Genomic DNA, 57,671 nt, shown 5'->3' with positions numbered 1-57,671 from the left:
CGGCAGCAGCACGTTCGAAATGGCGTAGGTGATGGTGTAGCCGATGACGGGCGTCGCGTTGCCCGTCACGCCGACCAGCGCGCTGATCGCCGGCGTGCTGCACTGCTGGCCCGCGATCGCGCCGAGCAGCATCGGCACGTCGAGCTTGAGCAGCACGCGCCCGACGACGAGCGACGCGAGCGCCGGCACAAGCGTGATGACGATGCCCGCCACCGGCAACGCGATGCCGAATTCGCGGATCAGCCGCAGGGCATCCGCGCCCGCCGACAGCCCGACCGCCGCGATGAACGTGCATAGCCCGAAGTCCTTTAGGATTTGCGCCGCCGCCGACGGCAGCGAGCCGATCACCGGATAGCGCGAGCGAATCCACCCGAACACGAGCCCCGCGAGCAGACAGCCGCCGCCCGTGCCGAGCGACAGGTCGATGCCGCCGATGTGCGCCGACAGCCGCCCGATGCCGATGCCGACCAGCACGCCGAGCCCGAGGAACACGAAGTCCGTCTTCTGCGTCGCGCGAATGATGTAGCCGAGCTTCGCCGCGCCGCGCGTCACGTCCTCCTTGCTGCCGACGAGCGTGAGCACGTCGCCGCGCTGCACCTGCGTGCCGGGCAGCGCGGGGACCGTGCTGTCGAGACGCGTGACGGCCGCGACGAACACGCCGCGCCCATCCGCCGGATTCGCGCGGGCGCGCGCCTGCGCGAGCGTGAGTCCGTGCAGCGCGCGGTTCGTGAGCATCACGTCGACTTTCTCGACGAAGTAATCGGAGCCGCCGCCGTTGAACACTTCCTCGCCAATCCACGGCATGGCTTCGACGAGGGCCTCGCGCCGCCCCGCGATCACGATGCGATCGCCCGCCTTCAGCGTCACCGAAGGCTGCCCTTTGATGACGGAGCGGTCGCGCACCACGCGCTGCACGCTGATGTTGTGGCCGAAGCGCTTTTCCAGCTCACCGATGCTGCTGCCGGCCGCGGCCGTCACCTTCAGCTCGCGCGCGGCGAGCGGCATGATGGCGGGCGTCTGCCCTTCCGCGAGCGCGCCGTCGCCGCCGAGCTTGCGCCAGACGCGCTCGGCTTCGTCGCGCAGATTCACGCGCAGGATGAGCGGCGCGAACTGGCTCGCGAAAAGCACGATCGTCACGAGCCCGAAGAGATAGCTGACGCTGTACGCGGTGACGATATTCGCCTGCAGGCGCGCAGTCTCGGCGGCGGGCAAGCCGAGCCGCGCGACCGCTTCGGACGCCGTGCCGATCACCGCCGATTCCGTCGCGCCGCCAGCGAGCAAACCGGCCGCCGTGCCAGGATCGAGCTTGAGCATCGCCGCGATGCCGAGCACGAGCGCGACTACGACAATGACCTCGACAAGCGAGAGCGCGCCGTACCGCCAGCCGCGCCCGATGTTCGCGAAAAACTGCGGACCGCCCGTAAAACCGAGCGCGAATATGAACAACGCAAACGCAATGTTCTTAAGGTCCGGCGATATACGCGCGCCGCTCTGTCCGAGAATGAGCGCGACGATCAGCGTGCCGCAGACGCCGCCAAGCTGAATTGGACCAAACTTGAACGAACCGATAAAGAACCCAATAGCCAGGCTGGCGAAGAGTGCAATCTCGGGTTGTGTCCCAAGCAGATTCCATAACATAAGTCGGCTATCCTTTCGGGTTTTTCGAACACGTTCGCGGCCTGCGCCTTATTCCTGAAATGTTAATGACTTCTGAAATGACGGCGCCTAAACCGGAATACACTCATTTTTTAAAATCTCCTATTTCGCGAAGCGAAATATCGCGACTTGATAAGGCGTTTGCTCGACGGCACAGCGATGCAATTAAGTACGTCCGTATAGAATCAACTCTTATATCGTTTTCCCGCATGAAACAAGCGCTAACTGACAGCCGTTTCGCAAGACATTCCGTTGTTTCGTTCCATTATTTTGCAAATTGCTAGCATACCGTTCTCTTCAAAGGCCTTTCGGAAGCACGCAACTTGTCATTCGGAAACTATTTCCTCGGCACGACCAATTATTTATTCTGATATTGCAGTTTCTTCATTCTGTCAATATTATGCAGTAGTGGTACCTCAAAAGGTGAGCACGCCACGCGGGGTTTAGGCCAGCTCACATCACCGTGGCACAACAGAGAGAGGGCATTCAGATGAACCAGATTCATGCTATGCGCGTCTTTGTACGGGTCGCCGACACCGAAAGCTTCAGACGTGCCGCGCAGCAACTCGACGTTTCGAATGCGCTCGTTACTCGCGCAATTGCGATGCTCGAAGCACATCTCAGGACACGCCTCATTAACCGCACGACTCGGAACTTATCATTGACTGAAGCCGGTACCCGTTATCTCGAGGGATGCCGCGCATTACTCGAAGAATTGGATCATTTGGAATCCGCCGTTACGCATACCGAAGGCGAGCCGAGCGGAACACTGCGTGTTGTCGCATCCAGCGCGCTTTCGCTTCTTACTTTGACGCCGCTCATCGACGGCTTCCGCCAGCTTTATCCGAAGGTAAATGTGCGCCTCACGCTCGCCGAACGTCACGTCGATCTTGTCGAGGACGGATACGACGTGGGCATCGTCGCGGCGTTCATGGTGTCGAGCACGGCGCTCGTCGAGCGGCCCATCGGCGTGAGCGCGCTGATTCCGGTCGCCACGCCCGCATTCCTGGCCGAGCACGGCATGCCCGCGAGCCCGTCGGACCTGCAAGGCATGCCGTCGGTCGCGCTGCCCAACGACATCCGCAGCTCGTCGTGGCATTTCAGGCATCGCCTCGGCACGTCGGAACAGGTGACGCTCTCGGCGGTCTACTCCGTCAACAGCGCGCTCATGGTGCGTCTCGCGACGCTGCGCGGCATGGGCTTCTCGATCCTGCCGGAAGGTATCGTCTCGCAGGACATCAACGACGGCACGCTCGTGCGGCTCTTGCCCGACTATTCGGTCGACGACCCGGAGATGAAGTTGTCGATCGTCTATCCGGGGCGGCAGTATCTGCCCGCGAAGACGCGCTTTTTCACCGACTACGCGCTGGAGAGACTGACGAAGGAAGTGAACGCCGCGAACACCAGGCCCGACGACATCTATCGCAAGACGCCGGCTGCTTTTCAGACCTCCGGCGCAAACGTTAGCGTGACCTCGGGCAGCCCCACGACGCACTGACGCGCACCGCCGGCTCCGGGCATTCCGGGCCGGCGGGCGTTCCCTCAACCTGAACGCTGCCGGCCCGCCATGACACACGCAGACCATCGCTCAGACACCCAACGCCTCATTCTCTTCAGCGCGCGCCCGTACGACGCGGACACGTTCCGCCAGGCGAACGAAGCCTTCGGCATCGAGCTCGACTTTCAGGAAGCGCATCTCGACGCGCAGACGGCCGTCCTCGCGCAGGGCTACACGGCCGTGTGCCCGTTCGTGAACGACAGCGTGGACGAAGCCGTGCTCGAAAAGCTGCACGCGGGCGGCACGCGTCTCGTAGCGTTGCGTTCGGCGGGCTTCAATCACGTCGATCTGAACGCCGCGAAGCGCCTCGGCATCACGGTGACGCGCGTGCCCGCGTATTCGCCGCATGCGGTGGCGGAACACGCCGTGGGCATGATTCTCACGCTCAATCGCCGGCTGCATCGCGCGGTGGCCCGCACGCGCGAAGGCGACTTCTCGCTCAACGGCCTGCTCGGCTTCGATCTGCACGGCAAGACTGTCGGCGTGATCGGCACGGGCATCATCGGGCGCGTGTTCGGCAACATCATGGCGGGCTTCGGCATGCGGGTGCTCGCGTACGATCCCGGCCCGCCCGCGCAAGACCTGCTCGCGCGCGGCGCGCGCTACGTGCCGCTCGACGAACTGCTCGCGAACTCGGACATCGTGTCGCTGCACTGCCCGCTTCTGCCTTCCACGTATCACCTGATCGACGAACGCGCGCTCGCCAGCATGAAGCGCGGCGCCATGCTCATCAACACCGGGCGCGGCGGGCTCGTGGAAAGCAATGCGCTCGTCGGCGCGCTCAAAAGCGGCCAGCTCGGGCATCTGGGACTCGACGTGTACGAGGAAGAAGGCGGCCTCTTCTTCGAGGACCATTCGGACCGCCTGTTGCAGGACGACGTGCTCGCGCGGCTGCTCACGTTTCCGAACGTCATCATCACCGCGCATCAGGCGTTCTTCACGCGCGAGGCGCTCATCGAAATCGCGACGACGACGCTCGGCAACGTGAAAGCATGGGCAGACGGCGCGCCGCGTAATGTCGTCGACGCGTCGCCTGCGTGACACTTCGCTGCATCGCTCAAACATCGCTCAGGGATCAGACCTCGCCGTACTCCGCGACCGCATCGCCCGGCGCGGCGCACATCGCGCGCAAAAGATCGGCCTCGCGTTCGTGCACTTCCACCGGCATGCAAAGCGCGCCGGCGTGCGCCATATAGCGCGCGCGATGCTGTCCGTTGCGAAACGCGACGACGCCTTGCCGATGCACGCCGATCAGCCCGAGCAAGCCTTCCGCGCGCCGCACGCTGATGGTCACGTACGGCATTTCGGGCACGCGCGGGTTGTCCGGATCGAGGAATTCGCGGATGCCGCGCACCTTGCCCGCGTGCCAGTCGTCGACGGCCTTGAGCACGTAGTCGGTGTCGTCGCGGTCGGCGCATTGCAAAAGCCGCCTGACATCGACCAGGACGACCTGATGGCGCGAGCCGGGCTCGGCAAACACCCGCTTCAGACGCACGAAGTCATACTGCGGATGGCTCCTGAGCCTGACAATCCAGACCGCCTCTGCGGCAGTCGGCGCAACCATCGTGTCCATATTCGGCTTCATTCCAAAACACCAGCGGAAGATCACATGAGACAAGGCACTGCAACGAACCTTGCGGCTCGAACTGGCTCCTTCGTTCTCGGACGAAAATAAGACGATGCTGAACAAACCTTTTACACCGTAGTCGCTCTTCATGAAAGCGCCATGACGGGCATGTCACGTGCTTTGTTGCCTGCACGACACTTCTCAGGAGCACGACCGAAAAGCCCGTGAACACATCCGCCGATCTCATCGTCGCGCGTCCCGAGGGCCTGTACTGTCCGCCGGGCAACTTTTATATCGATCCGTGGCGGCCTGTCGAGCGCGCGGTCATCACGCACGCGCATGCCGATCACGCGCGCTTCGGTCACGCGCGCTATCTCACGGCCGAAGCGGGACTCGGCGTGCTGCTCTCGCGGCTGCCGGGCATCGACGTGCAAGGGCTCGCTTACGGCGAGCGCATCGATGTAAACGGCGTGCGGGTGTCGCTGCATCCGGCGGGGCATGTGCTCGGCTCGGCGCAAGTGCGCGTGGAGCATGGCGGGCGCGTGTGGGTCGCGTCCGGCGATTACAAGGTCGAGCCCGATCCGACCTGCGCGCCGTTCGAGCCCGTTCGCTGCGATACGTTCATCACCGAATCGACGTTCGGCCTGCCGATCTACCGATGGGAGCCGTCGCGCGCCGTGTTCGAAGGCATCGACTCATGGTGGCGGCACAACGCGGCAGAAGGACGCGCGTCGGTGCTCTTCTGCTATTCGTTCGGCAAGGCGCAGCGGCTCTTGGCGGGCATCGACGCGGGCATCGGTCCGATCTTCTGTCACGGCGCGGTGGAGCCGCTCAATCGCGCGTACCGTGAATCAGGCGTCGCGCTGCCAGAGACGCGGCTCGTGAGCGAGATCGCCGCGCGCGACAAGGCGGCGTTCCAGGGCGCGCTGATCGTCGCGCCGCCGTCCGCGCAGGGCAGCACGTGGATGCGCCGCTTCGGCGAATACAGCGATGCCTTCGCCTCCGGCTGGATGCGCCTGCGCGGCACGCGGCGGCGCAAGGGCGTCGATCGCGGCTTCGTGTTGTCGGATCACGCGGACTGGCCCGGCCTGCAAACGGCCATCGGCGCGACGGGCGCAGAACGCGTGATCGTCACGCACGGCCAGATCGAGCCGATGGTGCGCTGGCTGTGCGAGCAAGGGCTCGACGCGGGCGCGTTCAAGACCGAGTACGGCGACGACGCCATCGAGGCCGACATGCCCACCGAAACCACGACGGAGACGCCGTCGCAATGAGACGCTTCGCGACGCTCTATGCCGCGCTCGACGCGACGACTTCGACCAACGAGAAGCTCGAGGCGCTGATCGCGTATTTCTCCGGCGCGGAACCGGAAGACGCGGCGTGGGCCTCGTACTTTCTCGCGGGCGGCAAGCCGCGCCAGTCGGTGCCGACGCGTCTTCTGATCGAATTCGCACGCGAGCGCGCGGGTTTGCCGGAGTGGCTCTTCGAGGAGTCGTATCAGGCGGTCGGCGATCTTGCGGAAACCATCGCGCATGTGTTGCCGCCGCCGCAACGCGAATCGGAGCTGGGCCTCGCGCAATGGATCGAGGATCGTGTGCTGACGCTGCGCGGCGCGAATCCCGTCGAGCTGCGCGAACGCATGCTCGGCTATTGGGACGAACTGAACTGGAGCGAGCGGTTCCTGCTGACCAAGCTGATCGGCGGCGGCTTTCGCGTGGGCGTGGCGCGGCAGCTCGTCGTGCGCGCGCTCGCGCAGGTGGCGGGCGTGGATCACAAGCGCATTGCGCAACGCATGGTCGGCTGGACCGATTCGCGGCAGGCGCCGAGCGCCGCGCGCTATCTTCGGCTGATCGCGCCGGCGGCCGAGGGCGACGACATCGACACGCCGCATGAGAGCGATATCGGACTGCCGTATCCGTTTTTTCTCGCGCATCCTTTGCAGGCCGATCCGGCGACGCTCGGCGCGCCCGCCGACTGGATCGCCGAATGGAAGTGGGACGGCATTCGCGCGCAACTCGTGAAGCGCAGCGGCCGCGTGTGGATCTGGTCGCGCGGCGAGGATCTGCTGACCGAGCGATTTCCCGAACTGGCGTCGCTGGGCGCGGCGCTGCCCGACGGCACGGTGATCGACGGTGAGATTCTCGCGTGGGAACCGGGCGCGAGCATGCCGTTGCCGTTCGCGCGTCTCCAGCCGCGCATCACGCGCAAATCGCTGACGAAGAAAGTGCTCGCCGATTCCCCGGCCGCGCTGCTCGCCTACGACCTGCTCGAAGCCGATGGACGCGACCTGCGCACCGAGCCGCTGCACGCGCGCCGCGCGAAGCTCGATGCGCTTGCGCATACGCTTTCGTCGACGCTCGCGGTCGATCTGCTGCGCGTGTCGCCGGTTGTCGAAGCGGCGGACTGGGACGCGCTCGCCGCGTTGCGCGACGAGAGCCGCGCGCGCGGTGTCGAAGGGCTGATGTTGAAGGAGCGCGCGTCGATGTACGGCGTCGGCCGCACGAAGGCGTCCGGGACGTGGTGGAAGTGGAAGATCGACCCGTATTCCGTCGATGCCGTGCTGCTCTACGCGCAGCCGGGCCACGGCCGGCGCGCGAGCCTCTACACGGATTTCACGTTCGCGGTCTGGGACGAAGCGGACGGCGTGCGCTCGCTGGTGCCGTTCGCGAAGGCGTACTCGGGCCTGACCGACGAGGAGATGCGACAGGTCGATGCCATCGTGCGCAAGACGACCGTCGAAAAGTTCGGGCCGGTGCGCAGCCTGACGCCGACGCTCGTCTTCGAGATCGGCTTCGAAGGCATTCAGGCGAGCCCGCGCCACAAGTCGGGCATCGCGGTGCGTTTTCCGCGCATGTTGCGCTGGCGGACGGATAAAAGCATCGACGATGCGGACACGCTCGACATGCTCAAGGGCTTTCTTAACGAGGCGATGGCATGAGCGGGCGCTGTTCACGCGACGAGGCGGGGAAGCGCGGAAGGTCGTCGCATGCGACGGGACCGGGCGGCGGGGTTCGCATTGGCGGTGGGCTTGGCGTTTGGGACTGCGCTCGGTTTCGTGGCGGCTTTCGTGTTCGTGTCGGTCTTCGCATTCGCGACGGCTATCGCGTTCCCGGCAGTTTTCGCATTCGCGACGGCTCTTGCGTTCGTGGCGGGCTTCGCGTTCGCGGCGGGTCTCGCATTCGCGGTTGCGCTGGCGTTCGTAGGGGGCTTTGCGTCCGCGACGGCTCTCGCGTTGGCGGCGGTCTTCGCGTTGGCGACGGCTTCCGCATGCGCGATTGCTCTGGCGTTCGCCGTGGCCGTCGCGTTCGTGGCGGTATTCGCATTCCCGACGGCTCTCGCGTTCCCGGCGGGTTTAGCATTTGCGGCAGCTCTTGCGTTCGCGACGGCTCTCGCGTTCGCGAGTGCTTTCGCGTTCCCGGCGACCGTCGCGTTTCTGATCGCTTCGACTGCGCAAGCGAGGCGGCCGCATGAACCGCGACGATCAACTCTCAACCGAATATGGCGACGAGCAACCGCCCGAACCGGCGGCCCGCCCCAAACGCCGCGCCCCGCGCCCCCGCCGCGTGCCGCGCACGCAGGCCGCGCAAGCCAAGCTCGATGCCGCCGCCGAGCTCTTCCGGCCCGCGCCGTTCGTGTACGACGCGATAGAAGCCGCCAAGCCGATGGACGAACGCATCGCGCGCTGGTTCGATGCACGCGGCTGGCAGCCGTTTCCGTTTCAGCGTGAAGTGTGGCGCGAGGTCGAGCGTGGCGCGAGCGGCCTGCTGCATGCGACCACCGGCGCGGGCAAGACATGGGCGATCTGGCTCGGCGCATTGAGCGCGTTCGCCGGCCCGCCGAAGGGGAAGGCAAACCGCAAGCGCCGCCAAGATGCGCATGCCACGGACGACATCGCCGACATCGCAAAGACGCCGCTCCCCGCCCCGCTCACCGTGCTCTGGATCACGCCGATGCGCGCGCTCGCCGCCGACACCGCCCGCGCCCTGCAAACCGCGGTCAGCGCGCTCTCGGTGCCGTGGACCGTCGGGCTGCGCACGGGCGACACGTCGTCGACGGAACGCGCGCGGCAGAACCGCCGCATGCCATCGGCGCTCGTCACGACGCCCGAAAGCCTCACGCTGATGCTCACCCGCGCGAACGCCCGCGAAGAACTGGCGCACGTGCGGCTCGTCGTGATCGACGAATGGCACGAACTGCTCGGCAACAAGCGCGGCACGCAGACGCAACTGGCGCTCGCGCGCCTCGCGCACTGGCGGGCCGATCTGCAAATCTGGGGCTTATCCGCGACGCTCGGCAATCTCGCCCTCGCTCACGACGCGCTGCTGCATCCGGTGAAGACGCCGCGCGTCGTCGTGCAGGGCGCGCAGCCGAAAACGCTCGTCGTGGATACGCTGATTCCCGAAACCATCGAACGCTTTCCGTGGGGCGGGCACCTCGGCGTGCGGCAGGTCGGGCCGGTCGCCGATGAAATCGAGCATGCGCAAAGCTCGCTCGTCTTCACCAACACGCGCTCGCAGTCGGAGATCTGGTATCGCGCGCTGCTCGATCTACGGCCGGACTGGGCGGGGCTCATCGCGCTGCATCACGGCTCGCTCGACAAGGAAGTGCGCGACTGGGTCGAACTCGGACTCAAGAACGGACAACTCAAGGCGGTCGTCTGCACGTCGAGCCTCGATCTCGGCGTGGATTTTCTGCCGGTGGATCGCGTGTTCCAGATCGGCTCGCCCAAAGGCGTCGCGCGCCTGATGCAGCGCGCCGGGCGCTCCGGACACGCGCCGGGCCGCGTGTCGCGCGTGACCATCGTGCCGACGCATGCGCTCGAACTCGTCGAAGCGGCGGCGGCGCGCTGGGCGATCGGCGAGCATCGCATCGAAGGACGCGACATGCCGCTCAAGCCGCTCGACGTGCTCGTGCAGCATCTGGTCACGGTGGCGATCGGCGGCGGATTCAAGGCGGCTACGATGTTCGACGAAGTGCGCACCGCGTACGCGTACCGCGATCTCACGCAAGCCGAATTCGACTGGGCACTGGCATTCGTGGAGCGCGGCGGCGCGTCGCTGGCGGCGTATCCGGACTATCACCGCGTCGTGCTAGGCGATGACGGCGTGTATCGCGTGCCGCGCGAAGACCTCGTGCGGCGGCATCGGAACAATGTCGGCACCATCGTCGCTAATGCCACGATCAACGTCGCGTACATGACGGGCGGGCGCATCGGCGCGATGGAGGAATCGTTTATCTCGCGCCTGAAGCCCGGCGACGTGTTCACGTTCGGCGGGCGCGCGCTGGAACTCGTGCGCGTGCGCGACATGACCGCCTACGTGAAGCGCGCGACGTCCTCGCGCGGCGCCATGCCGCAGTGGGCGGGCAGCAAGATGCCGCTCTCCTCCGAACTGGCGGAAGCCGCGCTCGTGATGCTCGCCCGCGCGAACGACGGCATCTACGACGAGCCCGAGATGCAGGCCGTCAAGCCGCTCCTCGACTTGCAGGCGAAATGGTCTGCGCTGCCGGGACCGGGCGTGCTGGTCGTGGAGACGGTGCGATCGCGCGAGGGGCATCACTTCTTCTGCTATCCGTTCGCGGGGCGCATGGCGCATATCGGGCTCGGATCGCTGATCGGCTGGCGCGTGGCGCGGGATCAGCCGAGCACGTTCTCCATTTCGATGAACGACTACGGCTTCGAGTTGCTGTCGGCGCGTCCGTTCGACTGGGAAACGCTGATCGCGGAAGGACTCTTCTCGCCCGACAATCTGGAGCACGACATTCTCGCGAGCCTGAATGCATCGGAGCTTTCGGCGCGGCGCTTTCGCGAAATCGCGCGCGTGTCGGGGCTCATCTATCAGGGCCACCCGGGACAGCAGAAAAGCGCGCGGCAATTGCAGGCGTCGAGCGGCCTCTTCTATGAAGTTTTCCGCAAGCACGACAGCGGCAATCTGCTGCTCACGCAAGCCGATCAGGAAGTGATGCTTCAGGAACTCGAATTGAGCCGCTTGCGCCACGCGCTCGTGCGGATGAGCGAAAGCCGCCTTGCGCTCACGCATCCGAAGAAGCCGACGCCGTTCGCGTTCCCGCTGATCGTCGGGCGGTTGCGGGAGAAGGTGAGCACGGAGAAGCTCGCGGATCGTGTGGAGCGGATGTTGGCGGAGTTGGAGAAGGCGGCGCAAGCCTGAAGCATCGCGCGGACGGTCTTTGACCCGGCCGCTGCGAGACATTTCGAACTCCTTCGAATGACGTGCGACGGCATCGGCCTTTATGCTGTCGCGCTGGCCGCTTCGGCCGTCTGCCGACATTCGAGCCGCTAATCGCACTTCGACCACGCATCATCCCGCATGAAAAGAACAATACGCACGCTCGCTCTCGCGCTTACCGTTTTCGCCACCGCCGCCTGCGCCAGCGATCCGCGCCTGCTGGATCAGCACGCACTGTATGAGTCCGCCAAACTGCCCGCGACGAACGTGCTCATCGTCATGGATAGCAAAGCCGTGAGCGATCCGATGCTGAGCGACTAAATCCACGCTTACACGCAGTCGATGAGCAGCGCCGTGCAGGACGTGCTCGCGCCCACGCGGACCCAGCTCCTCGATATCACCGCGGCGACGGACAGCCACCCTCCGGCAAAAACGCTCGTCGATATGCGCCCGAGCCATGTGATCCGCATTGCGCCATCGGCGAGTTCGTCGGTGAATGGGATGCCGGTCCGCTACACTTGGGTGCTCGAAGTCGCCGATGTGTCGATCAGGCGATTCGCGGCCATCGACGGAAAGCCGTCCGGCACGAGCATCAAGACGATCCCGATCTACGAAATGCACGCCGAAGGCGACGCGTGTTTTCTGACCGCGCGCCGGGCGCAGGAATGCGGCGCGGCAATGGGCAAGCTGCTCGGCGAGACGCTGCGCACCGCGCCCGAGTCGCCGTTCCGTTCCGGCTCTTGAATCTACGAGGACAATGGCAGTAGAAGCCCTGACCATCGATGTGAACGGCCACGCGCTCGTGCTCTCAGCCGAGCGAGCCGCGTTCGATCCGCTCGAAAAGAGCCTTTTCATCGCCGATGCGCATTTCGGCAAGGACGCCGTGTTTCGCGCGCGCGGCATTCCGGTGCCGGCGGGCGCCACCGCCGACAATCTGACGCGGCTCGATGCGCTGATCGCGACGCATCGCCCGGAGTCGATCTTCTTTCTCGGCGACTTGCTGCACGCACGCGAATCTCACGCCGATGAAACCCTCGCCGCGCTCGATGCCTGGCGCGCGACGCATCGAGCGTTGCGGCTGGTGCTCGTCGAAGGCAATCACGATCGGCATGCGGGCGCGTTGCCGTCGCGCTTCGGCGTGGAACTGGTGCAGGAGCCGTATCGGCTCGGACCGTGGGCGCTGTGCCATCACCCCCAAAACGTGGACGACGGCTACGCGCTCGCCGGTCACGAGCATCCGGTGTATCGGCTGGCGACGCGGGTCGACAGCGTGCGGCTGCCGTGCTTTCGGTTCGGCCGGCGCGCGGGCGTGCTGCCGGCGTTCGGCGCGTTCACCGGCGGCTTTGAAGTCAACGACGCCGTGCGCCGCGCGAACGAAGCCGTCTACGTGGTCGCGGGCGAGCGCGTGTTCGGCGTGCGGACCTGACCGCGTACGCTCAGTGATACGTCTTCGTCGATGATTGCAGCTTCGTGAGCGCCCCGCGTTCCAGCTTGTACCAGCCCGCCGTGGTCTGCATGACGACTTCGTCGCCTTGCCAGAACACGCGCTGCACCGTCATGCGCTTGCCCGCGCGCTGAACCAGCGGCGGATTTCGGCGGAAGTCGTAAAGCACCGGGCCGGTGTCCGTCTGCACCAAGGCGCGCGTGATCGAACCGTTGCTGCCCGCTTCGTCGAGATGCGCGAGACGTCGGGCGTCGAAACGGTCGAACGCCTCGGTGCCGAGCATCGCGGCAAAGCCGGACTCATCGCGCAGGAAGTAGACGGTGCCCGCTTGCGTCGCGACGGGACCGGCGGCATCGCTCTGGGCGTGAACGTGCGTGACAAGCAGGACCGCGCAGGCGATGGCCGCGCGCAGGCAGGTTTTCAAAGGCGACATATCTCTTCAGTCAGTGCTGTGTTTTTCCAACATCCGCGCCGCGCAACGAATGGCGCGTGTCGGGCAAAAATGCGAAGCGTGAGCCGCGCCGCTAACGTGAATCATGAAAGATCCCAGCGCCGCGCGGGCCGATCATAAAAGGAACCGCCCATGATCCGGCATTGTCGGCGCGGCGCGATCTCAGGGTTTCTACCAGCACCAAAAATCACCTTTCGGTAGAATTCGAGCCTTCCTTGCGTCGCCATTTATGCCGGCGCGCCCATTTTCCCCGCCTTTTGCCATGCCCTTGCCTCTCCTCGCTCTTGCAATTGCCGCGTTCGGCATCGGCACGACCGAATTCGTCATCATGGGCCTCTTGCCCAACGTCGCGCGCGATCTCGCCGTGTCGATTCCCGCCGCCGGCATGCTCGTCTCGGGCTACGCGCTCGGGGTGACCATCGGCGCGCCGATTCTCGCCATCGTCACCGCGAAGATGCCGCGCAAGAAGGCGCTGATGGGCCTGATCGGCGTGTTCATCGTCGGCAATCTGCTGTGCGCGCTCGCGCCGAACTACTGGGTGCTCATGGGCGCGCGCATCGTCACGGCGTTCTGCCACGGCGCGTTCTTCGGCATCGGCTCGGTGGTCGCCGCCGATCTCGTCGCGCCGAACCGCCGCGCGCAAGCCATCGCGCTCATGTTCACGGGCCTGACGCTCGCCAACGTGCTGGGCGTGCCGCTCGGCACCGCGCTCGGTCAGGCCGCCGGCTGGCGCGCGACGTTCTGGGTCGTGACGCTCATCGGCATCGCGGCGGCGGGCGCGCTGGCGGTGTGCCTGCCCAAGCACATCGAGATGCGCGAGACCAGCATCCTGCGCGAATTCAACGTGCTCAAAAACCCGCAAGTGCTGATGGTGCTCGGCATCAGCGTGCTGGCCTCGGCGAGCCTCTTTTCGGTGTTCACGTATATCACGCCGATCCTCGAAGACGTGACGGGCGTTTCGCCGCACGCGGTCACGTACGTGCTGCTGCTCTTTGGCCTCGGGCTGACGGTGGGCAGCACGCTCGGCGGCAAGCTCGCGGACTGGAAGCTCCTGCGCTCGCTGCTGTCGTTCCTGCTGTCGATCGTGGTGATTCTCACGGTCTTCGCCGCGACGATGCACGAATCGATTTCCGCGATGATCACCATCTTCCTGTGGGGCGTGCTCGCGTTCGCCATCGTGCCGCCGCTGCAGATCCTGATCGTCAACCGCGCGAGCGATGCGCCGAATCTCGCTTCGACGCTCAATCAGGGCGCGTTCAACCTCGGCAATGCGACGGGCGCGTGGCTGGGCGGCTGCGCGATCAGCGCCGGCGCACCGCTGACCTCGCTGCCGTGGGTCGGCGTCGCGATGGCGTGCGGCGCGTTCGGGCTGACGCTGCTCTCCGCGACGCTCGACAAGCGCGCGCGCCGTCTCGCCATCGGGCAGGCTGCCTGAGTCTCGCTGGGCGCAGTCGATGAGAGGCGTCCTCTCGCGCGACTTCTTCGCGCTGATTTCGAGCGTCGCGGTGGTGGGCCTGGGCCTCGGCGCGACGCTGCCGCTCACCGCGCTCGCGCTGACGCAGGCGGGCTACGGGTCGGACGTCGTCGGCATCATGACGGCGATGCAGGCCGGCGGCGGACTCGTCGTCGCGCCTTTCGCGAGCCGCATTGCGTCGCGATACGGCGCGCGCGGCACGATCATGGGCGCGGTCGTCGTCGCGGCGCTCGCGACCATCGCGATGCAGTTTTCCATCGACCTGTGGCTCTGGGCCGCGCTGCGTTTCGCGTGCGGCGCGGCGCTGATGCTGCTCTTCACCATCGGCGAGGCGTGGGTGGCCGCGCTCGCGGACGATTCCACGCGCGGCCGCGTCGTCGCGCTGTACGCGACGAATTTCACGCTGTTCCAGATGGCCGGCCCGGTGCTCGTGAGCGTGGCGGGCGGCTGGCAGTCGACGCGCTTCGCCCTCTGCGGCGCGATCTTTCTTCTCGCGTTGCCCGCGCTCGCGACGATCCGCGTGTCGCCGCAGGGTCTAGGTGCCGACGGCATCGAGCACGCGGGACACAGCGACTGGCGGCGCGTGCTGCCGCGCATGCCGGCGCTCGTGATCGGCACGGGCTTCTTCGCGCTCTTCGACACGCTCGCGCTTTCGCTCTTGCCGCTGTTCGCGATATCGCACGGCGTGAGCGCGAATACCGGCGTGCTGTTCGCCTCCGCGATCCTGCTCGGCGACACGACGATGCAGTTCCCGATCGGCTGGCTTGCCGACCGCATCGGGCGCGCGAAGGTGCATATGGGCGCGGGCGTCGTGGTCGTCGCGCTGCTGCCGGCGCTGCCGTGGGCGGTCGCGTATCCGTGGCTCTGCTGGCCGCTGCTCTTCGTGATCGGCGCAGCGGCGGGCAGCGTCTACACGCTGTCGATCGTCGCGTGCGGCGAACGCTTTCGGGGCGCGGCGCTCATATCGGCGACGGCGATCGTCGGCGCTTCGTGGAGCGTCGCGAGTTTCGGCGGGCCGATCGTCGCGGGCATGTTGATGCGGCGCGCAGGCGCAAACGCGCTGATCGCCGTGCTGTTCGCCGCGGCGCTCGCGTTCTTGGCGGCGGCCGCGTGGGAACGGCGAGCGGCCGCGAGCGTTAGTTGACGCGCGCCCTCGCAATTCACAGCGGCAAACCGGCCGGATAAACCAGACCGCTTGGCAACTGAACGCGAATGAAGCCGAGAATGCCGTTGAAGAACAAATCGCCGTCCGGCAGAAACTCGATCGGCGCGTACATTCCGTTTCCGTAAATGCTGGTGCCGAGAATCGTGCGATGCACGGTTTGCCCGGTATTCCAGTCGAGCCCCGTGATTTCCCATCCGCTATTGTTGGTCCGGTAATAGCCGCTGACAAAAACCGTATTCGACGCGATGCTCTTTCCCGGAATCATCGTATTGGACGAGATATCGCCGCGCGCCCAAACCGAAGCCCAGCTATGCGTCGACGGATTCCATTCGAATCGCTCGACGCCCAGCGGCGAATCGAGAATCGGCCCGCGCGCGATCGCGTCGGGAATGATGGTGCCTATGCTGTCTCGCAGTCCGCCCGGACCCACGTTATTCACGACGAAAGCGCCATAACCATCCACCGTGACGGATTGATCGGACTGGATGGTTTCCGTATCGGGCGGCAAGCCTGCCGTCACCGGAATTTGCCCCGCAATGCGATTAGTGAATCCTGAAGGAATGGCATCCCGCCAGAATGCGATGAGACTCATGCGCTTAAGGCCGTCTGTAATGACGACGAGTTTGTCCGGATCGCTGCCGAATCCCATCAGCGTGGGCGTCGAACCGGAGCCTGAACCGAATAGCGTGGGATACGTGTCGCCGGTCGGATAAGGCGATTCCCACGCGCCGTCCGTCGACTGATTCGACAAGACACTGCCGGTCCAAATGACCTTGTGCATCTTCTTGTCGCTGACGATATAAATGCCGTTATTCTCGTCGATGGCCAGTGAATTGGAGATCGTCTCGTCGCTGCCGAAACGAAGCGTTTGCGGCGTCGAATTGAAATTGCGATCCACCACGGAAACGGACCGCGTTCCCTGCACGACGAGTTTGCCGTCGTAAGTCAGCGAAAGCCCCGTGACGGACTCTCCCGACTGAACGAATGCGGATGACGGCATCGAGCGCAATATGCGCACGCCCAACGCGGGCACGTCCGGCGAAATCAGGCCCACGGCGACAATGCTGTTGACCGCGCCGGAATACAGCACGTTGTCCGCATCCACGAGGCTATAAGCCGGACCGAGGGATTGTCCCGCGGTCAAAAGCCCGAGCGACTGAAGCGCGGCCTGAACCTGCTGCACGGTCGTGAAAGGCTGCGTCAATACGGCCGTCAATAGATTCTGCGCAACGACGACGGCTCCCGGAAAAGCCAGCGTTGCGCCCATTTGCGTCACGGCGTCGTTCGCGACTTTGAGATAAGACACGCCTGTGCTCGACACCGCCCACACATAATCGGGCGAAGTCGATTTGAGCGTGACGAAATTCAGAAATCCATTCGATGCTTGCGGCGTGACGCCGAGCGGTCCATAAGCGGTGCGCGTGCCGGCGGGTATCGCTTGCGTGAAGGCATCGGTTTGCGCGGGATCGAAGTGTGTCATTGCGCCTTTGGGCGCGGATAAATACGGATTCGGCGTGGGATTGCCAGCCATGCCGCTTATCGGCATGAACGCCGTGCCGACGACAGCCGCAGCCATAATGAACGCCTTTCTCATGCGGTCGGTTTTCATTTTCTTCCTTATGGGTGTAATTCGACGAGGCATTGCCATGCAAGACCTGCGTACTACTAAACGAACGCCGAAGATCGCGTTCGATATTCACTTTCCGGAAAGACCGATGTTGAATTGGCGACTCAATGCATCGCGTTCATGCGCTCTTGCTTGCGCATGTCTCGCGTTGAATCACGGCATGGCATTGATATGACGCAGCCGGGTCTGGCGCCCGGCTGTCAAGATGGCTTTATTGTTGGCTACCGACCGTGCGTTTTCAAGCACGAATCGGCGTATCTCTGGGCTGTCTTTTTCGATTGATGGAATAGCGCTTCGGGTCAGGCTGTCGTCACCACTCCACGCTTTTCTCTGCGCACCGCCGCCAGCGCCACCACCAGCAGCGCCGAACAGAACACCGGCACGGCCGCCGCGTGAAACAGTTCGACGTTGCTCCATCCGAGCGCGATCATCTGCCCGCCGACGAGCGGCCCGATCACCGATCCCACACGCCCGATGCCCAGACTCCAGCCGATGCCGGTGGAACGCAGCGTCGTCGGATAGTAATGGCCGGCGAGCGCGTTGACGGCAGGCTGGCCGCCGACGATGCAAAAGCCCGCGGCGAACACGGCCAGGAAGAGCCACATTTGGAGGTGCGCGACGCCGCCGATCACCCCAACGCAAACCGCGCCGACACCGAAGCACCCGAGCAGCACGCGCACGAAGCCGAAGCGCTCGATGAACCAGCCGAGCAGCAAGGTCCCGAGCACGCCGCCCGTCTGCAACAGCGTGCCGACGAGCACCGCCATGCCGGGCGAATACCCCGCATCGCGCATGACGGTCGGCAGCCAGTTCGACAGGAAGTACAGGTCGATCAGGTTCATAAAGCTGATCGCCCACAAGATCAGCGTGACGGGCGTGCGCCCCGCGCGGAAGAGCTCGGCCACCGGCGCGCCTTCGCCGCCCTTTTCTCGCACGGTAAGGCGCGTCGTGGAATCGATGCGCAGCGACGGATCGAACTTCGCGAGCCACGCGCGCGCCCGGGCTTCATGCCCCTTCAGCACGAGAAACTGCAGCGATTCGGGCAGCCCGACGAACATGGCGAGCGCGAGCACGATCGGCACCGCGCCGCCGACCCAGAAGACCGAGCGCCAGCCGAGCGACGGAATCAGCGCCGCGCTCAGGAAACCGCCGAGCGCCGCGCCGAGCGTGAAGCCGCAGGAGACCAGCATCATGCGCTTGACGCGGTGCTGCGTACTGGAGAATTCGCCGACCAGCGCCATCGCGTTCGGCATGATGCAGCCGAGGCCGAGGCCGGTCACGAAGCGCAGCGCGGTCAGCACCGGCAGGCTGTGCGTGAAGGCGGTCGCGATCATCGTGAGTCCGAAGAACAGCGTCGCGCCGATCAGCACCGGCCTGCGCCCGATGCGGTCGGCCAGCACGGACAGGCCGAGCGCGCCGAGCAGCATGCCGAAGAGGCTCGCGCTGAACACCGGCCCGAGCGCGGACTTCGGCACGCCCCATTCGGCGATGACGGCCGGCGCGACGTAGCCCATCGCCTGCGCGTCGAAGCCGTCGATCACGAGGCACAGCCCGCACAGCGCGAGCAGCATGAAGTGAAACGCGGGCCGGTGCGCATCGCCGAGCGCGCGCTCGACGTCGATTGTCGTCTTTGTCATGTTCTATGCCTCACGTCAAGGAACGCGCCGGGAGGATGCGCCCCACGCAGTCGCCGAAGCCCACGCGATAACCGTCGCCCTGACACCAGCCGCGTAGCGTGATCTCATCGCCGTCCTGAAGGAACGCGCGCTCGCCGCCTTCTTCCAGTCGCACGGGTCGCTGGCCATTCCATGTCGCTTCCAAAAGGCTGCCGCACGAGTCGGGCGTCGGCCCGCTGATCGTGCCGGAGCCCAAGAGGTCGCCCACGCGCGTGTTGCAGCCTGACACCGTGTGATGCGCCAACTGCTGCGCCATCGACCAGTACATCAGCCTGAAGTTGGTGCGCGAGATGGTCGTCGCGGTGGCCGCGCCTTCGGGCCGCAAATCCACGGACAACTCGATATCGAAAGCGTGATCGCCCGCATGGCGCAGATACGCGAGCGGCTCTGGCTCCTGCGCGGGCGTCGCGGTGCGGAACGATTCGAGCGCATCCAGCGTGACGATCCACGGCGAGATGGTCGTCGCGAACGTCTTCGAGTTGAACGGGCCGAGCGGCACGTATTCCCATTGCTGGATGTCGCGCGCGCTCCAGTCGTTGAGCAGAACCATGCCGAAGATATGCGCCTCGGCTTCTTCGCAGGGGATCGGTTCGCCGAGCGCATTGCCTTGCCCGACGATAAAGCCCGTCTCCAGTTCGATATCCAGCTTGCGGCATGCGCCGAAAATCGGGCGCGGCTCGTCCGGCAGCTTCAACTGGCCGTTGGGCCGGCGCACCGGCGTGCCGCTCACCACGACCGACGACGCGCGTCCGTTATAGGCGATCGGCATTTCGGACCAGTTCGGCAGGAGCGCGTTCTTCGGATCGCGGAACATGGAGCCGACGTTCGTCGCGTGCTCCTTCGACGAATAGAAGTCCGCATAGCCGGGAATCTCGACCGGCAGATGCATCGTCGCGGTCTCGCGCGGCACGAGCGCGCGGCGGCGCAGCGCGGCATCGTCGCGCAGCGTCGGCGTATCGTGTGCGAGCAAGACGGAGAGCGCGACACGCACCGCGCGCCACGACTCGCGTCCCAGCGCGATGAACGCGTTCAGGCGCGGCTCGCTGAATGTGCCGTCAGCGTCGATCAGCCGCGCGTCTTCCAGCGCCGCCAGGTCCACGATCCAGTCGCCGATCGCCACGCCCGCGCGCGGCCGCTCGTTCACCGCGTCGCTGAAGACGCCGAACGGCAGGTTCTGAATCGGAAAGTCGCTCCTGGGATCGTTTGCGGATTCGATCCAGCTTCTAAGCGTCGGGGCGAGCGTCGCCTTTAGCGCATCGTTCATCGTTGCTCCGGGTTGAAATGTTTCGTAAGGCCCTGCCAGCACTCGTAGTAATGCGCCTGCAACTGCGCGGTTTCGAGCGCGAACTGCGTGGGCTTGATGAGCGTGCGCGTTTCGAACATGAAGGCCATCGTGTCGCCGACTTTCGCGGGCTTCGACGTATCGCTCGCGGATGCCTTCTCGAACGTATCCGCGTCCGGCCCGTGACCCGACATGCAGTTGTGCAGGCTCGCGCCGCCGGGCACGAAGCCTTCCGCCTTCGCGTCGTACACGCCGTGCACGAGGCCCATGAATTCGCTCGCGACATTGCGGTGAAACCACGGCGGCCGGAACGTGTCCTCGGCGGCGAGCCAGCGCACCGGAAAAATCACGAAGTCGATGGAATCGACGCCCGGCGTGTCGCTCGGCGATTGCAGCACGAGAAAGATGGACGGATCGGGATGATCGAAGCTGATCGAGCCGATGGTGTTGAAGTGCCGCAGATCGTACTTGTACGGCGCGTAGTTGCCGTGCCACGCGACCACATCCAGCGGCGAATGGCCGATGTCCGCGCGCCACAGCACGCCGTTCAGCTTCGCGACGAGTTCGAAGTCGCCCTCGCGGTCCTCGTAGGCGGCGTGCGGCGTGAGAAAGTCGCGCGGATTCGCAAGACCGTTGGAGCCGATCGGCCCGAGATCCGGCAGTTGCAGCAACGCGCCGAAGTTCTCGCAGATGTAGCCGCGCGCCTCGCCGTCGGGCAGCGTCACGGCAAAGCGCACGCCGCGCGGAATCACCGCGATCTCGAACGGCGCGATATCGAGGCGGCCGAGTTCCGTCGCAATCGAAAGCCGTCCCTGCTGCGGCACGATCAGCAACTCGCCGTCCGCGTTGTAGAAGAAGCGGTCGCGCATCGGGCGGTTGGCCGCGTACAGATGGATCGCGCAGCCGCTCATCGACTCGGCCGCGCCGTTGCCGGCCATCGTCACCCAGCCGTCGATGAAATCCGTCGGCGCGTCGGGCATCGGCAGCGGGTCCCAGCGCAATTGATTGGGCGGCGTCGGCGGAACATCGGCGAAATTGGCGACGAGCCGCGCCCGCAACGCATCCCCCGTCACCCGCGTGAACGGCTTGTGAACCGCCGCCGGGCGGATGCGATACAGCCACGAGCGCCGGTTGTGCGCGCGCGGCGCGGTGAACGCGGTGCCCGACAACTGCTCGGCGTAGAGGCCGTACGCCGCGCGCTGCGGCGAGTTACGGCCCATAGGCAGCGCGCCGGGCAGCGCCTCGGTGGCGAAGTCGTTCACGAAGCCGGACTGATAGTGCCGGCTCGCGTGGGTATGCGTGTCGAACGGGGGCATCATCGGGTCTCCTCGACAAGGTTTTACGAATGTTAAACGAATTACGTTTAGTGAAATAGCTCGTATACCCTGATTCGATGCGACCGGGCGGCATATCAATATGTCAGTTCGGTGCAAGCGGCCATCGCGCGCGCTGATACCATCCGAATAATCACAAGCGTCCGGTCGGCCCGCACCCGAACCCACATCCATGATCTCCCCGTCCCTGCCGGAACTCGTCGCCCGCGCCGCCGAACATCCGTTTCTCGGCCCGCATATCGTGCTGGCCGGCGACGGACAGGCGCGGCAGGCCATCGCGCGCTACGGCGAACTGACGGTGGCGAGCGCGTACGAACCGATCTTCGATGTCGGCACGCACAGCTTTCCGCAAACGCTGTCCGCGTCGGCGGAAAGCGCGCAACGCTTCGGCGACGAACTCGGCTTGCAGGCGCTGACGTTGATTCAGGGCGACATGCCGCGCGATCCGTTCGCGCACCTCGAAGACGACAACGAGCTCGTCACGCTGGACCGGCTATCGCGCGCGCTGCATGCGTTCAATTTCTTCGGCCCGCAGCGGCCCGGCTTGCTGTTCCTGCGCGTGCACGAGCGGCTTTTGAAGAGCGTGAAGTACGACCACGGGCTGGTCTTCTCGTCCGTGCTGCGCAAGTTCGGAATGAATCCGGCGCGCGTCGTGATCGAGCTGCCGGCGGCGGCGGTCGCGCACAAGACGTTTCTCGGCTATCTGACGAAGAGCTATCAGCGCTACGGATTCAAGGTGGCGGGCAATCTGCCCAATGCCGGGCAGATCATGGCGGTATCGGAGATGGCGCGGCTCGATTTCATTAAGATGGATGCGGGGGCCGCGCTGCGCGATTCGGTCGTGAAGCATCTCGTCGCGTATGCGCACCGGCTGAAGATTCCGCTCATCTTCTCGAACGTGTCCGATGAAGCGCAGTTCGACGCGCTTCAACAGTTCGATGTCCACTTCGTGCAGGGACCGGTGTTCGACGCGCATCCGACGCAGATGCGCGAGCCGTGAACGTGAAGGCCGGCGTCAGGCGTCGCGCAGCCGATGCATCGCGTCCTTGAGCGCCGGATAAAGGTCGAGGTACACGCCGAACCGCGCGTCGTACACGCGCTGTCGCGCGGCATCGGGCGTCGCGCGCTCGACGAGCGTGACCCAGCCGCCCTCCGCCGTTTCGCGCGAAATCAGTCCCGCGCCGAGCGCCGCGAGCAGCGCCGCGCCCATCGCGGCTTCCACTTCCTGTTCGATCGACAAGACCGGAAAGCCCGTCACGTCCGCGATGATCTGCATCCATAGATCCGAATGCGCCGCGCCGCCGACGACGATCAGCCGGTCATCCAGCGATTGCGCGCCGCGCCGCCCCGCTTCCATGTTGTGCCTGAGCGCGAACGCGACGCCTTCCAGCACCGCGCGATACAGCGTGGCGCGCGTATGGAAGAGATTCAGGCCGACGAACGTGCCGCTCGCGTGCGCGTCCCACACGGGACTGCGCTCGCCCATCAGGTACGGCAGGAACACGACGCCGTCCGCGCCCGCCGCCACGTTCGCTGCCGCTTCCTCCAGCAGCCGATGCGGGTCGCCGTGCGGCGTCGCTTTCGCGGCTTCGATTTCCGCCTGACAGAACTGGTCGCGATACCACGCGACGCACGCGCCCGCCGTGCTCGCGCCGCCGAACACATAGAGATCGCGCTTGCCGTTGTAGACGTGCGGCATGGAAACGAGGCCGTGCCGCGCATCGACGCTCTGGTTGACGTAGCCCCAGCACATGCTCGTGCCGATCATCGCGACGTGATGGCCCGCTTGCGTGACGCCCGCGGCGAACGTGGCGACGGCCGCATCGACGCCGCCCGCGACGACCGGCGTGTTCGCGGCGAGCCCGAGCTTCTCGGCCCATTGCGGCAACAGGCCGCCGACCACCTCCGACGATTCGACGAGACGCTCGGGCATCATCGAAACAGGAATGCCGAGCATCTCCAGTGCTTCATGCGACCACGCGCGCGCGTTGACGTCGTACACGCCGCCGATATTGCCCGCCGAACTGTGGTCGACGGCGAGCTCGCCCGTGAGCCGCTGAATGACGAACGCATTGGGCGGCAACAGATAGCGCGTCTTCTGCCAGACATCGGGCTTGTGCTCGCGCAGCCACAGCATCTTCGTGAAGCCGTAGTAGCTGTCCACGCCGTTGCCGGTGATCGCTTCGAGGCGCGGCACGTCCACATGCTCGCGCACCCACTTCACTTCGGCGGTGGCGCGGCGATCCATCCAGATGAGGCACGGATGAAGCGCCTCCATGTGCTCATCCACCGGAATGCCCGAGCCGCCGTACAGACTGCTCACGCACAGCGCCTTGATCTGCCGCGCGTCGATGCCCTGCGCCTTCGTCTTCTCGACGCATCCGGCGATGCACTCGGTCACCGCATCGAACCAGACGGACGGCCATTGCTCGGCCCAGAGCGGCTTGGGCGTATCCGGATGATAGGCGCTCGAATGCTGCGCGACGATCGCGCCTTCCGTATCCACGACGAGCGCCTTCGTGCTCTGCGTGCCGATGTCGATGCCGATCACATAGTCCATGTCCGTGTCTCGCGTTATGGTTGTGCTTGCCGCTGCCGCTGCCGTTGGTTTCGTCAAAGCCGCATGCACCTTCCGTCAATGCGAGCCGCGTTGACTATCCGGGTATGTCCCAATCCGTGTGCCCGCGTTCGATGCTGCATTGCAACGCGCCCCGCGAAGCTCGCGTGCAAGGCCTGGCGCGGCGATTCGCGCCGCACCGCAGCGACGACGCGCCCGCCGCGCGCCTTGACTTTCAACCGGCCGAATACGATCATTCGACCACCCATCGAGCAAATGCTCACGAACCGTCCGCGCAGAACGGGCGCATCAGCCAATCAGAGGAAGACAAGACATGAGCAGCGTATCCAGCGAAGGCACGGCGAGCGCGAACGTGATCCTGCATATCGGCGCGGGGTCGTTTCATCGCGCGCATCAGGCGTGGTATCTGCACAAGCTGATCGAATCGGGCGATGCGCAATGGTCGCTCGCCGTCGGCAACATTCGCGGCGACATGAACGCCGTGCTCGACGCGCTCGCCGCGCAACACGGCGAATACACGCTGGAGACGGTCACGCCGCAGGGCAAGCGCGAGTACGAAGTCGTGCGCTCCATCAAAAAGGTCGTGCCGTGGTCGGCTGATCTCGGCGAACTGATCGCGACCGGCGCGGCGCCCGCGTGCAAGATCGTCTCGTTCACCGTAACCGAAGGCGGCTATTACCTCGACGAGCACGACAAGCTCGACACCGCCAACCCCGACCTCGCCGCCGACCTCAACGGCGCGAAAACGACCATCTACGGCGCGCTCGCGGCGATTCTCGAAGCGCGCATGCAGAACAATGCGGGCAAAGTCTCCCTGCAGAACTGCGACAACCTGCGCAGCAACGGCGACCGCTTCAAGGCCGGCATGCTCGAATTCCTGCAACGGCGCGGACAGACGGCGCTGCGCGACTGGATGATCGCGAACACGTCGTGTCCGAACGCGATGGTCGATCGCATCACGCCGCGCCCCACGCCCGATGTCGCCGAGCGCGTGAAGGCGGCCACCGGCTTCGACGATCGCGCGCCCGTGATGGGCGAGAAGTTCATCCAATGGGTCATCGAAGACAACTTCTGCGCGGGACGTCCCGCGTGGGAGAAGGTCGGCGCGGAGATGGTGCAGTCGGTGCATCCGTATGAAGAGGCGAAGATCCGCATTCTGAACGCGAGCCATAGCTGCATCGCGTGGGCGGGCACGCTCGTCGGCCTGCAATACATCCACGAAGGCACACAGGACATGGAGATTCGCGCGCTCGCCGAAGCCTATGTCACCGAAGACGTGATCCCGTGCCTCACGCCGAGCCCGATCGACCTCGCGAAGTATCGCGACGTGGTGCTCGACCGCTTCAGCAATCCGTATATCAAGGACACGAACCAGCGCGTCGCGGCCGACGGCTTCTCGAAGCTGCCGGGCTTCATCGCGCCGACGCTCTCGGAATGCTTCGCGCGCGGCATCGATCCGAACGCGACGGCCATGCTGCCCGCGCTCTTTTTCCGCTTCCTCGAACGCTGGCACCAAGGCAAGCTGCCGTACACGTATCAGGACGGCGTGATGGACCCGGCCGTCGCACACGGCTTCTTCACGGCGGCTGATCCCGTCAAGGCGTTCACCGGCGACAAGCTGCTTTGGGGCAGCATGGCGCAGAGCGAGAGCCTCGAACGCGTAATGCGCGCGGCCATCGCGCGCGTCGATGCGTGGCTCGCGAACCGTCCATAAGTTCATCCGCAAGCACCTGAAGCTCCGGTATTGTGCTCATGGCGCGCAGCCGCGCCGGGCGGTAAATTCCACGTTTTCGCCGGACATGCGCTCCGGCAACGACCAAGGGCTCGTTCATGTACTTAGGCATCGACCTCGGCACCTCCGAAGTGAAAGTGCTGCTGCTCGCGAGCGACGGCAGCGTCATCGGCACGGCGGGCACGCCGTTCACCGTCTCGCGTCCGAAGCCGCGCTGGTCGGAACAGAATCCGCTCGACTGGTGGGAAGGCACGCGCGCCGCGCTTTTCCAGTTGCGCGAGAAGTTTCCGTCGGAGTTCGCGCAGGTTCGCGGCATCGGCCTGTCCGGTCAGATGCACGGCGCGGTGCTGCTCGATTCCAGCGATCGCGTGCTGCGTCCCGCGATTCTCTGGAACGACATGCGCAGCGACAAGGAATGCGCCGAGTTGTACGAGCGCGCGCCGAACCTGCATGAAATCGCCGGCAATCTCGCGATGCCCGGCTTCACCGCGCCCAAGCTGCTGTGGGTCGCGCACAACGAACCCGCCATCTTCCATCAGACGGCGTGCGTGCTGTTGCCGAAGGACTATCTGCGCATGCATCTGACGGGCACGAAGGTGTCCGATCCTTCGGATGCCGCCGGCACGCTCTGGCTTGATGTCGCGCGCCGCGACTGGTCCGACGAACTGCTCGCCGCGTGCGGCATGTCGCGTCAGCAGATGCCGTCGCTCGCGGAAGGCAGCGAGCCGTCGGGCACGCTGCGGCCCGAACTCGCGGCCGAACTCGGCTTGCGCGATGACGTCGTCGTGGCGGCGGGCGGCGGCGACAACGCGGCGAGCGCGGTCGGCATCGGCGCGACGGAACCGGGCGATGGCTTCCTGTCGCTCGGCACGTCCGGCGTGCTGTGCGTGGTCGGCGACCGCTTCCGCCCGAATCCGGCGTCCGCCGTGCACGCGTTCTGCCACGCGATTCCCGACCGCTGGCATCAGATGAGCGTCGTGCTGTCGGCGGCGAGTTGCCTGCGCTGGGTCTGCAAGCTCACGTCCACCGACGAGCCCACGCTGCTCGCCGAAGTCGAGGCGCTGCCCTCCGACGCGCTGGCAACCGCCCCGCTCTTTCTGCCGTATCTGAGCGGCGAGCGCACACCGCACAACGACCCGTACGCGCAAGGCGTGTTCTTCGGCATGACGCACGCCACCGACCGCGCGCTGCTCGGCTATTCGGTGCTCGAAGGCGTGACGCTCGCGCTCACGGACGGGCTGGATGCGCTGCAATCGGCGGGCACGCAGACGCGCGCATTGTCGATGCTCGGCGGCGGCGCGAGAAGCGCATACTGGGGCCAAATGTTCGCCGATGCCTTCGATACCCCGACGCGCACGCACGGCGGCGGCGAAACCGGCGCGGCGCTGGGCGCGGCGCGCCTCGGCTGGCTGGCGGCGGGCGGCGATCCGTCGGTCGTGCTCGCGAAACCTGCGGTAAAGCAGGAGTTCACGCCGAACGGCGAACGGCATCAGGCCTTGCGACAGCGGCTGAAGAGCTTCCGGGAGCTGTATCAGCACGTGCGGCCGCTGTTCGATCCGGCGCGTCCACGGCTGGCATAGCTGGCGTAGAGCGACCGCCACGCCGCGCACTGACGAACCAGCGAATTCGCGAAGGAAAAGAAAAGACCTCAGTGCCTAAATCAACCGAAAAACTCGACCTGGCGACCCGCGCGGCGTGGCTCTACTACGTCGCCGGCAACACGCAGAACGAGATCGCAGAAAAGCTTCAGATCTCGCGTCCCGTGGCGCAGCGGCTCGTCGCGTTCGCGGTGGAGAAGAATCTGATCCGCGTGCGGGTGGATCACCGCATCGCGGATTGTCTGTCCCTCGCGCAGCAATTGTGCGATCGCTACGGCCTCGCGATGTGCGAAGTCGTGCCCATCGACGGCGACTCGAAAGAGCAAGTCGACCGCAAGCTCGCCGTCGCGGGCGCGCAGGTGATGGAGCGCTATCTGGTCGATGAGAAGCCGATCGTCGTGTCCATCGGCAGCGGGCGCACGCTGAAGGCGGTCGTCGAGCAGATCGGACAGATCGACCGCCCGCAGCATCGTTTCGTGTCGATGGTCGGCGCGATCGCACAGGATGGATCATCGAATCGCTACGACGTCGCGCAGCAGCTATCGGAAAAGACCGGCGGCAAGCACTTCATGCTGCCCGCGCCGCTCATGGCCGACAACGAAGCCGAGCGCGCGCAGTGGGTCAATCACCGGCTGTACCGTATTGTCGATGAACTCGCGCAGAAAGCCGACGTGGCGTTCGTCGGCATCGGCAATGTGGGCGTCAATTGCCCGCTGCATCAGGACGGCTTCATCACGCGCGCCGAAGTGGACGAGATGATGAAGGCCGGCGCGATCGCGGAATGGCTCGGCTTGCCGATCGACGTGAACGGCAAGCGCGTGCAGTCGAAGACCGGCGCGCGCGTCACCAGCCTGAAGCTCGACGCGCCGCCGAAGCGGCCGACCATCGGCTTCGCGGGCGGCGAGCGCAAGCGCGAAGCGTTGATCGCGGCGCTCAAAGGCCAGTGGCTGTCGGGACTCGTGACCGACGAGCTGTGCGCGAAAGCCGCGCTCGACGCCTGAGCCTTTAGAACGCGATCTGCGCGTCAACGGCCTGCCCGGTTTCGAGCATCGCGCCTTCGCCTTCCAACACCATCGCGTTCTTGCCGAACGTGAGCTTGCCGTCGTGCTGCGCGCTTGCGCGGTACGTGCTCATGGTGTCGAGCGGTTCGTGCGGCCAATCCGGATGCGGCGCACCGGTCGACTGATCGATGGTCGGCACCGGGCAGCGCGTGCAGAGCTTCACGAGCCGCAGTTGCACGTCGCGGCCGTCCGCGCGAATCAGCATGTCTTCGACGAAATCTTCCTCATAGGCATCCAGCCCGCCGATCACGAGATTCGGGCGGAAACGGTTCGCGGCAATGGCGGGCGCGCCCTTCTGCGCGAGCCGTGCGTTGAGATCATCGAGCGATGCCTGGCCGAGGACGAGCAGCGGAAAGCCATCGGCGAAGCGCGTGTGCGTGGTGAGCGGCGCAGTCCACTTTGGATCGACGTTGCGCCGCGCCTGCGATGCGAAGCGCGCGAGGCGCGTCGGCATGCCGAGCAATTCGCTGAACCACTGCGCGGTCTGCGCGCCGGTGTCCAGCGCATCGACGGTGTCGCGCCAGACGGTGGCGCGCATCGGTTCGGCATTCGACAGCGCGGCAGCATCCAGCGGCGTGCGCAGCGTCGGCATGCCGGGCGCGTCGATGACGAGATTGCCGGCATCGAACGCCGTGCGGATCAGCGCCATGCGCGGATGCGTGCGCTGCGTCAGCATGCCGCCCGACGCGTCGGTGACCATCCAGTTGCGGTCGTATTCGAGACCGGTTTCCCGCAGCATCGCGCGTTGCAGCGTGATGCCGGCGCAGGACTTGATCGGATAAACGTAGAGCTCGTTCAGAACGTGCATGGCGCGTGTCGGTGCGGTGGCGGAAGGAGCCGCATTATCGCCTGCCGACACGCGAAGAAACTACGCGCCGCGTCAGGCCGACGCGCTTTGCACGCGCGGCATCTTCACTTCGGGATGCTCCGCGAGATACGCCTGCACCGCGTTGCGCGCGAACGCCTGCCCTGCTGCGTCGAACATATGGCAGTGGTCCGGTTCCGCGCCGAGCTTCAGCTTCTGGCCGCGCGCGTGCTTCTCCAACGGCGGAATCCGCGAGATGAGGCCATCGGGCGCCACCGAGGTTTCCGCATAGAGATAAGCGGCATCGCCGAGCGTTTCGACGGTCATCGTGCTTGCGGACACGCCGTACTCGCTCGTGGCGGGCATCGGCTGCAAGTGCTCCGGACGAATGCCGACAGTCACCGCATCGCCCGGTTTCGCGTTGCCCGGCAGCACGCCGACCAATTGTGTCTCGCCGGTTTCGTACTTGACGAGCACGCCGTCGCTCTGAACCTGCGCGACCGTGCCGGACAGGAAGTTCATCTTCGGCGAACCGATGAAACCCGCGACGAACTTGTTCGCCGGCGCGTGATACAGCGTGTTCGGCGTGCCGACCTGCTCGACGTTGCCCGCCGACAGCACGACGATCTTGTCCGCGAGCGTCATGGCTTCGACCTGATCGTGCGTCACGTAGATCATCGTCGTCTTGAGATCATCGTGCAGGCGCGCGAATTCGAGGCGCATCTTCACGCGCAGCGCGGCGTCGAGATTCGAGAGCGGTTCGTCGAAGAGAAAGACTTTCGGCTTGCGCGTGATCGCGCGGCCGATCGCCACGCGCTGGCGCTGACCGCCCGACAACTGCTTCGGCTTGCGGTCGAGCAAGTGGTCGATATGCAGAATCTTCGCGGCCTGCTTCACGGCTGCGTCGATGGCGGGCTTCTTCTCGCCCGCGAGCTTCAGGCCGAAGGCCATGTTGTCGTACAGCGTCATGTGCGGATAGAGCGCGTACGACTGAAACACCATCGCGATGCCGCGCTTCGCGGGCGGCAGGTCGTTCACGCGCGCGCCGTCGATCATCAGGTCGCCGCCGCTGATGTCTTCGAGACCCGCGATCATGCGCATGAGCGTGGACTTGCCGCAGCCCGACGGCCCCACGAACACGACGAACTCGCCGTCTTCGATATCGAGGTTGACGCTGCGCATCACCTCCGTGTCTTCATAACGCTTATTGATGTTGCGTAACGTCAGGCTAGCCATGATGTGTCTCCTGTCGGCCTTGCTTTCGCCGAGTCATGTGCGGCGCACGGTCGCCGTGCGCGCTAATTCGTTTCGAACGACGCGTGTTGCAGCCAGCGATCGACGAGCGCGGGCAGGCGCGCCATGTCGTCGAACACGATGGCCGCGCCCGCGCGCCTGAGCGTGTCCACCTGGCCTTCGCTCGCGTGCCCGCCGCCGATGAAACCGAGCACCGGCATGCCCGCCGCCCGCGCCGCCGTGACGCCGGTCACGCTGTCTTCGACGACGAGGCACATCGACGGCTCGACGTTCATTGCGCGCGCCGCCGCCAGATAGACGTCCGGCGCGGGCTTCGGATTGGCGACCATGTCCGCGCAGAAGCGCCGCTCGCCGAAGAAGCGCACGAGGCCGGTGCGTTGCAGCGCGGTATCCACGTACGACGAGAAGCTGTTGCTCGCGCAGGCTTTCGTGAGCGGCACGGCGGCCAGCGCCTCGGCGATGCCCGCGACGGGCGGCGCCTGCACCGCCGCTGCCTCGACCGAACGCCGGATCGCGACGACCTGCTCCGGGCTCAACGTGCGGTTGACGCTGTCGGCGGCGCTCGCGAGCACGGCTTCGATGCGCAGGCCGAGCAGCGGCAGCACGACCGGCTCGACATCGACGCCCGGCCACAGCGCCTGCAATTCGGTGACGAGCATGCGCGCCGCCACGGCTTCGCTGTCGATCAAGACGCCGTCGCAATCGCAGATCATCAGGCGGTCGTGTGGAAGAGTCAGGTTCACGAGCCCGCCCTCACTTGACCGCACCGAAGGTGAGACCGCGCACGAGCTGCTTCTGCGAGAGCCAGCCGACGATCAGGATCGGCGCGACCGCGAGCAGCGAAGCCGCCGAGAGCTTCGCCCAGAAGAGCCCTTCCGGACTCGAATACGACGCGATGAACACGGTGAGCGGCGCGGCATTCGAGCTCGACAGGTTGATGCTCCAGAACGCCTCGTTCCACGAGAGGATCACGAGCAAGAGCGCGGTCGATGCGAGGCCCGGCAGCGCCATCGGCATCAGCAGATAGACGATCTCCTGCCATGTCGTCGCGCCGTCGATGCGACCGGCTTCCAGAATGTCCTTCGGCACTTCGTTGAAGTACGTGTAGGCCATCCACACGGCAATCGGCAGATTGATGAGCGTGTAGACGATGATGAGACCGCTTACCGTATCCAGCAGCCCCGAGTTCTTCCACAAGAGGTAGATGGGCACGAGCACGCCGACCGACGGCATCATCTTCGTGGAAAGCATCCACAAGAGCAGCTTTTGCGTCTTGCGCGTGGGAAAGAACGCCATTGCGTAGGCGCACGGCACCGCCAGCAACAGGCAGACCACCGTCACGCCGAGCGAGATCAGCACCGAATTCCACGCGAAGCCGAAGTAGTTGCTGCGCGCGAAGACTTCGCGAAAGCTGTCGAGCGTCGGCGAAAAGATGAGCGACGACGAATACGCCTGCTGCTCGGTCTTGAACGCGGTGATCGTCATCCAGAAGATCGGGAAGAACAGCAGGATGGAGACGAGCCACGCGAGGACGCCGGGCACGATGCGCTTCACATGATCCAGCACGGGCACCGAAGTCGTGGAGGTAACGGGATGCGTGCTCATGACTCGTACTCCCCTTTGAGGTTCTTCGCGAGCAATCTCACGAGGAAGAACGCGACGATATTGGCGAGAATCACCGCGAGAATGCCGCCCGCCGATGCCAGGCCGACATCGAACTGTTGCAGGCCGAGCGCGTAGATCAGGTACGACAGGTTGGTCGTCGCGGTGCCGGGGCCGCCGCCCGTCGTCGTGTAGATCTCCGCGAAAATCGAGAGCAGGAAGATGGTTTCCATCATCACGACGACCGCGATCGCGCGCTTCAGATGCGGCAGCGTGATGAAGAAGAACATCGCGAACGGACCCGCGCCGTCGATGCGCGCGGCTTCCTTCTGCTCCTGATCGAGCGACTGGATCGCGGTGAAGAGAATGAGGAACGCGAACGGCAACCACTGCCACGCGACGATCACAATCACCGCGAAGAGCGGATACTCGGCGAACCAGTCGATAGGCTGCATGCCGAGAGATCGCATCAGCGAGGCGACGAGGCCGTACACCGGATGCAGGATCATGTTCTTCCAGATCAGCGCGGAGACCGTCGGCATCACGAAGAACGGCGCGATGACAAGCAGCCGCGCAATGCCCTGCCCGATGAACTTGCGGTCGAAGAGCACCGCGAGCAGCACGCCGCCGATCACCGTGATCGCCAGCACGGACGCGATGAGCGTCAGCGTATGCGCGATGGACGGCCCGAACGCGGGATCGGTGACGAGGAACTGGAAGTTGTCGAGCCCCGCGAAGCCTTTGACATCGGGATTCAGCAGGTTGTAGCGCGAGAACGAGTACCAGATGGTCATCGCGAGCGGAATGGCCATCCACAGGAACAGCAGCCCGGACGACGGCGTAATCAGCCAGCGGACCGACTTCGCGCGCTTCTTGTCGCGCTCGGCGGCGGACACGTCGAAGTGATCGGCGATGGGGGGATTCAGTTGGCGCATGATCGTGTCACCTCTCGATGATGCCGGCGGGCCGATCTGTGTGAACGGCCCGCTTGCTTGCTGCTTATTTGCTGCTTACTTCTGGTAGCCGGCCTGTTTCACCGCGCGATCGGCGGTGGCGTTGGCGGCCTTCAGCGCATTGTCGACGCTCGTCTGTCCGGCGACGACGCCCGCGATGGACTGCCCGACCACCGTGCCGAACGACTGGAACTCCGGAATGCCGACGAACTGGATGCCGCTATACGGCACCTTTTTCAGCGTCGCGTCGTTCGGATTCGCGGACTCGATCGCCTGCAACACGAAGTCGCCGAACGGCGCGGCCTGCTTGTACTCGGGGCGCGCGTAAGTCGACTTGCGCGTGCCCGGCGGCACCGAGGCCCAGCCTTCGTCCTTGCCGACCATCTCGATGTATTCCTTCGAGGTCGCCCATGCGGCGAACTTCTTCGCGGCGTCCTGCTGCTTCGACGTCTTCGGAATCGCGAGCGACCACGACCAGAGCCAGTGCGAGCCCTTCGGCGTGACTTGCGTCGGCGCGGCCGCGAAGCCGATCTTGTCGGCGACCTGCGACTGCTGCTTGTTGTAAAGCATGCCCGCGGCAACCGTCGCGTCGATCCACATCGCGCACTTGCCCGAGGACATCAGCGTGAGGTTTTCGTTGAAGCCGTTGGAGCTCGCTCCCGGCGGGCCGTCGTTCTTCAGCAGGTCTGCGTAGAAGGACACGGCCTTGTGCCATTCCGGCGTGTCGAGCTGCGCCTTCCACTGCTCGTCGAACCAGCGGCCGCCGAACGTGTTCACGACCGTCGAGACGTACGCCATGTTCTCGCCCCAGCCCGCCTTGCCGCGCAGACAGATGCCGTACTGGCCTTTCGACTTGTCGGTGAGCTTGTCGGCGAACTGCTTGATCTGGTCGTAAGTCGGCTGATCCGGCATCTTGAGGCCCGCGGCCTGGAACAAATCCTTGCGGTAATACGTCATCGAGCTTTCGACGTAAAACGGCAGCGCGTAAAGCTGGCCGTTGTACGAGAGACCGTCGCGGGCCGTCTTCACGACATCGTCGAGATCGTAGTTCGATGGCAGATTCGACATCGGCGACAGCCAGCCGCGCTTGCCCCACTGCGGCGCTTCGTACGTGCCGATGGTCAGCACGTCGAACTGGCCGCTATTGGTCGTGATGTCCGTGGTCGCGCGCTGGCGCAGCACGTTCTCTTCGAGAATCACCCACTTGAGCTGAATGTCGGGATTGGCCTTCTCGAACGCCGGCGAGAGCTTTTTCAGCTCGATCATGTCCGGATTGTTGAGCGTGGCGATGGTGATGGTCGTCGCGGCGTGCGCGGCGAGCGGCGCGAGCGCGGCGGCGGCGAGCGCGGCCGAAACCGCCGCGATGGAACGCCGCGTGCGCGGCTGGGGCTGGACGGTGCGTCGGGTGCGTTCGGTGCGTTTCATGTTGGTTCGTCTCCTTTTTCGTTTGCACGGTGCAGCGGATCGTGCATGCATGGCGCACGTGCCGTCTGTGCCGCTGCCTGATTCTGCTGCGCTGGGAACCGCGTGGTTGCTCGTTTTCGTAGGCGTGCCCGCGTATGCTTCACCGCGACGCCGTTTCACTATAGACGGTGCGCCTCATGCTGCAAGGCGCGCGCGCCCGCTCAACTCATCCAGTTGCCGCCATCGACGTTGATCGTCTGCGCGGTGATGTAATCCGAATCCGCCGATGCGAGAAAGAGCGCCGCGCCCGTCAGATCGTCCGGCACGCCCATGCGGCCGAGCGGCACTTCCTCGCCGACGATGCGTTTCTTTTCGCCGAGCGGCCGGTTTTCGTAACGGGCGAAGAGCGCATCGACCTGTTCCCACATCGGCGTATCGACGACGCCCGGCGCGATGCCGTTCACGTTGATGCGCGATTTCGCGAGCGCGAGCGCCGCCGATTGCGTATAGCTGATGACGGCCGCTTTCGTCGCGCAATAGTGCGAGACGAGCGCTTCGCCGCGCCGTCCGGCCTGCGACGACATGTTGATGATCTTGCCGCCGCGCCCCTGCTCGACCATGCGCCGGGCGACCGCCTGCATCAGAAAGAACATGCCCTTGACGTTGACCGCGAAGAGGCGGTCGTAGACGTCCCACGATTCGTCGAGGATCGGGCGCATGTCGAAGAGCGCCGCGTTGTTGAAGAGAATGTCGATGCCGCCGAAGCGCTCCACGGCGCTCGCCACGATGCGCTCGATGTCTTCGCGGCGCGTGACGTCGGCTTCGAGCGCGAGCACGCGGCCGGCGGCGTCATAACGCTGCGCCATGCCTTGCGCGTCTTTCACGTCGACCACGACGAGCTTCGCGCCTTCGTCGAGATAGCGCCGCGCGACTGCCTCGCCGATTCCGCTCGCGGCGCCTGTGATGACCGCGACCTTGTCTTTCAGTCTCACCGATGTCTCCGATTCTCTGCCCGACCGGCGCGAAAGTGAGCGAACGCTCGACGGCCGATCAATTGCTCTATGTTTGATCGAATGATCGGTGTTGCGGAGGCGCGTGTCAAGGCGTGGTTTCGCGGTTTCGATGCTGCAATGCGCAACGCGTTTGCGGCGCATCAACGATGCAAACCACCGTGATACGTTATATCATCGCCCACTCGCTCGTATGAAGCCGCCTCGCGCGGCCACGATGACATGACCGCATCCGTTGAAACCATGCTCGCCCGCGCCGAAGCGTTAGCCGACGAGCGCGGCCTCGCGCTCACGCCGCTGCGCCGCCACGTCTACGAACTCGTGCTGAAGGCGCACAAGCCCATCGGCGCATACGACCTCATCGACGCGCTCGAACCGCAGCGCGGCGCGCGCGTGCCGCCGACCACCGTGTATCGCGCGCTCGACTTTCTCGTCGAGAACGGGCTCGTGCATCGCATCGAGTCGAAGAACGCGTTCGTCGCGTGTTGCGACGCCGGTAGGCCGCACGAAAGCCAGTTTCTGATCTGCGACGAATGCGGCGCGACGCTCGAAATCCAGGGACGCGAACTGGCGTCGTCGCTGTCCGCGAGCCCGCCCGCGCACGGCTTCCAGTTGCGGCATCAGGTGGTGGAACTGAGCGGCCTGTGCAGCGACTGCCAGCGCAAGCATCACGCGAACGAGCACGCTCACACAGAAGGAAGCCGATGAAACGCGCGTACATCCTGAGTTGCGTGGTGGCCGCGTTTTGCGTCGGCCAGAGCGTGTTGGCGCATGCCGCCGGCGTGCCGGTGGTCGCGGCCGAAAACTTCTATGGCGACGTCGTGCGCCAGCTTGGCGGCGATCACGTAGAGGTCACGAGCATTCTCAACAATCCGGACGAAGACCCGCATCTCTTCGAAGCCAGCCCGAAGACGGCGCGCGCGCTGCAGCATGCGGCGCTCGTCGTCTATAACGGCGCGGACTACGATCCGTGGATGGACAAGCTGCTCGCGGCATCCAAAAGTAGCGGCAAGGGCAGCGGCAAGCGCACGGTGATCGTCGCGGCGCAGTTGACCGGCAAGAAGTCCGGCGACAATCCGCATCTCTGGTACGACCCGCCGACCATGCCCGCCGTCGCCAAAGCGGTGAGCGCGTATCTGGCGAGCGCGGACCCGGCGCACAAGAGCGATTACGACGCGCGCCTCGCCGCGTTTCTGGCGTCGCTCAAGCCTATTGACGCGCGCATCGCGCAGTTGAAGTCGCGCTATCGCGGCGTGCCCGTGACCGCGACCGAGCCGGTGTTCGGCTATACGGCCGATGCCATCGGCTTCGAAATGCGCAACCAGCGGTTCCAGACCGCCGCGATGAACGAGACGGAGCCGAGCCCCGCCGATATCGCCGCGTTCGAGAAAGACCTGCGCGAACGGCGCGTGCACGTCCTGATCTACAACAGCCAGGCGACCGGCGCGCTCACGCGGCGTCTGCTCGGCATCGCGAAAGACGGGCATGTGCCGAGCATCAGCGTGACGGAGACGCTGCCCGCCGGCAAGACGTATCAGCAATGGATGCAAACGCAGCTCGACGCGCTCGCGGGCGCGCTGCAAGGATGGCAGCAATGATCCGCGAGTCGAAGGCCGCGCTGGAAGTCGATCGCGTGACGCTCGAGCTCGGCGGACGCGCGATTCTGAACGATGCGAGCTTCGCCGTTCACACCGGCGAATTCATCGGCGTGCTCGGGCCCAACGGCGCGGGCAAGACGACGCTGATGCGTGCGCTGCTCGGCCTCGTGCCCGTCGCGTCCGGCGCGATTCGCGTGAACGGCGAGGCGGTCGTGCGCGGCAATCCGTCCATCGGCTACATGCCGCAGATTCGCGCGGGACTTGCCAATCGCCGCGTGCTCGGGCGCGATTTCGTCGCGATGGCCGCGGACGGGCATCGCTGGGGCCTGCCGCATCGCGACGCGCGCACGCGTGCCGACGTCGAGCGCGTGCTCGATCTCGTCGGTGCGCGGCAACTCGCGGCGCGGCCGCTGTCGGAGCTATCGGGCGGCGAGCGCCAGCGGCTTTTGCTCGCGCAGTGTCTGCTCGGCAACCCGCGTCTCTTGCTGCTCGACGAGCCGCTCATCAGTCTCGATCCGCGCCATCAGACGAGCGTCGTGGAACTCGTGCGGCGCGTGCAGCGCGAACTCAACATCACGGTGCTTTTCTCCGCGCACGAACTGAATCCGCTGCTCAATTCGCTCGATCGCGTGCTGTATCTCGGCAACGGGCGCGCGGCGCTCGGCACCGTCGACGAAGTCATCACGAAGCCCGTGCTTTCGCGTCTCTATGGCTCGACCATCGACGTCATGCGCGTGAACGGCCGCATCTTCGTGATGTCGGGCGACGTGGAAATCGACAAGCTCGATCACGCGCACGAAAACGGCAACGGGCATCAGCACGAACACGAGCACCAGCACGACCACGCTCATACGCACAGCCACGGCAAGAAGGGAACGCACACGCACGATGTTTGAATACGACTTCATGGTGAACGCCTTCGCGGCGTCGGGCATCGTCGCGGTGCTGGCGGGAATCGTCGGGTATTTTCTGGTAATGCGCGGGCAGACGTTCGCGGGACACGCGCTGTCGCACGTGGGCTTCACCGGCGCGACGGGCGCGGTGCTGCTCGGCGTGTCGCCCATCTGGGGCATGGTCGGCTTCACGCTCGCGGCGGGCGTCGGCATGGGCGCGCTCGGCGAGCGGCTGTCGGGGCGCGACGTCGCCATCGGCGTGATTTTGTCGCTGTCGCTCGGCTTCGGGCTGCTGTTTCTGCACTTCTTCACCGCGTACGCGACGCAGGCCACCGCGCTCCTCTTCGGCAACGTGCTCGGCGTGAGTCACGAAACGTTAGTCGTACTCGCCGGACTCGCGGCGGTGAGTCTCGTTGCGCTGGGCGTCATCATGCGGCCGCTGCTCTTCGCCTCGTTGCAGCCGGAACTGGCCGAAGCAAAAGGCGTGTCGCTGCGCCTCGTCTCCGTGCTGTTTCTCGCGATCACCGCGCTCGCGGTGGCGGCGTGCACGCAGATCGTCGGCGTGCTGCTGGTGTTCGCGCTGATGGTCGGGCCGGCAGCGGCGGCGCAGAACGTGACCACGCGCCTGTCGACGGGCTTGCTGCTCGCCGCGCTCTTTGCATTGGGCCAGGCGTGGGCGGGCCTCACGCTCGCCTATTACACCGACTGGCCGACGAGCTTCTGGATCACGATGCTCGCCGCTGTGGTCTATGCGGCGAGCCTGCTGGCGCGGCGCGGAAGCTGACCGACCGCTGCCGCAACCGCGCCGCGCTCAACGGCAGAGCACCCGCGCATGATGCGCGATGTGCTCGCCGATGAACGTCGAGATGAAGAAGTACCCGTGGTCATACCCATCGTGACGACGCACCGTGACGCTATGCCCGGCCTCGCGCGCGTTGCGCTCGAACACATCGGGATGCAACTGCTCGGCGAGAAACTGATCGGCTAGTCCCTGATCGATCAGAATGCCGCCTTCGAAGCGTGACGCTGCATCGCCCTTCACGAGTTCGCTCGCGTCGTACTGCTTCCACGCGTCGCGGTCGTCGCCGAGATAGCCGGTGAACGCCTTCACGCCCCATGGACATTGCGAGGGCGCGGCGATCGGCGCGAATGCCGACACGCTGCGGTACAGATCCGGATTGCGCAGCGCGAGCACGAGCGCGCCGTGCCCGCCCATCGAATGCCCGAAGATGCCGAGCCGGTCGTCGCGCACCGGCAAGTCGGCCAACACCGCTTCGCGCAAATTCTGCGTCACGTACGAATACATGCGATACCGCTCGCGCCACGGCTCGCGCGTTGCATCGACATAGAAGCCAGCGCCGACGCCGAAATCCCACGCGTCCTTCTCGCCGGGAATGTCCGCGCCGCGCGGCGACGTATCCGGCGCGATCAGCGCGATGCCATGCTCGGCCGCGTACCGCTGCGCGCCGGCCTTGATCGGAAACGTCTCTTCGGTGCACGTGAGACCGGCGAGATAGAAGAGCGCCGGCACTTTCGATGCCGACGCAGCCGCGGGCAAGAACACCGAAAAGCGCATCGGCAGGCCGATCGACCGCGACTCGTGCCGATAGATGCGCTGCACGCCATCGAAACAACGGTGTTCCTCGACGAGTTCGAGCATGTCGTCCTCCCCGCTCAATAGATGACGACCGAGCGGATCGACTCGCCCTTCTTCATCAGGTCGAAGCCGTCGTTGATCTGATCGAGCTTCAGATGATGCGTGATGAGATCGTCGATATTGATCTTGCCTTCCATGTACCAGTCGACGATCTTCGGTACGTCCGTGCGGCCGCGCGCGCCGCCGAACGCCGAGCCTTTCCACTCGCGGCCCGTGACGAGCTGGAACGGCCGCGTGCTGATTTCCTCGCCCGCCGCCGCCACGCCGATGATGAACGACTGCCCCCAGCCCTTGTGCGTGCATTCGAGCGCCTGACGCATCAGCTTCACGTTGCCGACGCATTCGAACGAATAGTCCGCGCCGCCATCGGTCAATTGCACGATGCGATCGACCACGTTCTCGACTTCGTTCGGGTTGATGAAGTCCGTCATGCCGAACTTCTTCGCCAGTTCGACGCGGCCCGGATTGATATCGACGCCGATGATCTTGTCCGCGCCGACCATCTTCGCGCCCTGAATCACGTTCAGGCCGATGCCGCCGAGCCCGAACACGACCACGTTCGCGCCGGCTTCGACCTTCGCCGAATACACGACTGCGCCGACGCCCGTGGTCACGCCGCAGCCGATGTAGCAGATCTTGTCGAACGGCGCGTCCTCGCGCACTTTCGCCACCGCGATCTCCGGCACCACGATGTAGTTCGAGAAGGTGGACGTGCCCATGTAGTGAAAGAGCGGCTTGCCGTCGAGCGAGAAGCGCGAGGTCGCGTCGGGCATCAGGCCCTTGCCCTGCGTCGCGCGGATCGCCTGACAGAGGTTCGTTTTGCGCGAGAGGCAGAACTTGCACTGACGGCATTCCGGCGTGTAGAGCGGAATGACGTGATCGCCCTTTTTCACGGTGCCGACGCCCGGTCCCACGTCCACGATCACGCCCGCGCCTTCGTGTCCCAGAATCGCCGGGAAGATGCCTTCCGGGTCCGCGCCCGAGAGCGTGTAGTAATCGGTATGGCAGATGCCCGTCGCCTTCACTTCGATCAGCACTTCGCCGGCGCGCGGCCCTTCGAGATCCACTTCCTCGATGGTGAGCGGCTGACCTGCTTTCCATGCGATTGCGGCTTTTGTCTTCATCGTTCGGTTCCTCGTTTCAATGGCAGTGTTTCGTTCAGCGCACGACGTTCAGGACTTCGTAGCATGCGCCCATCGTGTGATAGTCGGTCTTGCCGGCGGGGCTTTTCTCGTCGCTGTACTGGCGGTTGTCGCGCGTCAGGATGCGATACCACGCGCCGTATTTGTGATCGACGAAATGCGTCCAGCTATAGTTCCACAAGCGGTCGTAGTCGCTCCAGTAGCGCGCGGCGGCCGACTGATCGCCATCGCGAGCCGCGCGATCGGCGAGCAGCGCCGCCGCCGCGAGCGATTCCGCCTGCACCCAGAAATACTTGTCTTCGTCGTAGAACTTGCCGTCCGGATCGAAGCCGTAGACCATGCCGCCGTGTTCGTGATCCCATGAGAGTTCGAGCGCGCGATCGAACAGCTCCCTCGCGCGCTCTGCATGCCACGCTTCCGGCCGATGCCGGTCGAGAATCAGCAGTAGCTTGGCCCATTCCGTCTGATGCCCCGGCTGAAAGCCCCACGGACGAAAGATGTTGCTGCGGTCGCCCTTGTTGTAGTCCCAGTCGATCGACCAGTCCGGCTTGTAGTGCTCCCACACGAGCCCGCCCGCGAGCGCGGCCTGACGGTTCACCATGTTGTCGGCCAGAAGCGCCGCGCGGTCCAGATAACGCGTCTCGCCGGTCGCTTCGAACGCGGCGAGAAACGCCTCACACGCGTGCATGTTCGCGTTCTGCCCGCGATAATCCGACACCTTCCAGTCCGCGCTGGCCTCGTCTTTGTAGAGCCCCTGCGGCGCGTCCCAGAAATGCGTTTCCATCAGGTTCCACGTTTCGTCGAGATAGGCGCGCGCCTCGTCGAAGCCCGCTTCCACCGCCTTCGCATACGCGAGCACGACGAACGCGAGGCCGTAGCAATGGTTGGTCGCATCCGTCACTTCGCGGCCGTTGAGCGTCCACGCATAGCCGCCCGTTTCCGGATTGCGATGAACCTCGCGCAAATAGTCGATGCCGTGGCGCACGCCGCCGCGATATTCGTCGAGACCGTAGTGCTTGTACGCCATCGCGTAGTTGAAGACGAAGCGCGTGCTCGACACGAGATGACGCGACTTACGGTCGTAGATCGTGCCGTCGTTCTTGTAGAAGTGATAGAAGCCGCCTGCCGGGTCCATGCAGTGCGGGTGATAGAAGATCATCGTGCGCAGCGCGTGATCCAGCAGAAACTGGCGCGAGCGGAAATCGGGTTGCGGCGTGACGGATGCGGACATAGCGGATGTCGTTGATGTTGTGATGAGCCGACGGCGCGGCCCTTGCCTGAAGCCGATGTGAATCGCACGTCAGTTTAAGGGCTCGCGCGCAAGACGTCAGAACCAGTCTTCGACGCGCTCGTACAGAGCGATGAAACGCGAGTGCCTTTCGTCGAGCGCGGCGTCGCCTCGCGGACTCGCGACGCGCATGCTGGCGGGCACTAGCGACGCGAGGTCATCCGCGCGCCAATGCCCCGCCGCCATGCCGCCGATGATCGCCGCGCCGCGCGCCGCCGCGTTCGGGCAATCGCAGGCATGCAGTTCGACATGCAGCGCATCGGCGAGCAGTTGACGCCAGCGCGCGTCGATGGAGCCGCCGCCCGCAAGCCGCATCGACGACAACGGCGTGCCGCTCTTCCGGATAGCGTCGAGTCCCGCCCGCAATGCGAATGCCACGCCTTCGAACGCCGCACGCATCATCGAGCCGCGTGTGTCGTCGAGACCGAGGCCGAGCCAGCCGCCGCGCGCGGCCGGGTTCAGCCACGGCGAACGCTCGCCGCTCAGGTACGGCAGAAAGCTCACGGACGCGCTTGCATCCGATGCGAACGCGTCCTCGTAAGCGGCGGGCCACGCTGCATAGCCGAGCCAGCCGCGCACCGTCTCCAGCGCGACGCCGACGTTCTGCATCGCCGCCATGCGATACCAGCGCGCGCCAGTGCTGGCCGCGCCGCGATACGTGTGCAGTCCGCGCACCGGCGACGGCGCTTCGTCGCTCATCACGACGATCTGCCCGCCGCTGCCCGTGGTGAGCAGCGCGTCGCCATCCGCGATCAGGCCGCTGCCGAGCGCGGCACACGGGGTATCGCCCGCGCCGACGGCCATCGGAATGCCCGCGCGCAGGCCGAGCGCCGAAGCAGCCTCGGCGGACAACGCGCCCGCCTGCGCATCCGATGACGCGAGCGGCGCGAACCACTCGCGCGACAAGCCGAGCCGCTCGATGAGCGCGTCGTCCCATTCGCCCGACGGCGCGGCCAGTGCGGTCGCGCAGGCGTCCGACGGATCGGTCACGAACGCGCCGCCGAGCCTCGCGCGCAGCCAGTCCTTCGGCTGCAAGGCCCAGCGCATCTCGGCGGCGAGCGCGGGTTCGTGCGTCACGAGCCAGCGCAAAAGCGGCCCGGCCATGCCCGGCGCGACCGGGTTCGGCTGCGGTTCCGGCCACGCGTCGAGCAGCGCGCGGGCGCGCGTGTCCGGCCAGAGCATCGCGGGGCGCAACGCGCGGCCATCGGCGGCAGTCGGCACCACGCCGTGCATCTGTCCGGAGAAGCCGATTGCGCTCACGGCTTCGCGTTCGTGCACAGGCAGGCGAGAGGCGGCATCGACGACGGCGGCATACCACGCATCGGCGGATGTCTCGGCCCAGCCCGGCTGCGCGCTCGTCACCGCATACGCCGCGCTCGACGCTGCGACTTCGCGCGCGTGTTCGTCGACGATAGCCAGTTTCACTGAACCCGTGCCGAGATCGATGCCGAGAAAACGCATGGATGAGCCGCTCGAAAAGACGTTAGGGAAAACGCGGTAAGCGCGGAATAACGCGGGTTAACCCCGCCGCACGCCGCGATGAACGAAAAACGGACTATACGCGCGCCGTGATGAATATCATAACGACGCGCCCCTTCAGGCGGCCTTGCAGCAGCCGACAAAAATCCCTCGCGATGCGTCAAGTCCCTTGCAGCAAGGGCCTCCGCGCGGTTCGGCTCCGCTCATCGCGCCGCTTGCATATCGCCCCGCGAACGCGACGTATAGCGCCGCGTGGTCTTGTTCGCGCTTTTTGTCGCACTTACCTTGGAGGCCATTCAAATGGAAAGGCAATCAAGGAGACACATATGGCATCGAGCACGAGCCACCCGAAGGTTCATCCGTGCGACGAACGGCTGCCGACCGGCCAGTTGCTCACGCTCGGCATACAGCACGTCCTCGTGATGTACGCGGGCGCCGTCGCGGTGCCGCTCATTCTCGGCGCGGCCATGCATCTGTCGAAGGACGAGGTCGCGTTCCTCATCAGCGCGGACCTGTTCTCGTGCGGCGTCGCCACGCTGATCCAGACGCTCGGCCTGTGGATCTTCGGCATCCGGCTGCCGGTCATCATGGGCTGCACCTTCGCGGCAGTCGGACCGATGGTCGCTATCGGCACGAATCCGTCGCTCGGCATTCTGGATGTGTTCGGCGCGACGATCGCGGCCGGCGTCATCGGCATCTTTCTCGCGCCGATGATCGGCAAGCTGCTGCGCTTCTTTCCGCCGGTGGTGGTCGGCACGGTGATCGCGGTAATCGGCCTGTCGCTGATGGGCGTAGGCATCAACTGGGCAGCGGGCGGCGTCGGCAATCCCGATTACGGCAATCCGGTGTATCTGCTGCTGTCGCTCGTCGTGCTCTCGCTCATTCTGCTCATCAACAAGTTCGCGCGCGGCTTTATCGCGAACATCTCGGTGCTGCTCGGCATCGTCGCGGGCTTCGTGATCGCCGCGATGCTCGGGCGCGTCAACATGGACGGCGTCGCGCATGCGCCGTGGGTCGGCATCGTGCTGCCGTTTCACTTCGGCATGCCGCACTTCGATGCGCTCTCCGTCGCGACGATGGTCATCGTCATGTTCGTGACGTTCATCGAATCGACGGGCATGTTTCTCGCCGTCGGCGATCTCGTCGAGCGTCCGGTCGATCAAAAGGCGCTCGTGCGCGGCTTGCGCGTGGATGGTCTCGGCACGCTGATCGGTGGCGTGTTCAACTCGTTTCCGCATACGTCGTTTTCGCAGAACGTGGGCTTGATCGGCGTGACGGGCGTGAAGAGCCGCTTCGTCTGCGCGACGGGCGGCGTGATTCTCGTCGTGCTCGGCCTCTTTCCGAAGATGGCGCAAGTGGTCGCCTCGGTGCCGCCGTTCGTGCTCGGCGGCGCGGGCATCGTGATGTTCGGCATGGTCGCGGCGAACGGCATCAAGGTGCTGTCGAAAGTGGACTTCGTGAAGAATCACCACAACTTGTTTATCGTCGCGGTGAGCGTCGGCCTCGGGCTCGTGCCGGTGGTCGCGCCGAAGTTCTTCTCGCAACTGCCGCACGCGCTGGAGCCGATTCTTCATAGCGGCATTCTGCTGGCGTCGGTGTCGGCGGTCGTGCTCAATATCGTGTTCAACGGCGTGCGCAAGGAACGCGAAGCGCGCTGCGAGATTCGGCAGGCCGGACATGACTTCGACGGAGCGGCGCGCGCTTCGGAAGCGCAGTGATGGCTTGAAGGAAGCTTGCGGGTTGTGATGGGTTGGCGCCGCGGTGGGAATCGCGGCGCTTTTTTGTTTCTCGCTCCGCGGGTCGATGCGCGACGAAGCCGGCAACTTAACCGCTTGCAAATTGATTCGGATTACTGATTACTTACCGGTCGATGCCACTCGAACGAATGACTCTGACGACGCGGGTAGCCGTTGCGATACATCAGGAACCCAGCCGTCTTTCTCGCGTCGACTGCTCTGACGACGCGCCGAGGTTGTCAAGATCCACCGCCGCATACTGCGCGATGCTCATCACCAGACCGTTCCAGACGGCACGCTGTCTAACGTACTCGTCGGCTCCGCCGTCATCGATCAGCTGCTTCAGTCCCGCGCCGCGCAGCTTTTCCGCCGCGCGACCGTAGTGCTCGGCCCATGCGGCACGCGTGTCATCGTCCAGGTCTGCATCGGCGCGTCGAATGCGGCGGCCCGAGCGTACGTACGCGCCATCCAGTGTGTCCAGCGTGGACAACGCGCCCCGCCAAAGCACTTCGACGGCACCGCCATGCTTCAGCAAGTCGGGCGCGTCGTCGCGCAGGCAGGCTCTGAGCAGTGACACGGTTTCGAGCGCCATGAACGAGATCGCAGCGAGTGAGAAGTGCGGCTCGGGATACCGGAAGAAGAAAGTGATCGGGTAAATCCGCAGCGACTCGTGCACCGATGACAGCGACTGGGCAGCGTCGGCGAGCATCGAATAGGCCGTCTCCGGATGCTGCCCGACCGCGAGCCCTTGAATAAGCTCAACTGCATCGCCTGTTTCTCGCGTGAGGAAGAAAAGCTGCTGCCCCAATGTATTCTGCCGCTGCAATGCGCCGTATAGTTGCAGCAAGTACGATAGCGTCAACGTCACGACCGCCGTGCCGATGAACGAGCCGACGAGGTAGATCATCCTGTAGCCGTTGGTGTGCGGGATGAAGTCGCTAGACCCGGTGATCGACAGGCTCGTCGCCGCCGCGTAGACGGCTGCCGGGAATCCCGTTGGCGTCGGGCCCGAACTGGAGCGCACGCTGTCTCCGAGCGCGGGCCACAACAGCAGCGCATCGCCGAGCGTCAGGCAAAGCGTCCAGGTGACGAGCAGCAAGACGAGAATCAGAGGGCCCGCGAATGACAGCGTCTCCTGTTTGGGGCCGTCCTTCAAGGGCACACGACGGAACGCAGCCCAGACTCCCTGTGCGATGGCAAGGCTGATGAGTCCCGCGCCGAGCCGCTTCGCTCGTCCCCGGCCGACGCGCGCGTACAGGATCGTGAGAAAGATATCGGCGAGCGTGCAGATCATGATCGCAGCGCCCACGAGCTGGCCGAACAACCTCATATGCGCACCACCGTGAGGTAGACCCGCTACGAGAGCGTCGCGGGACAAGAGATGGCAGCAACCCATGTGCCGCCGGTGTTCGCTTCGTAGCCAGCTTCTGCGCTTCGATGATGGCACGCGACATGCTGCCGACCCGTTTCATCACCCGCTTCATGGATGCTCCGACGAGTGGATGCCAGCACCTAAAACACTGAGGAAGACGCGGTCGTCGAAAGGCGACGGGAGCGACGCTCCGACGGGCTTCGTGCGTGTCCGTGGCGCGCGCGAGCACAATCTGAAGAACGTCGATGTCGATGTTCCCCGCGATGCGCTCGTCGTCTTCACGGGCGTATCGGGATCCGGCAAGTCGTCGCTTGCGTTCGGCACGTTGTACGCCGAAGCGCAACGGCGTTACTTCGAATCCGTCGCGCCTTATGCACGCCGTCTGATCGAGCAAGTCGGCGTGCCGCAAGTCGGGTCGATCGAAGGTCTGCCGCCTGCCGTCGCACTCCAGCAGCAGCGCGGCGCACCGAATGCGCGTTCGTCGGTGGGGAGCATCACGACGCTCTCCAGTCTCGTGCGCATGCTCTACTCCCGCACGGGCAGCTATCCGGCCGGGCAGCCGATGCTCTACGCCGAAGACTTCTCGCCGAACACCGTACAGGGCGCGTGCCCGGTCTGTCACGGCCTCGGCCGCGTCTACGAGGTCACGGAAGCGTCGATGGTCCCCGACGATACGCTGACCATCCGCGAGCGCGCCGTGGCGGCGTGGCCGCCCGCGTGGCACGGGCAGAATCTGCGCGACATCCTCGTGACGCTGGGTTACGACGTGGACAAGCCGTGGCGTGATTTGCCGAAGAAGGATCGCGACTGGATTCTCTTCACCGAAGAACAACCGACCGTGCCGGTCTATGCGGGCCTGACGCCGAAGGAGACGCAAGCGGCGCTCAAACGCGGCGCGGAGCCGAGCTACCAGGGCACGTTCACCAGCGCGCGCCGTTATGTGCTGCACACCTTCGCTCACACGCAAAGCGCGCTGATGAAGAAGCGCGTGTCGCGTTTCATGGTCGGCAAGGATTGCCCCGCGTGTCATGGCAAACGGCTGAAGCAAGAGGCGCTGTCGGTGACGTTCGCCGGACTCGATATCGCCGAATTCTCGCGGCTGTCGCTCAACCGGCTAGCTGAACTGCTCGAACCGATCGCGCGCGGCACGTGGCCCGAGATCGACCGTGACGGTCATGTGCTCGACGAGCACGCGCGGCGCGCGGCGACGGCGAAACGCGTGGCCGCCGGCGGTTCGGCGCACAAGGCGGCGCCGGACGTGCGGCGAACGCCGAACCTCTCGGACGAAAAACGCGCGGCCGCCGAGCGCATCGCCGCCGATCTGCTCGAGCGCCTCGTCACGCTGACCGATCTGGGCCTCGGCTATCTTTCGCTTGATCGCGCGACGCCCACGCTCTCGTCGGGCGAGCTTCAGCGCTTGAGGCTGGCGACTCAGCTTGCGTCCCAGCTCTTCGGCGTCGTCTATGTGCTGGACGAACCTTCCGCCGGTCTGCATCCGGCCGACAGCGAAGCGCTCTTCGTCGCGTTGCAGCGCTTGAAGTCGGCGGGCAATTCGCTGTTCGTAATCGAACACGATCTGCACATGATGCGGCGCGCAGACTGGCTCGTGGATGTCGGCCCCGCAGCCGGCGAAGCGGGCGGCGAAGTGCTGTATAGCGGACCACCTGAAGGTCTGGCCGCGATAGAGGCATCGCAGACGCGAAGGCATCTGTTCGCCGAGGGTTCGCCGTCGTTGCGCCGGCCTCGCGCCGCGCGCGACTGGTTGCGGCTTTCGGGCATCACGCGGAATAACCTGCATGACATCGATGTCGCGTTCCCTCTCGGCTGCTTTACGACAGTGACGGGGATATCCGGCTCCGGAAAGTCGAGCCTCGTGAGTCAGGCGCTGCCGGAACTCGTCGCCGCGCGGCTCGGCCGCCTGCTCGACGACGACGGCGATGAAGAGCAGGACCCGCTGCTCGCGCGCGTGGAAGCGCCCGCGGACGGGCATATCGCGGCAGGCACGGAGACCGTGAAGCGACTGGTGCGCGTCGACCAGAAGCCGATTGGCCGGACGCCGCGCTCCAACCTCGCGACCTACACCGGCCTCTTCGACCACGTGCGCAAGCTCTTCGCCGATACGCCTGCCGCGCGCAAACGCCGCTATGGCGCGGGCCGCTTCTCGTTCAACGTGGCGCAGGGGCGTTGCCCGACGTGCGAGGGCGAAGGGTTCGTGAGCGTCGAGCTTCTATTCCTGCCGAGCGTCTTTACCTCGTGCTCCACGTGTCACGGATCGCGTTACAACCCGCAGACGCTGGAAATCGAATGGCAAGGCAAGAACATCGCGGATGTGCTTGCGATGAGCGTGGATAGCGCATGCGCGTTCTTCGCCGCCGAGCCTGCCGTGATGCGCGCGCTCACCGTGGTGCGCGACATCGGGCTCGGTTACCTGCGTCTCGGCCAGCCTGCGACGGAACTCTCGGGCGGCGAGGCCCAGCGCATCAAGCTCGCGACCGAACTACAGCGGGCGCATCGCGCGGACACGCTTTACATTCTCGACGAACCGACCACCGGCCTCCACCCCGCGGATGTCGACCGCCTGATGGCGCAACTGCAAGGGCTCGTCGATGCGGGCAATACCGTGGTCGTTGTCGAGCACGACATGCGCGTCGCGGCCGACAGCGACTGGGTCATCGACATGGGTCCGGGCGCGGGAGAGGATGGCGGCAGGATCGTCGCCGCGGGCGAACCGCGCGCGGTTGCGCGTCACGAGGAGAGCCGCACGGCGCGGTATCTGCGTGAAGCCATTCGACCGATGCGCGGGGGGTAATCGACGCCAGGCGGTCGACCATATTTCCACGGAAGGTCGAAGCGCTTGCAACACCGCCTCGGCATGCAGTAAGTCGTCTCGCCAATGCACAAGGACGGCACCTGAATCTGCAACGAACCTCAGGCGTCGCGGCCGCTTGGTTCCGGGCAAACACGATCGTTCGAGCGCATGCATTGCGACCCATACGGCGACTCTGTACCTTCCAGCGAGTGCCGCGTTCTTGCAGAGACCGCTGAATGCGCCCCTAGACAAATCCGTGCGCAGTGCATGGACCGGGAGGCTATTCGCGAACAACAAAGACAGTGGCTACGAGTGCCAATTCGCGCATCCCTGAGTGATTGCGGTGATCGCCCTTCGAAGCGAAGCCGGATGTCAGGCCCACATGTGGGGCGTCGTCAGCGACGTTAACGGCTGTCGAAAGCGGCGCCGGCGCGGCAAACGAAGGAACCGCCGCGAGGCCGCACATGCCGCGTTTAAGATAGCAAGCACACTAACGATTCTCGCGAAGCGGAGCTCTAGCGAGGCGGTCAGCGGCGGCATCTCCGAGAAGTGTCTACCGGCTCATCACCGAGGTAATTCGCGCCGCGTTGGTTCGTCGTCCTTAACACTCATCGAAATAAGTCGCGTTCAGCAACCTGATTCAGCTAGAGCGTTTGCCGAAGGTTTCAATCCACCGGCAGAGCAATTCTTTCCCGAAGCTCGATGCGTGCACCATGTTGGCCGGTCATTCACGGACGCAGAGAACGGAAGCACCAACCGCACTTATGTAAGCGTGCACGACTCGAGTCGCCTGACATTCATTAGCTAGTTCACTATGCACGCGGGCATGCGGATCGCTGCAATGAGGGCACGCACCTCAAGCAACGCGCAATCGATGCTTCGATAGTTTTTTAGTAATCCTAGATTTCTCACCCACGAGATTATCTATGTCGTGGACAGACAGGAAGAGCAGGAACGCACGCCGACGCGTTAGCGCCAGAAAGGACGTACCGATAGATCAGGAGACCACTCGTCCCACGGGTACGCCTGTGGGTTCATCGACGCCGTCCACCGCGAAACGGTGCGAACGGCTCAGGCTTTCAATCGCCCTCTTTAGGAGAAGAACATGAAAGCAGTTGTATATCGCGGCCCGCACCAGGTCGCCGTAGAGGATGTACCTGATCCGAAAATCGAACGTCCAACCGATGCCATCGTCAGAATCACCAGTACCAACATCTGCGGGTCCGACCTGCACATGTACGAAGGCCGAACCGACTTCGAGCAAGGCCGCATCTTCGGTCACGAGAATTTGGGCGTGGTCGAAGAGGTAGGACCCGCCGTGGAGCGAATCAAGCCCGGCGACTGGGTGTGCCTGCCGTTCAATGTGAGTTGCGGCCACTGCGTGAACTGCGAGCGCGGCCTCACCGCGTTTTGCCTTCACGCGAACGGGCCGGGTATCGCGGGCGGCGCGTTCGGCTTTGCGGACATGGGACCGTGGCCGGGCGGACAGGCCGAGTATCTCAGAGTGCCCTGGGCGGATTTCATGTCTCTGAAGCTGCCGCCGGGCGCCGAGGAGAAACAGACCGACTACGTGATGTGCGCCGACATCTTCCCCACCGGTTGGCACGCCACTGAACTAGCCGGCATGCGGCCCGGCGATTCGGTCGTAATCTACGGCTCGGGACCGGTGGGCCTGATGGCCGCGCATTCGGCCATGATTAAAGGAGCGCGCAGCGTCATGGTGGTGGACTGCCACCCGGACCGGCTGAAGCTCGCGGAGTCGATCGGCGCCATTGCGATCGATTATTCCAAGGACGACCCGGTGCAGCGAGTGATGGACCTGACACACGGAATAGGCGCGGACGTGGGCTGTGAATGCGTAGGTTACCAGTGTCACGATCCGGCTCCGCAACGCCATGAACATCCCAATCTGACGATGAACAATCTGGTGTCGTCGGTCAAGTTCACTGGCGGGATCGGCGTGGTCGGCGTGTTCGTTCCGCAGGATCCGGGCGCGCAGGACGAACTGGCGAAGCAGGGAAAGATTGCGTTCGACTGGGGCAAGTGCTGGTTCAAAGGCCAGCACATTGCCACGGGTCAGTGCAACGTCAAGGCGTACAACCGGCAGTTGCGCGATCTCATTTCAGTCGACCGCGCGAAGCCATCGTTCATCGTGTCGCATGAGTTGAAGCTTGACGAGGCGCCCGACGCCTATCAGCACTTCGACGTGCGTGACCACGGCTGGACCAAGGTTGTGTTGCACCCCGGAGGCTAGTGCAGCGACGCGGCGATCGGGGCCGCAGGAGCATCCATCGACACCCGGATAGAGACGCGAACCGGCTAGCTGAGTCTTGGCGATGCAGACACGGTGCAGTTCCGCGTTTATGGGAACGTTCGGGTGTCGTCATCTGCCTCAATGTAGCTGGCGAAGTTTTCGCTAATGAAGCGGTAAAACAAAGTGCCGAGCACGTATTGCTTGAAGTCCCAGCCATCGACTGCGCCTCGGACATCGTTGGCGATTTGCCAGATTTGGCGTTGCAGGGCTGCGCGTTGTTGCGTGCTTGTCATAGTGTTATTTCTGTTCCGATACTGGTTTTCGCAATCATTCCGTTGCAGTTGGAAATGACTTAGATCGGGTTGATTGTGCGTGGCTGTGCCCGATGGCATAACAAGCTCGGAATTCTACGTGCCCCGCGAATGGATGTCGTACCGAAACAGGCGTCGTGGAACTAGAAAGCAACACCTAGCGACGCGACGTCGCGTTGTTATGGCATCACTGGGTGATCACGGATTGCACGCTGCCTTATGCCGGGAAACGAATGACTGTTCGTGCGCGCATGGCTGAGTCGTTGCCTTCCAACGCCCTCGCCCGCCCGAGCCCGAACGCAAAGAAAGGCACCAGCGCGCGTCGCCAAAGCTCGAGCGCGGAAATGGAGGAGCCGCTCCAACTGCCAAGGTCTTGCGCAAGCGGCTGTGAGTGGCCGGCTCAATCCTGTTCGCAAGCAGTCCCGCGATCTGCCAACCACCAAAAACAAAGCCCGGCACATTGGCCGGGCTTCGCAACAAAGCGACTGAGCGAATCACCCAGCCACAGCAGCCGACGCCGCCTGCGGCGTACTCGCCGCGCCGACATCGGCGGGCGCTGCGGGCGCTACGGGCGCTGCAGGCGCATCCGCCGGGCGCGGCGCATCGCCGGTATGCTCGATCCACCCGCCGCCCAGCGCCTGATACAGATTGACGAGGTTGGCGAGCCGCTCGGTGCGCACAGTGATGAGCGTCTGCTGCACGGAGTACAGGTCCTGCTGCGCGGTCAGCACGTTCAGATAGCTATCGACGCCCTGCCGATAGCGCATCGTCGACAAATCCAGCCGGCGCTGCTCCGCCGCCGTGTCGCGCTCGAGCGCCCGGATCTGCTGATCGTAGGTGCCGCGCGCGGCGAGGCCATCGGCGACATCGCGGAAAGCGGATTGAATCGCCTTCTCGTACGCCGCGATCTGGATGTTCTTCTGGATGTTCGCCAGATCCAGATTCGCCTGATTTTGCCCGCCCTGGAAGATCGGCAGTGTGATCGTCGGCGCGAAGCTCCACGCCGCCGAGCCGGGCTTGAACAAGCCGCCGAGCGTCGGGCTGAGCGTGCCGAAGCTGCCGGTGAGCGAAATGCTCGGGAAGAACGCCGCCCGCGCCGCGCCGATGTTCGCGTTCGCCGCGAGCAGGTTCTGCTCGGCTTCCATGATGTCCGGACGACGCGTGAGCAGGTCCGACGGCAAGCCAGCGGGAATATCCGTCAGCAAGTCCTGCTCGTTGAGCGGCATGCCGGCCGGCAGATCGTCCGGAATCGGCTCGCCGATCAAGAGCGCCAGCGCGTTCACCGCCTGAGCCCGCGCGCGCTGCTGCGCCTGCAAGTTCGCCGCCGCCGTTTCCACCGCCGTCTGCGACTGCGCGAGATCCAGCTCGGATGCCGTGCCGTTGTCGAACTGCAGCTTGACGATGTTGTACGACTCCTGCGTCGTCTTAAGCGTCTGCTCGGTGACTTGCAGCAGGTCATCCGCTTGCAGCACCTGCAGATATTGCGAGGCCACCTGCGACACGAGCGAAATCTCGAATGCCTTGCGCGCGTAAGCCGTGGAGAAATACTGCGCGAGCGCCTGATCCTTCAGGCTCTGCACGCGGCCGAACAAGTCGAGTTCCCACGACGCGTTCAGGCCCACGGAATACGTGTTCGAAATGGTCCGGTCGAAGAACGACAGATTGCGCGGCGTGCGCTGCTTCGACTGATCCGCCTGCGCCGTGATCGACGGGAACAACTCCGAGCGCACGATGCGGTACTGCGCCTGCGCCGCCTGAATGTTGAGCACCGAGCTGCGCAGATCGCGGTTGTTCTTCAGCGCGATGTCGATGAGCCGCTGCAACCGCGCATCCACGAAGAAGTCGCGCCAGCCGATCTCCGCGCCCGCGACGCCGTTCGCGCTGCGCGCGCCGGCATCCGCCGCGCCCGGCTGCGTGGCATACACGCCGCCGGTCGGGAACGTCGACGAGACCGGCGGCGCGGGACGCTCGTACTTCGGGGCCAACGTGCAGCCCGCCAGCACGGCGACGGCCGCTGCAATCAAGGAAAGTCTACGCATTTCAATGTCCTTCGTTGGAGCCGCCGCCATCACGCGGACGGTGCTCATCGGGATGATGCTGCTCGTAGTGCTCGAGCGCCGTCTCCGGATTTTCCTTCTCGCCGCTGAACTGCGCGCGGATCACGACGAAGAACATCGGGACCATGAAGATCGCGAGGAAGGTCGCGGTCAACATGCCGCCGATCACGCCGGTACCGATCGCGTGCTGGCTCGCGGAACCCGCGCCGTTGCTGATCGCGAGCGGCATCACGCCGAGAATGAACGCGAGCGAGGTCATCAGAATCGGGCGCAAGCGCAGCCGCGCCGCTTCCATCGCCGCTTCGATCGGGCCCATCTTCTCCGACATCTGCAGTTCGCGGGCGAATTCCACGATCAGAATCGCGTTCTTCGCCGACAAGCCGACCGTGGTCAAGAGACCCACCTGGAAGAACACGTCGTTTTCCAGACCGCGCAACGTGACGGCAAGCAGCGCGCCGATCACGCCGAGCGGCACGACCATGATGACCGAGAACGGAATCGACCAGCTTTCATACAGCGCCGCGAGACACAGGAACACGACGAGAATCGAGATGCCGTACAGAATCGGCGCCTGCGAACCCGACTGGATTTCCTGATACGACAGCCCCGTCCATTCGTAGCCGATGCCCGCCGGAAGCTTCGCCGCGATGGCTTCCATCGCCTGCATCGCCTGACCCGTGGACTTGCCGGGGCCGGCCGCGCCCTGGATTTCGACCGACGAGATGCCGTTGTAGCGTTCGAGCTTCGGTGAACCGTACGTCCAGTCGCCGGTGGCGAACGCGGAGAACGGCACCATTCCGCCCGATCCGTTGCGCACGTACCAGTCGTTCATGTTCTCCGGCGTCATGCGGAACGGCGCGTCGGCCTGCAGGTACACCTTCTTGATCCGGCTGTCCGTATCGAGGAAGTTGTTCACGTACTGCGAAGCCCACGCGATCGAGAACGTCTGGTCGATCGCGGCCGCCGTCACGCCGAGCGCGAGCGCCTTCTCACGGTCGATGTTCACCTTGAACTGCGGCGTGTCGTTCAGGCCGTTCGGACGCACCTGCGCGAGCGTCGGGTCCTTCGCGGCCATGCCGAGCAGCTGATTGCGCGCGGCCATCAGCGCGTCGTGGCCCACGCCTGCGCGGTCCTGCAACTCGAAGTCGAAGCCCGCGGCCGTGCCGAGTTCAGGAATCGACGGCGGATTGACCGGGAACACCACCGCGTTCTTGTAGCCCGAGAAGCGGCCAAAGAGCCGGCCCACCAGCGCCTGCACCTTCTGGTCGCCCTTCTGGCGCTGCGCGTAGTCCTTCATGCGCACGAACACGAGACCCGCGTTCTGACCGCGGCCCGCGAAGCTGAAGCCGTTGACCGTGAAGGTCGATTCGACGATGGACGCTTCCTGATTCAGCAGGTAGTCGGAAACATCCTTCAGCGCGCGCGCCGTGGTTTCCTGCGTCGAACCGGCCGGCGTCTGCACGAGCACGAACATCGTGCCCTGGTCTTCGTCGGGAAGGAACGACTTCGGCAGCTTCACGAACAGGAAGCCGACCGCGACGATCACCACCAGATAGATGACGAGCCAGCGCCCGGAGCGCCGGATCACGTGATAGACGCCCGAATGGTACTTCTCGCGGCTCTTGTCGAACGTGCGGTTGAACCAGCCGAAGAAGCCCTTCTTCGCTTCGTGATGCCCCTGCGGGATCGGCTTCAGGATGGTCGCGCACAGCGCCGGCGTGAGAATCAGCGCGGTCAGCACGGACAGCACCATCGCGGAGACGATCGTCAGCGAGAACTGTCGATAGATCGCGCCCACCGAGCCGCCCGACAACGCCACCGGCACGAACACCGCCGACAGCACGAGCGCGACGCCCACCAGCGCGCCGGTGATCTGGCCCATCGCCTTGCGCGTTGCTTCGCGTGGCGATAAGCCCTCCTCCGCCATCACCCGCTCGACGTTCTCCACGACCACGATCGCATCGTCCACCAGCAAGCCGATGGCGAGCACGAGACCGAACATCGACAGCGTATTGATGGAGAAGCCCACCGCGCCCATGATCGCGAACGTGCCGAGCAACACGACCGGCACCGCGATGGTCGGAATGAGCGTGGCCCGCAGATTCTGCAGGAACAGATACATCACGAGGAACACCAGCACGATGCCTTCGATCAGCGTCTTGACCACGTCCTCGATGGACAACCGCACGAACGGCGTGGTGTCGTACGGATACTTCACGACGAGGCCGTTCGGGAAGTACTTCGAGAGCTCGTCGATCTTCTGGCGCACGGCCTTCGCGGTGGCGAGCGCGTTCGCGCCCGTCGCGAGCTGAATACCGAAGCCCGCCGCCGGCTGGCCGCTGTACTTGGTGTCGAAGTTGTAGTTTTCGCCGCCAAGCTCGATGCGCGCGACGTCCTTCAGACGCACCTGCGAGCCGTCCTGATTCACCTTCAGAAGCACGTTGCCGAACTGTTCCGGCGTGGTCAGGAGCGTCGCTTCGGTGATGGTCGCCTGCAGCAACTGACCTGGCACCGACGGCGTGCCGCCGAGCGAGCCGCCCGCGACCTGCACGTTCTGCGCGGTGAGCGCCGCTTGCACGTCGACCGGCGTGAGACTGTATTTGTTCAGCTTGTCCGCGTTGAGCCAGATTCGCATGGCGTACTGCGAGCCGAACAGCGTCACCGTGCCAACGCCGTCCAGACGGCTCACCGGATCCTGAATGTGCGACGCCACGTAGTTCGCGAGGTCGTACTTGCTCATGCTGCCGTCCTGCGAGACGAACGCCAGCACGAGCAGGAAGCTGTTGCTCGACTTCGTGACCTTGGTGCCCAACTGCTGCACGATCTGCGGCAGGAGCGGCGTGGCGAGCTGCAGCTTGTTCTGCACCTGAACCTGCGCGATGTCCGGGTTCGTGCCCGGCGCGAACGTCAGCGTGATGGTCGCGGTGCCGGAGTCATCGGACGTGGAGGACAGATACAGCAAGTGGTCGAGACCACTCATCTGCTGCTCGATCACCTGCGTGACGGTGTTTTCCACCGTCTTCGCCGATGCGCCCGGATACGTCGCGCTGATCTGAACGGCCGGCGGCGCGATGGTCGGATACTGCGCGACCGGCAGCGTGAAGATGGACGCGATACCCGCGAGCATCAAAACGATGGCGATCACCCACGCGAAAATCGGGCGATCGATAAAGAACTTTGCCATGAGGCGGGCTCCTGGTTTTACGCGCCCGACGCAGCAGACGCGGGCTGCGCGGACGAGGCGGGCTGCGCGGCTTGCGCATCGCTCGCCTGCGACGCTCCGGCTGCGGGCGCTGCGGGCAGTTGCGCGGGCACGGTCTTGACTTCCATCCCCGGACGCACCTTGTCGACGCCCTGCACGATCACGCGATCGCCGGCGGCAAGACCGCTATCGACCACCCAGTTCTGACCGTAGGTGCCGGACGTCACGAGCTGGCGCAGCGCGACTTTGTTGTCCGCGCCGACGACGAGCGCGGTCGGCGTGCCCTTCTGATCGTGCGTGATGCCGATTTGCGGCACGACGATGGCGTTCGGATTCACGCCTTCCTCGATACGCGCGCGCACGAACATGCCGGGCAACAGCACGCGGTCCTTGTTCTGGAAGATCGCGCGGACTGTGACCGAGCCCGTGGTCGGATCGACGGTCACGTCGGTGAACT

45 protein-coding genes and 1 pseudogene (2 of these 46 only partly in view) are annotated in these 57,671 nt (G+C 64.9%); 22 read left to right on the top strand and 24 right to left on the bottom strand.

Annotated elements, in window-relative coordinates; all coding sequences use genetic code 11:
• Positions 1–1,638 carry the 5' portion of an aspartate-alanine antiporter gene (gene aspT / locus HWX53_RS04490; protein WP_175939626.1) on the bottom strand. Its footprint begins 45 nt before the window's first position, so only the first 1,638 of its 1,683 coding nucleotides appear in the window; the start codon lies at positions 1,636–1,638; its stop codon lies off the left edge, out of view.
• Between the two features lie 508 nt (positions 1,639–2,146).
• On the opposite strand from aspT, the pseudogene HWX53_RS27555 reads away from it, so the two are divergent.
• The 3 genes and pseudogenes from HWX53_RS27555 to HWX53_RS04480 all read left to right on the top strand — a co-directional run.
• A pseudogene (locus tag HWX53_RS27555) lies at positions 2,147–2,320 on the top strand (LysR family transcriptional regulator); the annotation flags it as partial.
• Positions 2,321–2,380: 60 nt separating this feature from the next.
• A complete protein-coding gene (locus HWX53_RS04485; protein WP_244140043.1) occupies positions 2,381–3,154 on the top strand; it encodes a substrate binding domain-containing protein in 774 nt (257 codons plus the stop codon).
• 69 nt (positions 3,155–3,223) lie between these two features.
• Positions 3,224–4,255 carry a 2-hydroxyacid dehydrogenase gene (locus tag HWX53_RS04480; RefSeq protein ID WP_175939624.1) on the top strand — a complete coding sequence of 344 codons (1,032 nt, stop codon included), beginning with the start codon at positions 3,224–3,226 and terminating at the stop codon, positions 4,253–4,255.
• Positions 4,256–4,289: 34 nt separating this feature from the next.
• Here the strand turns inward: HWX53_RS04480 and HWX53_RS04475 are convergent, their stop codons facing one another.
• Positions 4,290–4,787 carry a hypothetical protein gene (locus tag HWX53_RS04475; RefSeq protein WP_175939623.1) on the bottom strand — a complete coding sequence of 166 codons (498 nt, stop codon included), beginning with the start codon at positions 4,785–4,787 and terminating at the stop codon, positions 4,290–4,292.
• A 218-nt stretch (positions 4,788–5,005) separates the two neighbouring features.
• On the opposite strand from HWX53_RS04475, the gene HWX53_RS04470 reads away from it, so the two are divergent.
• The 6 genes from HWX53_RS04470 to pdeM all read left to right on the top strand — a co-directional run bounded on the left by HWX53_RS04470 (position 5,006) and on the right by pdeM (position 12,392).
• Positions 5,006–6,055, top strand: a complete 1,050-nt coding sequence (locus HWX53_RS04470) for a ligase-associated DNA damage response exonuclease (RefSeq protein WP_175939622.1) — start codon at positions 5,006–5,008, stop codon at positions 6,053–6,055.
• Positions 6,052–7,719 (top strand): ATP-dependent DNA ligase, encoded by a 1,668-nt coding sequence (locus HWX53_RS04465; protein ID WP_175939621.1) that lies wholly within the window; start codon positions 6,052–6,054, stop codon positions 7,717–7,719. The genes HWX53_RS04470 and HWX53_RS04465 overlap by 4 nt, the downstream gene beginning before the upstream one ends.
• Before the next feature lie 529 nt (positions 7,720–8,248).
• Positions 8,249–10,948, top strand: coding sequence for a ligase-associated DNA damage response DEXH box helicase (locus HWX53_RS04460; protein ID WP_175939620.1), 2,700 nt, complete (start codon positions 8,249–8,251; stop codon positions 10,946–10,948).
• A 159-nt stretch (positions 10,949–11,107) separates the two neighbouring features.
• Positions 11,108–11,287 (top strand): hypothetical protein, encoded by a 180-nt coding sequence (locus HWX53_RS04455; protein WP_175939619.1) that lies wholly within the window; start codon positions 11,108–11,110, stop codon positions 11,285–11,287.
• Between the two features lie 21 nt (positions 11,288–11,308).
• Entirely contained in the window at positions 11,309–11,710 is a 402-nt protein-coding gene (locus HWX53_RS04450; protein WP_175939618.1) for a hypothetical protein, read from the top strand.
• 13 nt (positions 11,711–11,723) lie between these two features.
• Complete coding sequence (pdeM, locus tag HWX53_RS04445; protein WP_175939617.1) at positions 11,724–12,392, top strand: ligase-associated DNA damage response endonuclease PdeM; 669 nt, start codon at positions 11,724–11,726, stop codon at positions 12,390–12,392.
• Between the two features lie 10 nt (positions 12,393–12,402).
• On the opposite strand, the gene HWX53_RS04440 is transcribed toward pdeM, so the two are convergent.
• Complete coding sequence (locus HWX53_RS04440; protein WP_175939616.1) at positions 12,403–12,843, bottom strand: hypothetical protein; 441 nt, start codon at positions 12,841–12,843, stop codon at positions 12,403–12,405.
• Between the two features lie 280 nt (positions 12,844–13,123).
• Here HWX53_RS04440 and HWX53_RS04435 point away from each other — a divergent pair, with 280 nt between their 5' ends.
• Together HWX53_RS04435 and HWX53_RS04430 are read left to right on the top strand one after the other, a co-directional pair.
• Positions 13,124–14,296: an MFS transporter gene (locus HWX53_RS04435; protein WP_175939615.1), complete on the top strand. Its 1,173-nt coding sequence runs from the start codon at positions 13,124–13,126 to the stop codon at positions 14,294–14,296.
• A 19-nt stretch (positions 14,297–14,315) separates the two neighbouring features.
• Positions 14,316–15,479, top strand: coding sequence for an MFS transporter (locus HWX53_RS04430; protein WP_175939614.1), 1,164 nt, complete (start codon positions 14,316–14,318; stop codon positions 15,477–15,479).
• Positions 15,480–15,495: 16 nt separating this feature from the next.
• Here HWX53_RS04430 and HWX53_RS04425 read toward each other — a convergent pair whose 3' ends face one another.
• The 4 genes from HWX53_RS04425 to hmgA all read right to left on the bottom strand — a co-directional run bounded on the left by HWX53_RS04425 (position 15,496) and on the right by hmgA (position 21,401).
• Positions 15,496–17,109: a hypothetical protein gene (locus tag HWX53_RS04425; protein ID WP_175939613.1), complete on the bottom strand. Its 1,614-nt coding sequence runs from the start codon at positions 17,107–17,109 to the stop codon at positions 15,496–15,498.
• Positions 17,110–17,426: 317 nt separating this feature from the next.
• Positions 17,427–18,764 carry an MFS transporter gene (locus HWX53_RS04420; protein ID WP_175939612.1) on the bottom strand — a complete coding sequence of 446 codons (1,338 nt, stop codon included), beginning with the start codon at positions 18,762–18,764 and terminating at the stop codon, positions 17,427–17,429.
• Positions 18,765–18,774: 10 nt separating this feature from the next.
• Complete coding sequence (fahA, locus tag HWX53_RS04415) at positions 18,775–20,067, bottom strand: fumarylacetoacetase (RefSeq protein ID WP_175939611.1); 1,293 nt, start codon at positions 20,065–20,067, stop codon at positions 18,775–18,777.
• Positions 20,064–21,401: a homogentisate 1,2-dioxygenase gene (hmgA, locus tag HWX53_RS04410; RefSeq protein WP_175940597.1), complete on the bottom strand. Its 1,338-nt coding sequence runs from the start codon at positions 21,399–21,401 to the stop codon at positions 20,064–20,066. The genes fahA and hmgA overlap by 4 nt, the downstream gene beginning before the upstream one ends.
• A gap of 190 nt (positions 21,402–21,591) precedes the next feature.
• Between hmgA and HWX53_RS04405 the strand changes: the two genes are divergently transcribed.
• Positions 21,592–22,419: an EAL domain-containing protein gene (locus tag HWX53_RS04405; protein WP_175939610.1), complete on the top strand. Its 828-nt coding sequence runs from the start codon at positions 21,592–21,594 to the stop codon at positions 22,417–22,419.
• Positions 22,420–22,434: 15 nt separating this feature from the next.
• Here the strand turns inward: HWX53_RS04405 and HWX53_RS04400 are convergent, their stop codons facing one another.
• Positions 22,435–23,979: an FGGY-family carbohydrate kinase gene (locus HWX53_RS04400; RefSeq protein WP_175939609.1), complete on the bottom strand. Its 1,545-nt coding sequence runs from the start codon at positions 23,977–23,979 to the stop codon at positions 22,435–22,437.
• A gap of 331 nt (positions 23,980–24,310) precedes the next feature.
• Between HWX53_RS04400 and dalD the strand changes: the two genes are divergently transcribed.
• From dalD to HWX53_RS04385, 3 genes are all read left to right on the top strand, one after another.
• A complete protein-coding gene (dalD, locus tag HWX53_RS04395) occupies positions 24,311–25,711 on the top strand; it encodes a D-arabinitol 4-dehydrogenase (protein WP_175939608.1) in 1,401 nt (466 codons plus the stop codon).
• 116 nt (positions 25,712–25,827) lie between these two features.
• Positions 25,828–27,309, top strand: a complete 1,482-nt coding sequence (xylB, locus tag HWX53_RS04390) for a xylulokinase (RefSeq protein ID WP_175939607.1) — start codon at positions 25,828–25,830, stop codon at positions 27,307–27,309.
• A gap of 71 nt (positions 27,310–27,380) precedes the next feature.
• Positions 27,381–28,328, top strand: coding sequence for a sugar-binding transcriptional regulator (locus HWX53_RS04385; protein WP_175939606.1), 948 nt, complete (start codon positions 27,381–27,383; stop codon positions 28,326–28,328).
• A gap of 4 nt (positions 28,329–28,332) precedes the next feature.
• Here HWX53_RS04385 and HWX53_RS04380 read toward each other — a convergent pair whose 3' ends face one another.
• From HWX53_RS04380 to HWX53_RS04350, 7 genes are all read right to left on the bottom strand, one after another.
• Positions 28,333–29,196, bottom strand: coding sequence for an MOSC N-terminal beta barrel domain-containing protein (locus HWX53_RS04380; protein ID WP_175939605.1), 864 nt, complete (start codon positions 29,194–29,196; stop codon positions 28,333–28,335).
• 72 nt (positions 29,197–29,268) lie between these two features.
• Positions 29,269–30,429, bottom strand: coding sequence for a sn-glycerol-3-phosphate ABC transporter ATP-binding protein UgpC (gene ugpC / locus HWX53_RS04375; RefSeq protein ID WP_175939604.1), 1,161 nt, complete (start codon positions 30,427–30,429; stop codon positions 29,269–29,271).
• A 62-nt stretch (positions 30,430–30,491) separates the two neighbouring features.
• The gene (locus HWX53_RS04370) at positions 30,492–31,160 is read right to left on the bottom strand and encodes an HAD-IA family hydrolase (protein WP_175940596.1); all 669 of its coding nucleotides are present in this window, start codon (positions 31,158–31,160) and stop codon (positions 30,492–30,494) included.
• Positions 31,161–31,200: 40 nt separating this feature from the next.
• Positions 31,201–32,052 (bottom strand): carbohydrate ABC transporter permease, encoded by an 852-nt coding sequence (locus HWX53_RS04365; protein ID WP_175939603.1) that lies wholly within the window; start codon positions 32,050–32,052, stop codon positions 31,201–31,203.
• Positions 32,049–32,984: a sugar ABC transporter permease gene (locus HWX53_RS04360; protein WP_175939602.1), complete on the bottom strand. Its 936-nt coding sequence runs from the start codon at positions 32,982–32,984 to the stop codon at positions 32,049–32,051. The genes HWX53_RS04365 and HWX53_RS04360 overlap by 4 nt, the downstream gene beginning before the upstream one ends.
• Before the next feature lie 75 nt (positions 32,985–33,059).
• A complete protein-coding gene (locus tag HWX53_RS04355; protein WP_244139995.1) occupies positions 33,060–34,427 on the bottom strand; it encodes a sugar ABC transporter substrate-binding protein in 1,368 nt (455 codons plus the stop codon).
• Positions 34,428–34,627: 200 nt separating this feature from the next.
• Positions 34,628–35,398: an L-iditol 2-dehydrogenase gene (locus HWX53_RS04350; protein WP_175939601.1), complete on the bottom strand. Its 771-nt coding sequence runs from the start codon at positions 35,396–35,398 to the stop codon at positions 34,628–34,630.
• Between the two features lie 240 nt (positions 35,399–35,638).
• Between HWX53_RS04350 and HWX53_RS04345 the strand changes: the two genes are divergently transcribed.
• From HWX53_RS04345 to HWX53_RS04330, 4 genes are read left to right on the top strand one after another with little or no spacing between them, the layout of a single operon-like run.
• Entirely contained in the window at positions 35,639–36,124 is a 486-nt protein-coding gene (locus tag HWX53_RS04345) for a Fur family transcriptional regulator (RefSeq protein ID WP_175939600.1), read from the top strand.
• Complete coding sequence (locus tag HWX53_RS04340) at positions 36,121–37,014, top strand: metal ABC transporter solute-binding protein (protein ID WP_175939599.1); 894 nt, start codon at positions 36,121–36,123, stop codon at positions 37,012–37,014. Before HWX53_RS04345 ends, HWX53_RS04340 begins: the two co-directional genes overlap by 4 nt.
• The gene (locus HWX53_RS04335; protein ID WP_175939598.1) at positions 37,002–37,910 is read left to right on the top strand and encodes an ATP-binding cassette domain-containing protein; all 909 of its coding nucleotides are present in this window, start codon (positions 37,002–37,004) and stop codon (positions 37,908–37,910) included. The genes HWX53_RS04340 and HWX53_RS04335 overlap by 13 nt, the downstream gene beginning before the upstream one ends.
• Positions 37,903–38,691 (top strand): metal ABC transporter permease, encoded by a 789-nt coding sequence (locus tag HWX53_RS04330; protein ID WP_175939597.1) that lies wholly within the window; start codon positions 37,903–37,905, stop codon positions 38,689–38,691. Before HWX53_RS04335 ends, HWX53_RS04330 begins: the two co-directional genes overlap by 8 nt.
• A 27-nt stretch (positions 38,692–38,718) precedes the next feature.
• Here the strand turns inward: HWX53_RS04330 and fghA are convergent, their stop codons facing one another.
• The 4 genes from fghA to HWX53_RS04310 all read right to left on the bottom strand — a co-directional run bounded on the left by fghA (position 38,719) and on the right by HWX53_RS04310 (position 43,455).
• On the bottom strand, positions 38,719–39,567 hold the full coding sequence (gene fghA, locus HWX53_RS04325) for an S-formylglutathione hydrolase (protein ID WP_175939596.1): 849 nt from the start codon (positions 39,565–39,567) through the stop codon (positions 38,719–38,721).
• 14 nt (positions 39,568–39,581) lie between these two features.
• A complete protein-coding gene (locus HWX53_RS04320; protein ID WP_175939595.1) occupies positions 39,582–40,688 on the bottom strand; it encodes an S-(hydroxymethyl)glutathione dehydrogenase/class III alcohol dehydrogenase in 1,107 nt (368 codons plus the stop codon).
• Positions 40,689–40,722: 34 nt separating this feature from the next.
• Complete coding sequence (locus tag HWX53_RS04315; protein WP_175939594.1) at positions 40,723–41,937, bottom strand: AGE family epimerase/isomerase; 1,215 nt, start codon at positions 41,935–41,937, stop codon at positions 40,723–40,725.
• 96 nt (positions 41,938–42,033) lie between these two features.
• Positions 42,034–43,455, bottom strand: coding sequence for an FGGY family carbohydrate kinase (locus HWX53_RS04310; protein WP_175939593.1), 1,422 nt, complete (start codon positions 43,453–43,455; stop codon positions 42,034–42,036).
• Positions 43,456–43,799: 344 nt separating this feature from the next.
• Here HWX53_RS04310 and HWX53_RS04305 point away from each other — a divergent pair, with 344 nt between their 5' ends.
• Positions 43,800–45,191, top strand: a complete 1,392-nt coding sequence (locus tag HWX53_RS04305; RefSeq protein WP_175939592.1) for a nucleobase:cation symporter-2 family protein — start codon at positions 43,800–43,802, stop codon at positions 45,189–45,191.
• A 202-nt stretch (positions 45,192–45,393) separates the two neighbouring features.
• Here the strand turns inward: HWX53_RS04305 and HWX53_RS04300 are convergent, their stop codons facing one another.
• Positions 45,394–46,539: a two pore domain potassium channel family protein gene (locus HWX53_RS04300; RefSeq protein WP_175939591.1), complete on the bottom strand. Its 1,146-nt coding sequence runs from the start codon at positions 46,537–46,539 to the stop codon at positions 45,394–45,396.
• Between the two features lie 172 nt (positions 46,540–46,711).
• Between HWX53_RS04300 and HWX53_RS04295 the strand changes: the two genes are divergently transcribed.
• On the top strand, positions 46,712–49,390 hold the full coding sequence (locus tag HWX53_RS04295; protein WP_175939590.1) for an excinuclease ABC subunit UvrA: 2,679 nt from the start codon (positions 46,712–46,714) through the stop codon (positions 49,388–49,390).
• 1,105 nt (positions 49,391–50,495) lie between these two features.
• On the top strand, positions 50,496–51,644 hold the full coding sequence (locus HWX53_RS04290) for a glutathione-independent formaldehyde dehydrogenase (RefSeq protein WP_175939589.1): 1,149 nt from the start codon (positions 50,496–50,498) through the stop codon (positions 51,642–51,644).
• 107 nt (positions 51,645–51,751) lie between these two features.
• Here HWX53_RS04290 and HWX53_RS04285 read toward each other — a convergent pair whose 3' ends face one another.
• The 4 genes from HWX53_RS04285 to HWX53_RS04270 form a co-directional block, all read right to left on the bottom strand.
• Positions 51,752–51,937: a type I restriction-modification system subunit M N-terminal domain-containing protein gene (locus HWX53_RS04285; protein ID WP_244139994.1), complete on the bottom strand. Its 186-nt coding sequence runs from the start codon at positions 51,935–51,937 to the stop codon at positions 51,752–51,754.
• A 512-nt stretch (positions 51,938–52,449) separates the two neighbouring features.
• Entirely contained in the window at positions 52,450–53,994 is a 1,545-nt protein-coding gene (locus tag HWX53_RS04280) for an efflux transporter outer membrane subunit (protein WP_175939588.1), read from the bottom strand.
• Position 53,995: 1 nt separating this feature from the next.
• Positions 53,996–57,196 (bottom strand): efflux RND transporter permease subunit, encoded by a 3,201-nt coding sequence (locus tag HWX53_RS04275; protein ID WP_175939587.1) that lies wholly within the window; start codon positions 57,194–57,196, stop codon positions 53,996–53,998.
• Positions 57,197–57,213: 17 nt separating this feature from the next.
• Positions 57,214–57,671: the 3' end of an efflux RND transporter periplasmic adaptor subunit gene (locus tag HWX53_RS04270; RefSeq protein ID WP_175939586.1), read on the bottom strand. The gene runs 775 nt beyond the window's last position; the window shows 458 of its 1,233 coding nt (coding positions 776–1,233); the start codon falls outside the window, past its right edge; the stop codon is at positions 57,214–57,216.

Origin of the sequence: Caballeronia sp. BCC1704 (genome assembly GCF_902833455.1) — a bacterium.
Lineage (GTDB): Bacteria > Pseudomonadota > Gammaproteobacteria > Burkholderiales > Burkholderiaceae > Caballeronia.
The sequence above is the reverse complement of the archived record's forward strand: the minus strand, read 5'-3'. Positions and strand labels throughout refer to the sequence as shown.

What these genes read in the sequence shown, in the direction of transcription:
- HWX53_RS04480 (WP_175939624.1), top strand. Translation starts at nt 3,224, where the DNA reads ATGACACACGCAGACCATCGCTCAGACACCCAACGCCTCATTCTCTTC.
- HWX53_RS04475 (WP_175939623.1), bottom strand. Translation starts at nt 4,787, where the DNA reads ATGGACACGATGGTTGCGCCGACTGCCGCAGAGGCGGTCTGGATTGTC.
- HWX53_RS04465 (WP_175939621.1), top strand. Translation starts at nt 6,052, where the DNA reads ATGAGACGCTTCGCGACGCTCTATGCCGCGCTCGACGCGACGACTTCG.
- HWX53_RS04460 (WP_175939620.1), top strand. Translation starts at nt 8,249, where the DNA reads ATGAACCGCGACGATCAACTCTCAACCGAATATGGCGACGAGCAACCG.
- HWX53_RS04455 (WP_175939619.1), top strand. Translation starts at nt 11,108, where the DNA reads ATGAAAAGAACAATACGCACGCTCGCTCTCGCGCTTACCGTTTTCGCC.
- HWX53_RS04450 (WP_175939618.1), top strand. Translation starts at nt 11,309, where the DNA reads ATGAGCAGCGCCGTGCAGGACGTGCTCGCGCCCACGCGGACCCAGCTC.
- pdeM (WP_175939617.1), top strand. Translation starts at nt 11,724, where the DNA reads ATGGCAGTAGAAGCCCTGACCATCGATGTGAACGGCCACGCGCTCGTG.
- HWX53_RS04440 (WP_175939616.1), bottom strand. Translation starts at nt 12,843, where the DNA reads ATGTCGCCTTTGAAAACCTGCCTGCGCGCGGCCATCGCCTGCGCGGTC.
- HWX53_RS04435 (WP_175939615.1), top strand. Translation starts at nt 13,124, where the DNA reads ATGCCCTTGCCTCTCCTCGCTCTTGCAATTGCCGCGTTCGGCATCGGC.
- HWX53_RS04430 (WP_175939614.1), top strand. Translation starts at nt 14,316, where the DNA reads ATGAGAGGCGTCCTCTCGCGCGACTTCTTCGCGCTGATTTCGAGCGTC.
- HWX53_RS04425 (WP_175939613.1), bottom strand. Translation starts at nt 17,109, where the DNA reads ATGAAAACCGACCGCATGAGAAAGGCGTTCATTATGGCTGCGGCTGTC.
- HWX53_RS04420 (WP_175939612.1), bottom strand. Translation starts at nt 18,764, where the DNA reads ATGACAAAGACGACAATCGACGTCGAGCGCGCGCTCGGCGATGCGCAC.
- fahA (WP_175939611.1), bottom strand. Translation starts at nt 20,067, where the DNA reads ATGAACGATGCGCTAAAGGCGACGCTCGCCCCGACGCTTAGAAGCTGG.
- hmgA (WP_175940597.1), bottom strand. Translation starts at nt 21,401, where the DNA reads ATGCCCCCGTTCGACACGCATACCCACGCGAGCCGGCACTATCAGTCC.
- HWX53_RS04405 (WP_175939610.1), top strand. Translation starts at nt 21,592, where the DNA reads ATGATCTCCCCGTCCCTGCCGGAACTCGTCGCCCGCGCCGCCGAACAT.
- HWX53_RS04400 (WP_175939609.1), bottom strand. Translation starts at nt 23,979, where the DNA reads ATGGACTATGTGATCGGCATCGACATCGGCACGCAGAGCACGAAGGCG.
- dalD (WP_175939608.1), top strand. Translation starts at nt 24,311, where the DNA reads ATGAGCAGCGTATCCAGCGAAGGCACGGCGAGCGCGAACGTGATCCTG.
- xylB (WP_175939607.1), top strand. Translation starts at nt 25,828, where the DNA reads ATGTACTTAGGCATCGACCTCGGCACCTCCGAAGTGAAAGTGCTGCTG.
- HWX53_RS04380 (WP_175939605.1), bottom strand. Translation starts at nt 29,196, where the DNA reads ATGCACGTTCTGAACGAGCTCTACGTTTATCCGATCAAGTCCTGCGCC.
- ugpC (WP_175939604.1), bottom strand. Translation starts at nt 30,429, where the DNA reads ATGGCTAGCCTGACGTTACGCAACATCAATAAGCGTTATGAAGACACG.
- HWX53_RS04370 (WP_175940596.1), bottom strand. Translation starts at nt 31,160, where the DNA reads ATGATCTGCGATTGCGACGGCGTCTTGATCGACAGCGAAGCCGTGGCG.
- HWX53_RS04365 (WP_175939603.1), bottom strand. Translation starts at nt 32,052, where the DNA reads ATGAGCACGCATCCCGTTACCTCCACGACTTCGGTGCCCGTGCTGGAT.
- HWX53_RS04360 (WP_175939602.1), bottom strand. Translation starts at nt 32,984, where the DNA reads ATGCGCCAACTGAATCCCCCCATCGCCGATCACTTCGACGTGTCCGCC.
- HWX53_RS04355 (WP_244139995.1), bottom strand. Translation starts at nt 34,427, where the DNA reads ATGAAACGCACCGAACGCACCCGACGCACCGTCCAGCCCCAGCCGCGC.
- HWX53_RS04345 (WP_175939600.1), top strand. Translation starts at nt 35,639, where the DNA reads ATGACCGCATCCGTTGAAACCATGCTCGCCCGCGCCGAAGCGTTAGCC.
- HWX53_RS04340 (WP_175939599.1), top strand. Translation starts at nt 36,121, where the DNA reads ATGAAACGCGCGTACATCCTGAGTTGCGTGGTGGCCGCGTTTTGCGTC.
- HWX53_RS04335 (WP_175939598.1), top strand. Translation starts at nt 37,002, where the DNA reads ATGGCAGCAATGATCCGCGAGTCGAAGGCCGCGCTGGAAGTCGATCGC.
- HWX53_RS04330 (WP_175939597.1), top strand. Translation starts at nt 37,903, where the DNA reads ATGTTTGAATACGACTTCATGGTGAACGCCTTCGCGGCGTCGGGCATC.
- fghA (WP_175939596.1), bottom strand. Translation starts at nt 39,567, where the DNA reads ATGCTCGAACTCGTCGAGGAACACCGTTGTTTCGATGGCGTGCAGCGC.
- HWX53_RS04320 (WP_175939595.1), bottom strand. Translation starts at nt 40,688, where the DNA reads ATGAAGACAAAAGCCGCAATCGCATGGAAAGCAGGTCAGCCGCTCACC.
- HWX53_RS04315 (WP_175939594.1), bottom strand. Translation starts at nt 41,937, where the DNA reads ATGTCCGCATCCGTCACGCCGCAACCCGATTTCCGCTCGCGCCAGTTT.
- HWX53_RS04310 (WP_175939593.1), bottom strand. Translation starts at nt 43,455, where the DNA reads ATGCGTTTTCTCGGCATCGATCTCGGCACGGGTTCAGTGAAACTGGCT.
- HWX53_RS04305 (WP_175939592.1), top strand. Translation starts at nt 43,800, where the DNA reads ATGGCATCGAGCACGAGCCACCCGAAGGTTCATCCGTGCGACGAACGG.
- HWX53_RS04300 (WP_175939591.1), bottom strand. Translation starts at nt 46,539, where the DNA reads ATGAGGTTGTTCGGCCAGCTCGTGGGCGCTGCGATCATGATCTGCACG.
- HWX53_RS04295 (WP_175939590.1), top strand. Translation starts at nt 46,712, where the DNA reads ATGCCAGCACCTAAAACACTGAGGAAGACGCGGTCGTCGAAAGGCGAC.
- HWX53_RS04290 (WP_175939589.1), top strand. Translation starts at nt 50,496, where the DNA reads ATGAAAGCAGTTGTATATCGCGGCCCGCACCAGGTCGCCGTAGAGGAT.
- HWX53_RS04285 (WP_244139994.1), bottom strand. Translation starts at nt 51,937, where the DNA reads ATGACAAGCACGCAACAACGCGCAGCCCTGCAACGCCAAATCTGGCAA.
- HWX53_RS04280 (WP_175939588.1), bottom strand. Translation starts at nt 53,994, where the DNA reads ATGCGTAGACTTTCCTTGATTGCAGCGGCCGTCGCCGTGCTGGCGGGC.
- HWX53_RS04275 (WP_175939587.1), bottom strand. Translation starts at nt 57,196, where the DNA reads ATGGCAAAGTTCTTTATCGATCGCCCGATTTTCGCGTGGGTGATCGCC.